General features: G+C 59.2%; 47 protein-coding genes, 1 tRNA gene and 2 pseudogenes (2 of these 50 only partly in view). 20 read left to right on the top strand and 30 right to left on the bottom strand.

Going from position 1 to position 57,671, the window contains the following annotated elements:
* Positions 1–1,050: the 3' portion of a cadherin-like domain-containing protein gene (locus tag BLV07_RS01600; RefSeq protein WP_091878740.1), read on the top strand. The gene continues 1,737 nt to the left of window position 1, outside the view; the window shows 1,050 of its 2,787 coding nt (coding positions 1,738–2,787); its start codon lies off the left edge, out of view; its stop codon occupies positions 1,048–1,050.
* On the opposite strand, the gene BLV07_RS01605 is transcribed toward BLV07_RS01600, so the two are convergent.
* Positions 1,041–1,469, bottom strand: a complete 429-nt coding sequence (locus BLV07_RS01605; RefSeq protein WP_143035330.1) for a hypothetical protein — start codon at positions 1,467–1,469, stop codon at positions 1,041–1,043. The two genes, BLV07_RS01600 and BLV07_RS01605, sit on opposite strands and share 10 nt — an antisense overlap.
* 1,470 nt (positions 1,470–2,939) lie before the next feature.
* Between BLV07_RS01605 and BLV07_RS48535 the strand changes: the two genes are divergently transcribed.
* Positions 2,940–3,140 (top strand): hypothetical protein, encoded by a 201-nt coding sequence (locus tag BLV07_RS48535; protein ID WP_091880260.1) that lies wholly within the window; start codon positions 2,940–2,942, stop codon positions 3,138–3,140.
* 232 nt (positions 3,141–3,372) lie between these two features.
* Positions 3,373–4,725: a transposase gene (locus tag BLV07_RS01615; RefSeq protein ID WP_091880269.1), complete on the top strand. Its 1,353-nt coding sequence runs from the start codon at positions 3,373–3,375 to the stop codon at positions 4,723–4,725.
* A gap of 111 nt (positions 4,726–4,836) precedes the next feature.
* On the opposite strand, the gene BLV07_RS01620 is transcribed toward BLV07_RS01615, so the two are convergent.
* The gene (locus BLV07_RS01620) at positions 4,837–5,838 is read right to left on the bottom strand and encodes an ABC transporter substrate-binding protein (RefSeq protein WP_091878746.1); all 1,002 of its coding nucleotides are present in this window, start codon (positions 5,836–5,838) and stop codon (positions 4,837–4,839) included.
* A gap of 593 nt (positions 5,839–6,431) precedes the next feature.
* On the opposite strand from BLV07_RS01620, the gene BLV07_RS01625 reads away from it, so the two are divergent.
* Entirely contained in the window at positions 6,432–6,755 is a 324-nt protein-coding gene (locus tag BLV07_RS01625) for a hypothetical protein (RefSeq protein WP_091878749.1), read from the top strand.
* 18 nt (positions 6,756–6,773) lie between these two features.
* Positions 6,774–7,088 (top strand): PilZ domain-containing protein, encoded by a 315-nt coding sequence (locus BLV07_RS01630; protein ID WP_502689885.1) that lies wholly within the window; start codon positions 6,774–6,776, stop codon positions 7,086–7,088.
* A gap of 1,711 nt (positions 7,089–8,799) precedes the next feature.
* On the opposite strand, the gene BLV07_RS01640 is transcribed toward BLV07_RS01630, so the two are convergent.
* From BLV07_RS01640 to BLV07_RS01650, 3 genes are all read right to left on the bottom strand, one after another.
* Entirely contained in the window at positions 8,800–9,435 is a 636-nt protein-coding gene (locus BLV07_RS01640; RefSeq protein WP_091878757.1) for a LabA-like NYN domain-containing protein, read from the bottom strand.
* 764 nt (positions 9,436–10,199) lie between these two features.
* Complete coding sequence (locus BLV07_RS01645) at positions 10,200–10,400, bottom strand: hypothetical protein (protein ID WP_091878760.1); 201 nt, start codon at positions 10,398–10,400, stop codon at positions 10,200–10,202.
* Positions 10,401–10,620: 220 nt separating this feature from the next.
* Positions 10,621–11,097, bottom strand: coding sequence for an Lrp/AsnC family transcriptional regulator (locus BLV07_RS01650; RefSeq protein ID WP_091878763.1), 477 nt, complete (start codon positions 11,095–11,097; stop codon positions 10,621–10,623).
* Positions 11,098–11,416: 319 nt separating this feature from the next.
* Here BLV07_RS01650 and BLV07_RS01655 point away from each other — a divergent pair.
* Positions 11,417–11,584: pseudogene (locus BLV07_RS01655) on the top strand (transposase domain-containing protein); the annotation flags it as partial.
* A gap of 264 nt (positions 11,585–11,848) precedes the next feature.
* On the opposite strand, the gene BLV07_RS45830 reads toward BLV07_RS01655, so the two are convergent.
* The 4 genes from BLV07_RS45830 to BLV07_RS01670 all read right to left on the bottom strand — a co-directional run bounded on the left by BLV07_RS45830 (position 11,849) and on the right by BLV07_RS01670 (position 13,906).
* Positions 11,849–12,241 (bottom strand): hypothetical protein, encoded by a 393-nt coding sequence (locus BLV07_RS45830; RefSeq protein WP_143035332.1) that lies wholly within the window; start codon positions 12,239–12,241, stop codon positions 11,849–11,851.
* 34 nt (positions 12,242–12,275) lie between these two features.
* The gene (locus BLV07_RS45835) at positions 12,276–12,854 is read right to left on the bottom strand and encodes a hypothetical protein (protein WP_143035333.1); all 579 of its coding nucleotides are present in this window, start codon (positions 12,852–12,854) and stop codon (positions 12,276–12,278) included.
* A gap of 201 nt (positions 12,855–13,055) precedes the next feature.
* The gene (locus tag BLV07_RS01665) at positions 13,056–13,280 is read right to left on the bottom strand and encodes a hypothetical protein (protein ID WP_091878769.1); all 225 of its coding nucleotides are present in this window, start codon (positions 13,278–13,280) and stop codon (positions 13,056–13,058) included.
* 314 nt (positions 13,281–13,594) lie between these two features.
* A complete protein-coding gene (locus BLV07_RS01670) occupies positions 13,595–13,906 on the bottom strand; it encodes a hypothetical protein (RefSeq protein ID WP_091878772.1) in 312 nt (103 codons plus the stop codon).
* 677 nt (positions 13,907–14,583) lie between these two features.
* Here BLV07_RS01670 and BLV07_RS01675 point away from each other — a divergent pair.
* On the top strand, positions 14,584–15,330 hold the full coding sequence (locus BLV07_RS01675; RefSeq protein WP_091878775.1) for a class I SAM-dependent methyltransferase: 747 nt from the start codon (positions 14,584–14,586) through the stop codon (positions 15,328–15,330).
* Between the two features lie 46 nt (positions 15,331–15,376).
* Here BLV07_RS01675 and BLV07_RS01680 read toward each other — a convergent pair whose 3' ends face one another.
* Complete coding sequence (locus BLV07_RS01680) at positions 15,377–15,817, bottom strand: hypothetical protein (protein WP_176945337.1); 441 nt, start codon at positions 15,815–15,817, stop codon at positions 15,377–15,379.
* A 670-nt stretch (positions 15,818–16,487) separates the two neighbouring features.
* Here BLV07_RS01680 and BLV07_RS48545 point away from each other — a divergent pair.
* Entirely contained in the window at positions 16,488–16,778 is a 291-nt protein-coding gene (locus tag BLV07_RS48545; RefSeq protein WP_244550940.1) for a hypothetical protein, read from the top strand.
* Between the two features lie 69 nt (positions 16,779–16,847).
* On the opposite strand, the gene BLV07_RS01690 is transcribed toward BLV07_RS48545, so the two are convergent.
* From BLV07_RS01690 to BLV07_RS01700, 3 genes are all read right to left on the bottom strand, one after another.
* Complete coding sequence (locus BLV07_RS01690; RefSeq protein ID WP_091878781.1) at positions 16,848–17,777, bottom strand: DUF2493 domain-containing protein; 930 nt, start codon at positions 17,775–17,777, stop codon at positions 16,848–16,850.
* Between the two features lie 328 nt (positions 17,778–18,105).
* Positions 18,106–19,164, bottom strand: a complete 1,059-nt coding sequence (locus BLV07_RS01695) for a DUF7146 domain-containing protein (RefSeq protein ID WP_091878784.1) — start codon at positions 19,162–19,164, stop codon at positions 18,106–18,108.
* The gene (locus tag BLV07_RS01700) at positions 19,164–23,495 is read right to left on the bottom strand and encodes a strawberry notch family protein (protein WP_091878787.1); all 4,332 of its coding nucleotides are present in this window, start codon (positions 23,493–23,495) and stop codon (positions 19,164–19,166) included. The genes BLV07_RS01695 and BLV07_RS01700 overlap by 1 nt, the downstream gene beginning before the upstream one ends.
* 182 nt (positions 23,496–23,677) lie before the next feature.
* Here BLV07_RS01700 and BLV07_RS01705 point away from each other — a divergent pair, with 182 nt between their 5' ends.
* On the top strand, positions 23,678–24,166 hold the full coding sequence (locus BLV07_RS01705) for a hypothetical protein (protein WP_091878790.1): 489 nt from the start codon (positions 23,678–23,680) through the stop codon (positions 24,164–24,166).
* 40 nt (positions 24,167–24,206) lie between these two features.
* Here BLV07_RS01705 and BLV07_RS01710 read toward each other — a convergent pair whose 3' ends face one another.
* Together BLV07_RS01710 and BLV07_RS01715 are read right to left on the bottom strand one after the other, a co-directional pair.
* Positions 24,207–26,345, bottom strand: coding sequence for a ParB/RepB/Spo0J family partition protein (locus BLV07_RS01710; RefSeq protein ID WP_176945285.1), 2,139 nt, complete (start codon positions 26,343–26,345; stop codon positions 24,207–24,209).
* Positions 26,346–26,515: 170 nt separating this feature from the next.
* Positions 26,516–27,712 (bottom strand): DUF932 domain-containing protein, encoded by a 1,197-nt coding sequence (locus BLV07_RS01715; protein ID WP_091878796.1) that lies wholly within the window; start codon positions 27,710–27,712, stop codon positions 26,516–26,518.
* Between the two features lie 843 nt (positions 27,713–28,555).
* Between BLV07_RS01715 and BLV07_RS48550 the strand changes: the two are divergent.
* Positions 28,556–28,770 (top strand): annotated as a pseudogene (locus BLV07_RS48550) (helix-turn-helix domain-containing protein).
* 740 nt (positions 28,771–29,510) lie between these two features.
* Here the strand turns inward: BLV07_RS48550 and BLV07_RS01730 are convergent.
* Positions 29,511–30,008 carry a GIY-YIG nuclease family protein gene (locus BLV07_RS01730; protein WP_091878802.1) on the bottom strand — a complete coding sequence of 166 codons (498 nt, stop codon included), beginning with the start codon at positions 30,006–30,008 and terminating at the stop codon, positions 29,511–29,513.
* Positions 30,009–30,445: 437 nt separating this feature from the next.
* Between BLV07_RS01730 and BLV07_RS01735 the strand changes: the two genes are divergently transcribed.
* Complete coding sequence (locus BLV07_RS01735; RefSeq protein WP_143035334.1) at positions 30,446–30,868, top strand: hypothetical protein; 423 nt, start codon at positions 30,446–30,448, stop codon at positions 30,866–30,868.
* Between the two features lie 409 nt (positions 30,869–31,277).
* On the opposite strand, the gene BLV07_RS01740 is transcribed toward BLV07_RS01735, so the two are convergent.
* Positions 31,278–33,989: a tetratricopeptide repeat protein gene (locus BLV07_RS01740; RefSeq protein WP_091878808.1), complete on the bottom strand. Its 2,712-nt coding sequence runs from the start codon at positions 33,987–33,989 to the stop codon at positions 31,278–31,280.
* A 939-nt stretch (positions 33,990–34,928) separates the two neighbouring features.
* Between BLV07_RS01740 and BLV07_RS01745 the strand changes: the two genes are divergently transcribed.
* The 4 genes from BLV07_RS01745 to BLV07_RS01760 all read left to right on the top strand — a co-directional run bounded on the left by BLV07_RS01745 (position 34,929) and on the right by BLV07_RS01760 (position 39,024).
* Entirely contained in the window at positions 34,929–36,125 is a 1,197-nt protein-coding gene (locus tag BLV07_RS01745; protein WP_091878811.1) for an ABC-three component system protein, read from the top strand.
* A complete protein-coding gene (locus BLV07_RS01750; RefSeq protein ID WP_091878814.1) occupies positions 36,122–36,610 on the top strand; it encodes a three component ABC system middle component in 489 nt (162 codons plus the stop codon). Before BLV07_RS01745 ends, BLV07_RS01750 begins: the two co-directional genes overlap by 4 nt.
* Positions 36,607–38,559 (top strand): DUF3732 domain-containing protein, encoded by a 1,953-nt coding sequence (locus BLV07_RS01755; RefSeq protein WP_091878817.1) that lies wholly within the window; start codon positions 36,607–36,609, stop codon positions 38,557–38,559. Before BLV07_RS01750 ends, BLV07_RS01755 begins: the two co-directional genes overlap by 4 nt.
* A gap of 123 nt (positions 38,560–38,682) precedes the next feature.
* Positions 38,683–39,024, top strand: coding sequence for a calponin homology domain-containing protein (locus BLV07_RS01760; protein ID WP_091878820.1), 342 nt, complete (start codon positions 38,683–38,685; stop codon positions 39,022–39,024).
* 64 nt (positions 39,025–39,088) lie between these two features.
* On the opposite strand, the gene ltrA (BLV07_RS01765) is transcribed toward BLV07_RS01760, so the two are convergent.
* The 4 genes from ltrA (BLV07_RS01765) to BLV07_RS01780 all read right to left on the bottom strand — a co-directional run bounded on the left by ltrA (BLV07_RS01765) (position 39,089) and on the right by BLV07_RS01780 (position 44,610).
* On the bottom strand, positions 39,089–40,486 hold the full coding sequence (gene ltrA, locus BLV07_RS01765; protein ID WP_091878823.1) for a group II intron reverse transcriptase/maturase: 1,398 nt from the start codon (positions 40,484–40,486) through the stop codon (positions 39,089–39,091).
* 151 nt (positions 40,487–40,637) lie between these two features.
* A complete protein-coding gene (ltrA, locus tag BLV07_RS01770; RefSeq protein WP_210187776.1) occupies positions 40,638–41,957 on the bottom strand; it encodes a group II intron reverse transcriptase/maturase in 1,320 nt (439 codons plus the stop codon).
* 1,102 nt (positions 41,958–43,059) lie between these two features.
* A complete protein-coding gene (locus BLV07_RS48290; protein WP_210187777.1) occupies positions 43,060–43,467 on the bottom strand; it encodes a hypothetical protein in 408 nt (135 codons plus the stop codon).
* A 66-nt stretch (positions 43,468–43,533) separates the two neighbouring features.
* Positions 43,534–44,610: a hypothetical protein gene (locus BLV07_RS01780; RefSeq protein ID WP_210187778.1), complete on the bottom strand. Its 1,077-nt coding sequence runs from the start codon at positions 44,608–44,610 to the stop codon at positions 43,534–43,536.
* A 273-nt stretch (positions 44,611–44,883) separates the two neighbouring features.
* On the opposite strand from BLV07_RS01780, the gene BLV07_RS48555 reads away from it, so the two are divergent.
* Positions 44,884–45,084 (top strand): hypothetical protein, encoded by a 201-nt coding sequence (locus tag BLV07_RS48555; protein WP_091878826.1) that lies wholly within the window; start codon positions 44,884–44,886, stop codon positions 45,082–45,084.
* A 275-nt stretch (positions 45,085–45,359) separates the two neighbouring features.
* Here BLV07_RS48555 and BLV07_RS01790 read toward each other — a convergent pair whose 3' ends face one another.
* The 4 genes from BLV07_RS01790 to BLV07_RS01810 all read right to left on the bottom strand — a co-directional run bounded on the left by BLV07_RS01790 (position 45,360) and on the right by BLV07_RS01810 (position 49,171).
* Positions 45,360–45,908, bottom strand: a complete 549-nt coding sequence (locus BLV07_RS01790; protein WP_091878829.1) for a hypothetical protein — start codon at positions 45,906–45,908, stop codon at positions 45,360–45,362.
* A gap of 220 nt (positions 45,909–46,128) precedes the next feature.
* Positions 46,129–47,769 carry a recombinase family protein gene (locus tag BLV07_RS01795; protein ID WP_244550941.1) on the bottom strand — a complete coding sequence of 547 codons (1,641 nt, stop codon included), beginning with the start codon at positions 47,767–47,769 and terminating at the stop codon, positions 46,129–46,131.
* 39 nt (positions 47,770–47,808) lie between these two features.
* On the bottom strand, positions 47,809–48,825 hold the full coding sequence (locus BLV07_RS48560; RefSeq protein WP_244550942.1) for a terminase small subunit: 1,017 nt from the start codon (positions 48,823–48,825) through the stop codon (positions 47,809–47,811).
* 73 nt (positions 48,826–48,898) lie between these two features.
* Positions 48,899–49,171: a hypothetical protein gene (locus BLV07_RS01810; RefSeq protein ID WP_143035335.1), complete on the bottom strand. Its 273-nt coding sequence runs from the start codon at positions 49,169–49,171 to the stop codon at positions 48,899–48,901.
* A gap of 223 nt (positions 49,172–49,394) precedes the next feature.
* Between BLV07_RS01810 and BLV07_RS01815 the strand changes: the two genes are divergently transcribed.
* The 3 genes from BLV07_RS01815 (at position 49,395) to BLV07_RS01825 (ending at position 52,297) form a co-directional block, all read left to right on the top strand.
* Positions 49,395–49,733 (top strand): hypothetical protein, encoded by a 339-nt coding sequence (locus BLV07_RS01815; RefSeq protein WP_091878834.1) that lies wholly within the window; start codon positions 49,395–49,397, stop codon positions 49,731–49,733.
* Positions 49,734–50,475: 742 nt separating this feature from the next.
* Entirely contained in the window at positions 50,476–50,712 is a 237-nt protein-coding gene (locus BLV07_RS48295) for a hypothetical protein (RefSeq protein WP_210187779.1), read from the top strand.
* Between the two features lie 58 nt (positions 50,713–50,770).
* The gene (locus BLV07_RS01825; RefSeq protein ID WP_091878840.1) at positions 50,771–52,297 is read left to right on the top strand and encodes a site-specific integrase; all 1,527 of its coding nucleotides are present in this window, start codon (positions 50,771–50,773) and stop codon (positions 52,295–52,297) included.
* Between the two features lie 350 nt (positions 52,298–52,647).
* On the opposite strand, the gene BLV07_RS01830 is transcribed toward BLV07_RS01825, so the two are convergent.
* The 5 genes from BLV07_RS01830 to BLV07_RS01850 all read right to left on the bottom strand — a co-directional run bounded on the left by BLV07_RS01830 (position 52,648) and on the right by BLV07_RS01850 (position 57,201).
* Positions 52,648–52,723: transfer RNA gene (locus BLV07_RS01830), tRNA-Lys, on the bottom strand.
* 168 nt (positions 52,724–52,891) lie between these two features.
* Entirely contained in the window at positions 52,892–53,488 is a 597-nt protein-coding gene (locus BLV07_RS01835) for a Spy/CpxP family protein refolding chaperone (RefSeq protein ID WP_091878843.1), read from the bottom strand.
* Between the two features lie 192 nt (positions 53,489–53,680).
* Positions 53,681–54,682 carry a TRAP transporter substrate-binding protein gene (locus BLV07_RS01840; protein ID WP_091878846.1) on the bottom strand — a complete coding sequence of 334 codons (1,002 nt, stop codon included), beginning with the start codon at positions 54,680–54,682 and terminating at the stop codon, positions 53,681–53,683.
* 292 nt (positions 54,683–54,974) lie between these two features.
* Positions 54,975–56,537 carry a 2-isopropylmalate synthase gene (locus tag BLV07_RS01845; protein ID WP_091878849.1) on the bottom strand — a complete coding sequence of 521 codons (1,563 nt, stop codon included), beginning with the start codon at positions 56,535–56,537 and terminating at the stop codon, positions 54,975–54,977.
* A gap of 397 nt (positions 56,538–56,934) precedes the next feature.
* Positions 56,935–57,201 carry a hypothetical protein gene (locus tag BLV07_RS01850; RefSeq protein WP_091880278.1) on the bottom strand — a complete coding sequence of 89 codons (267 nt, stop codon included), beginning with the start codon at positions 57,199–57,201 and terminating at the stop codon, positions 56,935–56,937.
* A 176-nt stretch (positions 57,202–57,377) separates the two neighbouring features.
* On the opposite strand from BLV07_RS01850, the gene BLV07_RS01855 reads away from it, so the two are divergent.
* Positions 57,378–57,671, top strand: the 5' portion of a protein-coding gene (locus BLV07_RS01855; RefSeq protein ID WP_091878852.1) for an SMP-30/gluconolactonase/LRE family protein. The gene runs 957 nt beyond the window's last position; only the first 294 of its 1,251 coding nucleotides appear in the window; its start codon is at positions 57,378–57,380; its stop codon lies beyond the right edge, outside the window.

The raw sequence follows: 57,671 nt of genomic DNA on the forward strand, positions 1-57,671 counted from the left end.
AGTGATCGACCAGCGTCAGTCAATAACACTATAAAACTCACAGATGGATTAGTCGCAGTGGAAATGATCAAGCTTGCGACAGACGCTTATCCCTTCGGTGATACTGGGTACCATACCTTTGATCCATTGGGGACTCCCTTGAGCGCGACTAATCCAACAGCAGTCAACGATATACAAGCGGACAACTGGCAGTTCATCTCAGCGTCTGCACTCCACCTAAACCCATCGACGGTTCATGGACCGAACTCGATTCAATATTCGTTCAACAACGGCTTCTACCAAGCGATCAGAGCAAGCGATACGTTAGGTAATGATCCCTCGGAAGCAGATGCAATCGTTCTTACTGGGATTGTCAACGGCCAAAAAACGCTGGCCATCGCGTTCGCCGGGACCGATCAGAAGAGTGACTGGATGGATTTTGCAAACTTTTCAGATCACTACGCGAAATTTGGGCCACTCGTTGCGGCTGTAAAGCAGTACATCGATAGTGGGGCAATCGATCAAGTTCTCGTATCTGGCCATAGCCTCGGCGCAGCGATGGCTCAAGACTTCATGAAAGACCCAATATTCAAAAATGATCCACATTTTCACGCGCTTGCATGGACCATTGGCTCTCCCGGATCAGACAACATTTCGCAGGACGCACCTGACGCACGGATTACAAATTTCTATCACACACTTGATCCGATATATGAACTTACTCATCCGCTGTCCTTGTTTGCTGAACTCGTGCGGAGCTCGGGCAGCTTTGTTCAACAGCAATTCTTTAAAGATCAACTGCAGGATTTCTTTGTGAACTCACCATACGGCTTTAGCTCTTCCGAAGCGCGCATTGTGGCGAACAATCTCTTAAGCAAGATGTTAGTGAAGGCGCACGAAGGAACGGATGTCGAAATACCGTTTGGCGAGCCCGCAACACACATCATCAACAATTTTGGCACGAATATCGACTTCGATGCCCACGACCAAGTCGCTTATCTTCATGATGTCGAGACGTACCTAACCGGACTAAGCCAGGCCGACGCCAGCCACTTCTTGCTTCATATCTGATGAACTATCGTCTCACCATCGACGGGCATTACGATGATATCCGGAACGAATTCTTGGTCCCTGATATGTAGTAAGCTGCACTCTTTGTCTGAGTTAGACTTGCATGAATGATTGCCGACAAATGATCCAATCACCTTGACCCTTTCTCCGATATAGAACTCGCCAAACGGCGCTGACGCCTTCTTCGCTCCCGGATGCACGAATGCGAGTTGGCCATTGTCCTCGATTGCAATTACGGGCACCGCATATGACTCGTCTGGCGTTGGTCCGTCGGGCATGTGTATCACACCTTCAATGACCATGTCAGAAATCCGTCCTTGCACTTCTATAGGATTTGATGCCTGCAAATCATCATACTCAATCGAAAACGCTCCAAGGCCACGATAGAGCCTTGCGCGCGCAAGTTGTCCAATGGTCATAGCGACAGGTCCGACTTGTCTCGCAGCAGAAGTCGTTGTCGCTGCAGTTGCGTTGCTCGGCTCCTTGGATATGATTCCGAGTGAGAAATATGCCACGAAGGCACCGACAAGCAGTAAGGCAAGACCGATTTGAGCCCACCGTTTGTTCATATGCAACATAGTAGCACGTCAAAAGGGATCGGACCGATCGCATCCATCAAACGTCGCTAATCCCTTCTCGACTTCGCGTTGGACCACTCGTCGTAGGTGCTACGCGGTTTCAGCCGCAAATACAACTTAGGCGCGTTCGCGCGAACGTATACCGGCCCGGCAGCTCCTGTCCATCAGGTGCATTCCCGCTGCCGCCAAGGAGACCGGGCTAGCGCTTTCCAATACGGCTATTTGCGACATTTGGATCGAACAGGAGTTAGGCTCGTGGCCTTGGCGATCGATGATTGGGATGGCATTCATGCCTAACCTCCGCCTAGGGCGTCGAGATCAATCCACTTGCTGTAGCAACTATCCAACGATTGCCCCAGCGCACGATGGAGTCGATTCGTCCGATGCCGGGGACCACATCGCCCCGTGCTGCCATTCGAATCGCATCCGGCCCTTCGAGCACGGCCGTTCCGCCGCGAACCTCGAGGACTGCCCAACCCACAATAGTCGTCGGCCTTGTCTCGGGGACTGACAGGAGCGGCCCCCGCAGACCCGAGCGAGCCGGTCACAGACATGTCGGCCTCGACAGCCGAAGAACCTAGGTTCGAAGCTTCCGCCGATTGCGCCGCACTCGCTGCTTTGGCCGGAGACTTCGGAGCAACACTCGCGCTGACTGTGGAGTGCTGACTTAAACCGGGCGGTGTTCGCGAGCCCGATGCTGATGCTATCTTTCGGGCACTTTCGGCCTTAGCACCTGGCTTTGTGTCCGGTATGCGGCGCGAAGCCGTTTCTACCTGAGCAATTGGCTTGAGGGCCGAGATAGCTGCAGGACCGTACCAAGCCCCAGCCCAACCCAATCCAAAGCCCCCAGCCAAGGCGGCCACGACGAGCCAAGTAGTGCGTTTTGGATGGCGGCTTGGCTCCAATAGCGCCAGGATCTCATCCCGATTGGAGGTCGAGAAATCTGATTGGTCGAGAGTGACGGGCCACGCGACCTCGCCACTGCCTTGATCCGCGACCGGCGCGATCCTTTCCAAGGTATTGGCATGATGCAGTTGCATGCTCGGGTCCCTTGTGGTCCCCAATGATCATGCCGGGAACTAAACCGACTCTTAACGGCCGATGCGTGTGGGGCTTTTCGTTTGCGCTTATCCATCGCTATCCAGCAGTCCGTCTTGCGACGGCGTCTTTGCTGGCTTGGCACGTACTGAAGGAGAAGTCGCGGAGCGTTGCACATTTGCAACCCACACTGCCGCCCAAGGTAGTAAGCTGGTCGACCGGAATGACGAAAACATACTTCGTTTTTACTTCGATAAAATCAGGGGGCGAAAGGTGTTTGATGTCTATCGCAATGGAAAGCGTGACTTGCTCGTTCTAAGCACAGGCTCCGCGATACCCGGGGCCTACTCTGCAGTAAAATGGCGCAAGAGCAGAAAAAGAGTTCTCAAAGTAAGCGACGAGATTAGGTCAACGGTTCAGCGAGAAGGGTATTACGTTCGTACCTTGCGGGTCACGAGAAAGGGGATGATTTAGTTGGGCAAGCCGGACGGCCCGAGCCTCCCACAAATCTCGTCAGCATTCTACGCCGTACTCCTAAGTCACGCGCTTAGTTTCGGTGCTCCAGTTGTCCGCTCATCTCTCAACAGCAGCACAAGCAGCAGGCATCGCTGAAGGTCGCCGATGGGCCGATTCTGTTGAAAAAGACGGCTGTTGCGACGCAGAGATATCAGTGATTCAGTCTGTCTAATTGGCAGGACTGAAGATCATGATGGGGCATCGGCAAGTCGAACAGACCGCGTTGTTCTATGAGTTCTCGCTCGAAAGACATATCCCGACTGATCACTTGCTGCGGTTGATTGACAGGTTTGTCGATCTTGAACAGGTCCGGCGGGACCTGGCGCCTTTCTACAGCAGCATCGGTCGGCCTTCGATCGATCCCGAGTTGATGATCCGGATGCTCCTGATCGGTTACTGCTTCGGCATCCGATCGGAGCGGCGCCTGTGCGATGAGGTTCACCTCAATTTGGCCTACCGGTGGTTTTGCCGGCTCGGTCTGGACGGGACGGTGCCGGATCATTCGACATTCTCCAAGAACAGGCACGGCCGCTTCCGGCAGAGCGACCTCTTCCGTCGCGTGTTCGAGAGCGTGCTGCGCCGCTGCATCGAGGAACGACTGGTCGGCGGTGAGGGATTTGCAGTCGATGCGAGCCTAATCAAGGCCGATGCCAATCGGCAGAAGGGGATCGAAGGCGATAAGGGACTTCCGCCGGAGGCTGCCAGCCGAGCAATCGATGAGTATCTGGCCGGCCTTGATGATGCCGCTTTCGGAGCCGCGACCGAGGTTACCCCGAAGTTCGTATCGCCTTCCGATCCGGCGGCGCGCTGGACGGGGGCGCACGGCGGCCAAGCGTTTTTCGCCTATTCGACGAACTATCTGGTCGACATCGAGAACGCGATCATCGTCGATGTTGAGGCAACGACGGCAATCCGGCAGGCGGAGGTATTGGCCGCCAAGCGCATGATTGAGCGCTCGCTGGAGCGGTTTGATCTCTATCCGAGCCGGCTGCTCGGTGACAGCGGCTATGGCTCGGCCGAGATGCTCGCCTGGCTGGTCTATGAGCACGGCATCGAGCCGCACGTTACAGTCTTCGACAAGTCGGCCCGCACAGACGGGATCTTCTCGCGCGACGACTTCACCTATGACCATGCTGGGGACATCTATCGTTGCCCTGGTGGCAACATTCTTACCACGACCGGAACGTTGGTGAATGATGGTGCTACCATGCTTTACCTCGCCAGCAAGCGCGATTGTGATCGATGCGCATTGAAGCCCCGATGCTGCCCCAAGCAGGCTTCACGGAGAGTGCCCCGCTCGATCTACGAGGGCGCTCGCGACATGGCGCGCCAGATCGCGAGATCGTGGGAGGGAGGCACCTCGCGCCGGCTCCGCAAGAAAATCGAGATGTTGTTCGCGCACCTCAAGCGCATTCTCAAGCTCGACCGTTTGCGTTTACGAGGTCCAAACGGCGCGCGCGACGAGTTCATCCTCGCAGCCACCGCCCAAAACCTTCGAAAGATGGCCAAGCTGATCCCGATGCCCACCCCGACGCTCGCATAGGGTCAGTAAGAGCAGTTCCGGCCACGTCGCGACGGAGCTATTACAACGAAATACTGCCGGCCTTTTTCAACGGAATCGGCCAACAGCAGACTCTGCGTCGCAGTAAACTCCTTAGTCAATCACTTCGTCAGCGAGCGCCAGAAGGGACGGCGGGATCACAATAGCCAGTGATCTTGCAGCTCGCTGATTTATCACGAGAATGAATTTACTGGCTTGTTGGATGGGTAGGTCACCAGGTTTTGCGCCCTTCAGGATTTTCGCAGTGTAGACCCCGGCGTTGCGGTATCCCTCCAAAGGATCTTGCGCGTACGACATCAGCAGGCCGGCCCGACCCCATTCGGGATAAGGTCCGTAAGTTGGCTTTCTCGAGGACGTGACGAAGGTGATCACCCTCGACAGATTGCTAAACATTAACGGTTCGCCGGAAATATAAAACGCGCTTACGTTATCCCGAAGGCCAGCGGCAAAGGCGCTTTCCAGGTCGTCTGCTGACGTAATGTTGTAGTGCAGGAGCTCGAAACCGAACCGACCCGCTATTTTCTGCAGAGCTTCTTTCTCCTTTATCAGGAGCGGGTTCGTACCAGATCCAACAATGCCGATTTTGCTGGCATCGGGGACGAGCTCTTTGAAGAACTCAAGCCGTTTTTGAGCCATTGTTTCTTCGCCGCCGACGGCGTTCATAACATTGCCGGTGAGCATACCGCCCGGGTGAACATAGCTTTGAACCCATCCTAGCGCGATCGGATCCGCCGCAACGCCGGTGAAAACTACGGGTGTCTCTGGGTATTGTTGATGAAATGCACTGATCCCCATTGCACCTATTGCGGCAACTCTCGGCTTGAGCAAACCCAATTCGCGCACAACAGGCTCGACGCGGCTGAAGTCGCCTTCAAGGAATCTCATCACGAGTGAATAGTTTGAACCGTCTACGAAACCTTCGGCCGCTAGTCCCGCACGAAAAGCAGCTTGTCTCAACCTTGCGAGTTCAGTGCCTTCCTTCATGGGCAACAGAAGGCCGATGGTAGGCAAGTTGCCTTTGGTCTGCCCGGCGGCGGCCGGCACCAGGCCGATGGTAGCGATTGTCACGACGCCGACGAAGTCTCTGCGTCGCATTGTTCCCTCCCTTCGTGAATTCCCTGAGAAGCTTCACTTGAGCCTTGCTCGCAGCAACAGTTTAAAGAGGCGAAAAGGTTAATCTGCTCGCGTTCGAAAAAGTTGGCAATCGCCTAGAGGGTATATCGACGCTGACGCACGTCGGTTTCGGGTCGCCAGCAGTAATGCTCTGGCCGATCAGAAGATTTCCGCTCGACCCTCAGGTGCCGTCATTCTTTTCCTTTTATCGTACACGGCCTAGCACCAAGCCGCGACGCTCTCGCTCTTCCAGGTGTCGACCGCTACTTGACCAATTTGCGGCCGACGCCCGGTCATTCCCGAGCCATCATTTGCCAAATTTCGATACCGTTCTCGACGCAACTTCCACACTAGCATACCGACCGCTCACAACTTCATAACTGTTTGGCAATCGCTTTGACGTAAATTCTTGAACACGGATGTTCTATCGATGGTCGGCGTGGCCATGGTTGTCATGGCGAGGCTAGCCCGAGTTGGCCTGTCCTTTGTACTCGCGTATAGCTGTATTTTTTTATCATCGCTGTTTTGATTGCTTTCGGCATAGCAAACGCCGACCCAAATAGAGATTTGCGACGATGTCGTCGGTGCTCAAGTTTCGGCAGCCCCACAACGCGAAGACTAAGACAAACCCCCTCTCGTGCCAGAGACTGCCCGAGCTTCTAGCGAACGTCGCCGCTCTGTTGTCGCAAGTTCAAGCTCTCGACATTCAAACAACAGATGACATCCGTCGGGCTATCTTCATTCTTGAACTCGCGAACGGCTGCATCCGATTGATCGTGGGACAGTCCAAACTGAAGGAAACCACCAGGACGACTTTGCTCACTCAATCGGCGAGGATCGATTGGATTATTGCAGAAACGCGCAGGGAGACGGCGCCTTTATTGGAGAAACTGATTTGAACTTGGGGATTGCGGATGATGGGAAACAATCGAAAGGCACACCGTGTTCGGTTTGAACACAAGCATGCGGTGAGCATCATGGGTGTCGACGGGACGTGGCGACGAAGTTGCATTCTTGTCGATGCCTCAGCAAGCGGTGCCAAGCTTGAGGTGAAGGGCTCAACAGACCCCCTAAAAGCACAAGAATTCTTCCTGGTTCTGTCCTCCACTGGCCTAGCATTTCGGCGCTGCGAGTTGATTTGGGTGGACGGATCTCACGTCGGAGTTCAGTTCGTCACCGCAAAGACAAGGGGTAAGTCGAACGTAGAGAAACGTCTCGTCGGTTTACAATGAGTGCGGTCGCGCGCCCACCATGAAGACACCAAAGCCAAAGCAATGGGCCGAGCAGGAGCTTCGAAAATTGGTCATTCAACTTGGCTGCTCGCGAGTTAGCTGGCAAGCATGAGCCGAAGTAGCCTCATACACCGTGGCTGAGACTGCGCATTCAGGATTGGCCAATTGCGCGGGATGTGGGGCTGGAGTGCCCGGAAGTCTTTTCCGACGACTGCCGGGTTTATAAACCAAACCCGCGGCCGATCTCCCGGATAAGCCTGATCGCGGCGTCAGTATTGCGGCCCCTGAAGAGCGCTGCGTCGAGCTGAGAAAAGATGCCCATTCCAAATAGCGCGATAGCAATGCCTCGAAACATGGTTGTGGCCCGGATTGAACGATGCTGAGAAAGTTCAAAACGGCCCCAGCCGCAGGATGGGGTAAGCAGCCGGGGCCGGCATTCCCATTCCACGTGCCGCGATCGGCGGTAGGCGGCACGCAACGAGATTTGGCACACAGACGCTAACAAACCGTTCATGAGACCGCCTCCCCGTTTCATTCGGCTCGATGCGAGGCGCAGCGAGATCATTCGCCGTCTGCGGCTTCGCTGAGCGTAGTACGATTTTTCCCAAGCCTTTGTGGCCTCTAACTCGTGCCATGGTCTTGGCCATGCTCTCGGCGCCCACGCTGGTCGACGCGCTGCTGCTAGGCAGCCGTCACGCGATTAGGGGCAGAAGGGGACCACCGGGGCTGGGAGATCACGGCGCGCGAGAGTGCCGCCGTACCAGGCCTGCAGCTTTGCCAGATAGGATCGAACTTTCGAAACGAAACCAACCCGAAAGACCAAGCGAAAGGAGCGCACTCTGAGCAATGGTGCAGGACGTTTGCGTGGCCCCCTGTTAATGCCACCGTCATTTATGGGTTGTATGTTCCTACCCTGGATTGCATATTTTTCCCGTTGTCGACCGCCTATTGCTTTCAACAATCATGGTTTGGGCAGTAATGAGTAATCGAGGTCGGGTTTGCAATTATTCGACTATTCTGGGCGAACGGGTCGAGGGACTGGTCGCACTATTTCGAGAACTGCAGACTCTCCGGCGTCGCCTACGAGCCGCTCAGGCGAGAAGGATTGCCACGACTAGCCGTATCCCCAAGGCCAGCCGTAGAAGGAGAGTTCTTCGGCGGAGCTAGGTCTCGCAAGCTCGTAGAGCCGTTGATACGACGATCGGGCTTGCCACCTCGCCATTGTTGGGGAGCTCGCATCGGATCGCTTTTACCGACACCTACATATTCAGCCTTTGCCTCCGCAGCACCGAAGCATTGGAGCAACAGTCTCACAGCACTTTGGACCAGCGCACGATTCTTAATTTGCGTCGGGCGCGCGATTCAGCCTGCTCTCTACACGAACCAGACAGCGTAGGGGGACGGCGAGAATGATCGTACGGGCGGGGGCCCTTGTTGCCTTGTTGCTGATCCCGCTGGGGTCCGAAGCCTTCGCTTCGCGTCACCACAGGCCCACAGGCCGCATCTCTTGCAGCGAGGTCAGATACTACGTCGCGAAATATTCGGCACCAGTGGCCGAGATGTACGCCCGTAACCACGGCGCTACCGACGCACAGATCGAACGGGCGCGACGTTGCTTAGCCCCAAACGAGACTGCAGAAACGGAGCGATCACGCGCTTACACCGATTGAACGGATAGATCGCCACCGGGCGTTCAGCTGGGCAAAGCCTATTAAGGCTGTTCGAGCACGTTATCATTTCCCTTCGCTCCCGCGATGGTCTGACGCTCTGGGACCGCGTGCGGGCGATCGCGCGGCTCGCGCTCGCGAGCTGCCGGGCGCTCGGACGGGCTGCGACCGATCTTCGCTTGAAGTTCTAAGAGGTCGGTAAACTCGTCGGCCTGGCGGCGCAACTCGTCGGCCATCATCGGCGGCTGGCTGGCGATGGTGGAGACCACGGTGACCCGCACGCCGCGGCGCTGGACGGCCTCGACCAGGCAGCGGAAGTCGCCGTCACCCGAGAACAGCACCATCTGATCGATATGCTCGGCGAGCTCCATGGCGTCGACGGCAAGCTCGATGTCCATGTTGCCCTTGACCTTGCGGCGGCCGGAGGCGTCGACGAATTCCTTGGTCGCCTTGGTGACGACGGTGTAGCCGTTGTAGTCCAGCCAGTCGATCAGCGGGCGAATCGAGGAGTATTCCTGATCCTCGGTGATGGCGGTGTAGTAGAACGCCCGAAGCAGCGTTCCGCGGCTCTGAAACTCTCCGATCAAGCGCTTGAAGTCGACATCAAAGCCAAGCGCCTTGCACGTTGCGTGGAGGTTGGCGCCGTCGATAAACAGCGCGATTTTGTCGACTGGTGACATTGGCGTTTGACCGCCCCCGCCACTCATTAGCTTAGGCCGCGCGCGATCCATCCAAGAAAGACTCCGAAGTTAAGAGACAGCTCAAGATTGTCGTCCATTAGAAGTTGATCAGCGCTAACGACAATCAGGGCGGAGAGATAGGCCGCAAGTTGAGACCAGAATTCACAGTCGCGGTTGAACATTAGCGCGCCACCCAAGATCAGAAGCAATCGCTGCCTTCGGTTACAACGAGGCGCGCATTATCATCCAACCCGTCATCAATGGGTCTCCTGACCTGTGCCGCGCTCTCAAACAACACTTGAGAGCCCCACTCATGGAGCACGAGGGCGGGGCCGCTCCCCATGCCCCCAAGGCGGGGAGCCACGCTGCTGGGACTCAGCGCACGACCTTCGGCCTCACTCACAGACTCAGGGCGATCCGATCGTCGTCCCCTCGTCGCTCTTTACGACGTTGCGCAAGACAAGTTCGGAAAGCTCCACAACCAGCCGCTTGAGACACGAAATCTCTAATCTGTCATCTCCGGTGTTTCAGGGCCACTGCTGTGGCTGTCTTTCATCACGGATGTGAGACCATTGGACGGAAGTCACCTTCCGAACAGCAGGGGATAACTTCACCGCTCGACGTTAGCGTCGGGAGTCCGGCGACAAATACCTTGGTCCCGCAGACCGCGCTACGACAGATACAGTACGTAACGAACGAACAATCTCGTTTCTCGCCTGAGTGCAGCGAGGCGGAGCGTTTCGTGCAAAAGGCATCATAGACAATCACGACCCCGCGGTCGTCACCGTCAGGTGAAGCCTCTGCCCGTCCTCCAGCAAAAGAGATAGCAGCTGACAGTCGCTCGCGGGCTTGCTGATGCCAATCGCGACCTTGCGCCGCCCAGAATAAGAATAGTATCGCAGAAGGGCTTCCTTGACGTCCTCTGCAACGATTTCTCGCGGATCTGAAAGCACGTTGGTGATCATGCTTCTTAATCCTCGTAGTTCGTGAGCGGAAAGCGGATCGTGGGCATGGTAGGCGGGCCTCGACTTCGATGCCAATACCAATTCCGGGGAGAGCTTGGAATGCACGTGACGGCGGCGTGACACTAGCGAAGCGCGGGGACGTTTTTTTGCGTTTTAGAACGACGACGCGACGAAAAAAAGCGAGATCGCGCCGATCCGCGCTGCAGACGCCACCATTTGGTCAGTTGTCGAACGGAGTCTCAACTGGAACAGCAAAGCCCGCTTTTACGCGATCCAATACGACCATCGTTTTGAAGCCCTTGATGTCGGGATTCACATAAAAGAAACGCCGAGTGAACTCTTCGTATTCTTCCATGCTAGTCGCGGTAACGTATAAGACGAAGTCCGCGTCTCCCGTGACGTAGAATCCGTTAACGACCTCGGCTGATGATTTGATGGCCTTCTTGAATCTATCAATGATATCTGAACGCTCCCGCTCCATAGTCACTAGAACAAGCATTTGAATAGGCCGTCCCACCGCCCTGGGCGAAACGATCGAGACATCTCCCTCGATGATCCCTTCCGAGCGCAGCCTCTTTAGGCGCCGTTGACATGCTGTCGCAGAAAGCCCGGCAAGCTCGGCGATCACCTCGGAAGTCAGACGGTTATTTCTTTGCACGATCTCAAGGATGCGGGCGTCGATTCGGTCATATGGCATCTCGGTAACAGCTCCGGTGAATTTCACCGCAAAATCGCTGAACGCCGCCGGAAAGCGTCCACTTAGTATCCCAAAATGGATAGGGTGATTTCAACAATGGCGAATCCCGTAAAAGACCGGATCCGAGCTGAACTTCTTGAGATCACCGAAGTGCTGCTTGATGACCGTCTCTCTGAAGACGATCGAGCGGCGCTCCAGGGCGCCCCAGCACGCGCTCCGCAACATTCTGGACCCCGACACCTGGGAGCCGGCGTCCGAAATATTCTACAGGATTGGCGCTAAGGCGAAGACTGCGGGCTCTTTTCAGCACTGATGCCTCGGCGCCGATCGCGCTGCCGTCATGGCGACGTTGATCATGATGGCAAAGCTCAACAACGTGGATCCGCAAGCCCGGCTCGCGGACGTCTTGGCCCGTATCGCCAACCCTCCACAAGGTCGGCTCAATGAACTGCTGCCTTGTGCCTTGGGACCGAAAGGAGACCCCTAGGCTAAATTTGCTGCAGGGCGGCAAACACTCCCCGCCACAGCATTTCCCCTGATGTCGATACGCTGTTGCTGCCCGCACAAAAGAAAAAGTGATCCGTCAGGCGGGCATGCAAAGATGGATCGTCGACCAAAGATCGGGACGCGCTTCAGCAAGGATACGATGCGCCCTGCGCGAACTGACGCGGCGGCTACTGATTGCACGTGTGCAGCCCGGTCTAAGGCCCGTTTGCGATATCGGCGGCGCGTCAGCACCATTGGGAGCCGCTCACGGAACATTGGATTTCAATTGAGGAAGCTTGGCGGAATTAGTCGCCGCACTTGGCAGGCTGATCATCGTACACTCCGACCGCGATGATTTCGAGGGCATCGACCACCGCAGCGCGTCTCCACCGTGCCGGATGCGCCAGGAGACCAGTGCAAGATCAACTCGTGGAATTCCGAGCATCAGCATGCAGTCGCCGACCTGCAAAGACTTCTGTTTCTCGTCAGGTGCAGTCCCTGCGACGAAACCAACGCGCCTATCGTGAACTAAGAGTTCCTGCTCATCCTCCTTAGCCGAGTAGATTGCCGCCGAGACAAACTCGCCGTCATCCTCGCGGTGAAATCGTTTGCGTAGCTTGAGCATGAACTTGACGTAGTTGTATCCGATCATGCGCATGCGCAAACGAACGCGATCCTCAGATGGCGTGATCTCAAAGGTGCTGCGTTCGTACCGAGAAAACGCGCCCTCGGCCTCTTTCTCCTCGAAGCCCTCGATGGGCTGGAGTGTTGCCTTGGCCGCCGATATTGAGGATCGGGTGGACTTCAAAGACGTGCGGAGGGTTTGTCGGCGTTGATCCCTCGTACGGAGCGCCCGCGCCGGATTGTTGAATATGGCTGTTGTCCCCGCCGTGCTCCGGCCAGATACGCCAGACTCCCGAGAGGGCGACGCTTTGACCTGTCGCCTCAACTGCATGTATCGCATCGACCGCCGCGGGAACACTCTTGGCGTTTTGAATTTCAGCAACGGTAGCTAGGCCAATCTCAGATGCGCGGCCAGCGACGTGCATGTCGCCGTCTTTGCTGCCTGGATTTGGCTTCTTGTGCGCGGCGTCGACGAAATATTGTGCGGAGATGGTCAGGCGGTTCTTGTACATCTCGATAAAGCTGCGGTTTAGCTCGAGAATGTCATCCGCACGTGATGCACTTGCAGTGAAAACGGCGAAAGATAAGCACAGTAGTAGCCCTGAATATCTTTTCACCTTGACCTCCAATGCGACGAAACGGTGCATACAATCAGAATCTCAGAGAACCGGCCGCTTGAGCGCGTTCTGAGCCTCGCCGAACAAAAAGCGGACTGCGCTTGTGATATCCAGTCGATGATTAGGAGGAGCTCGTACGGAAGCCGGAGCCTTAGGATGAAAGGATTCTGGCAGGTCAGGACCTCGGCGTTGGTGACGTACAGTTCGGCAAGTCGGTCAATTTTGTACCGATCAAGTCTTTGCATCATAAGGAGCGAAAAAATTGCTGGGTAACGCCTCAACCTTTGGAACAGGCGGGTCCCTCATAATCTTGATCACCTGAGATGCCCGCCGGATGATCGAGGTGATGAAGATATCCGGCACGAAGCCCACGGCGAACGAGAGAAGACAAAGATTTGCGCCGTGCTCAGGCAGAATGTGACGGATCGTGCCGGCGATGAAGCAGGCGGCGAGCAAGCGTGTTGCATAGTAGTAAAACGAGATCGGGTAGATGTCGTTGTTATTGATCCGGTCAAGGAGGCGCCAGTTCGTGTAATGTAGGCGCCAATAAATCCAAAGCAGCCCGCGACAAAAGTGCCGCGCTGGTAGTTCACAATAGAAGCCGGATCCGTGTCCGAGAGAATGTGGAATCCGCCAAGTATCACGCTTGGTTTCTGAAAATACGCCGGTTCGAAATAGGCGGCCGTCGTCATGAGCCAGCAGAAGATCGTGATGACCGCAAACGTCAGCATTGGCAGAGTGTAGTACTTATCGAGCGTCGCCGGGTTAATTCACCTCAGCGTGTTGTACGCAATCTTGAAATGGGACGTGTTCGAGACGAGCCAATCCTGGAGAGTGTCGAGTCTCGCCATCCTTCGTTGTAATGAAATCGTCTGCACGTAACAGATGAGCAACGGCAGCGCCGTCAGCATCATGGCCATAACGATCGAGTTGGCCGGCAGCCGATATGAATTCTCTTTGGTCAGGGCGACGTACGTCGCGAGCCCTGCCCCAACAACGACAACGAGTAAGGCGACGCCCCATAGCCTCACCCTGCAAAACTCGTACTCGAAACGCGGACGAAAATCTTTAGCCGAAGACATGCTGAGATCGTCGGCCTAGTCTCTGGCCGACGAGCGCCACTCTACTCTGGGTGCAAGGAATTGAAAGGAAAAAAACCTACAACTAAATGGACGGCGGCAAGCCCAACACGAGGCTGTAATGCCAATAATTTTCCTGAACTGCTTGGAGGCGCAAGCATCGTCGCTCCCTCGCAGAGCTGAGAGAGTGTGCGGCCGCACGATGTGGGCGCTTTGGTTCGTTAACCAGAGGGCAGCGATACCTTTTCGGCTTGCTTGCATAACCGACATATTCCGCTGGTTGGCTTACCATCGAGGTATGAATCATTCACAAGTCTGAAATCAGGACACTTTCTCCAGCTCGTATAGATGAACGATGCAGGGGGCGTCCGGCAGAGCGCGGCCGTCACCTCCGACAATCCACTCCACGTCGGCGCGGTTGTTAACTATCCAGAGTACCTTGCCCAAGCGCTCGTCGGACTGATGACGACGAAGGCGCGCCCAGTCTCCAACAGCGGGCGAATTCGGTGGGCTCGCCGTTCTATTGACCTTCTCGCGCGTGGAATACCCGCACCACCCAATGTAAGGCCATCACCTAATCCTAATACTCAGGGTAACGTACGTCCGCCGCGACAACTCTGCTTGGATCTCCAAGCATCGTCTGGCACAACGCAGCGCGGAAAGCCAAATAGCAGACAGACATGGCGCAGAATATTTACGACAATCCCGATTTCTTCGCGGGCTACAGCAAGTTGCCCCGGCAGGTGCATGGGCTGGACGGTGCTCCTGAATGGCCCGCGATACGGGCCATGCTGCCCGCTCTGGACGGAAAACGCGTCGTCGATCTCGGATGTGGCTTCGGCTGGGCCTCGCGCTGGATGCGCGATCAGGGCGCGGCCTCGGTCCTTGGTCTCGATCTGTCGCAGAACATGATTGAGCGTGCCAAGGAGGACACAGCGGACGCCGCCATCAAGTATTGCATCGCCGATCTTGAGACGCTGGACCTACCCGAGTCGGCCTTCGACCTCGCCTACAGCGCGCTGGCCTTTCACTATGTTCAGGATTTCGACCGCCTCGTGAATGTGATCCGCGAGGCACTGGTTCCTGGCGGGCATTTAATCTTTACGATTGAACATCCGATCTTCATGGCGGCCGCACATCCGCACTGGATTAGCGACGAGGAGGGCCGCAAAACCTGGCCGGTCAATCGATATTCCGTCGAGGGTGCACGTCGGACGGACTGGTTTGCCCCGGGCGTCCTGAAATACCACAGGACGGTGGGCACTACCCTGAACACGCTGATCGGCGCTGGCTTTCAAATTCGGCGCGTCGAGGAGTTTGCCCCGACACACGAGCAGATCCAGCAGATGCCACAATTGGCCGAAGAACTAGAACGCCCGATGATGCTGATCGTATCCGCGTCCACACCGATCGCCGGCGAAGCTTGAAACCGTCGTGACTGGGTCGTACCGGGTCGCCGCCCCGGTACATGTGTCAGCCCCGCGCCAAGCGCTGTCTTGCTGGTCCGTCCGGGGCCATTCGAGTGAAGCGGATGAAAGCTGTGATGCTGACGGCAACGGCCCCGACGACCGCGAAAACCGTCTGCCACGTGGGTGAAGACATCGCCATCTGGGCAATTCCGTGCGTAGCGCTGTAACCGGCGACGGTGGCGGGTGCGACGTAGAAGATGATGATTAGGAGCCGGAGCCAAGTCCATGTCACGAGGGCGAGCGCGAGCTGGCCGATGCCGAAGGTTGCGGCGCCAGCCACGAGGGCCACAGCGATGCCGCCCAGAGCGCCGGCCCCCGTGTGGAAGGCCCAAAGACCAATCGTGACGCCGGCGAAGACGGGCAGCGCGAAGACTGCAAGCGTGAAGAGCAGCCAGGCGAAGAAGCCTATGACGAGGAAAACAAGCAGTGGTCCCAAGGTAATCATGGTGGTGGGCTCCGTGAGATAAAGGTCTGACGGTCGCGCCTTCCACCACCACCACGGCGCGAACGCAGTATAGCAGCAAACGGCGGCGACGGAATCGTCACAAATCCAGTTGCGTGCGACAGCCAAAGTGAGCATATTGAGCGTCAGGAGCCGATCGCCTGGGCTGCAAGCGACCCAAAAGGCGGCATCTCGATTTCCCAATCGAACACCCCAACGGCAACCATTCTGCCGGCGCGCGGTGGTCATGAAGCTCTTGTGACTGCCATTAAGACGCCGGACTGAAATGGATTTGCCATGTCTACGATCCAAAAGGAATGCGCAGACTTTCTGCGTACGACGTTCAACAACCTGACCGGAAGCAAGCTTGGGTCAGGTCACGCTCACGAGATCGTTGCTGCGTATTTTGGCTATTGCACCGCAGCGGCTTTAAGGGCCGAGCCCACATACCAGCTTCTGCTTTGAACGAAGCCGCGATCCTAATACCTGATCTGCGCTTGATGGATCAGCGCTACAGCAGCTCAATGGTCTTCCCACAGGCCTACCCAACGTTGACGAACTGGCGTCGCAGCTGTCCAGCTTTCTCAGTGCGAACGGCTACCTTACAGGCGAGGTGTGGTACACCCGAGATCTCGAGGAGTATATCGACGTGTCCTTCGTTCAAGAGGATCCCATGATGATCGAGGACGCTCTCTCGGGTGAGATGGCTATGACGAACGCTTTTTTTGACGAGCTTTATATCGATAAAGTAAGTCTCGACCTCGGAAACGATGTGCTCGTGGCAAATGTCTCAGGCGCTCTCAATGGAGAGAACGATCCGGATAAGCCTTTCAGCGGGGATTCCATCGTTTTCACGACGATGATGACGTTTGAGCGTGTGGCCGGTCGAATCGGCTATAGGCGACCGGAGCTGGAGACATCGGGCGCCATTGATGACTCGCATTATTATGACGACGATGCCTGAGCTTGCTCGATATTTGTGCCGCGATTGAGCTCTCAGCTCGCTTGTCGTTTTGCAAGACGATGGCGGCGTCTATGCGCCGCCGTACCTCCAGACCGGGATTCCGAGCTTCTTGGCCTTATCGGCGAGGTTGTCCTGGATGCCGGTGCCGGGGAAGTGCATCACGCCGATGGGGAGCATCTCCAGCATCGCGTCGTTGCGTTTGAACGGAGCGGCCTTGGCGTGCTTCGTCCAGTCGGGTTTGAACGCGATCTGCGGCACCTTGCGATGATCGGCCCATTTGGTGGCGATCAGCTCGGCGCCCTTGGGCGATCCGCCGTGCAGCAGCACCATATCCGGGTGTTTCGCATGCACCTGATCAAGCTTGGCCCAGATTAGCCGGTGGTCGTTGAAGTCGAGCCCGCCTGTGAGCGCCACCTTCGGTCCTGCAGGCAGGAACACCTGGTTATCGGCGCGCTTCTTCGCGGCCAGGAAATCGCGGCTGTCGATCATGGCGGACGTCAGATTGCGGTGGTTGACCTTCGACCCGTTGCGCGGACGCCAGGTCGAGTGGGTGTGGCGTTCAAACTCGTCGGCGGCATGGTCGCGCATCAGCTCGAAGGCGCCTCGTCGCTCGATCAGCGTCTGCCCTTCCGCCGTCAGTCGCTCCAGCTCGACGGATTTGATCTCGCTGCCGTCCTGCTCCCGTTGCGAGCGCTGCTGCGCCAGCTCGTTGTCGTCGAGCTCGCGTTCGATCCTGTCGATGGCGCGATGGAAGACGTTCACCGTCGACCAGAGCAGGTCTTCGAGGTCGGGCTCAAGACGGGTATCTGACAACGCCACCACCAGGGCATCGAAGATGTCGGCGACGCTGCCGATGAGGACTTGCGCTTCGGGAAGCGGCCGGGGATCGGGCTCGTCGTGGAAGGGCCGGTAGCCGTAGAGCTGGAGTTCCTGGAGAACCTGACCGGTCGGGGATGAGTTCTGCTGCGGCTCGAAATCGTCGTCATGGCTGGTGGTCATTGCGGCTTTCCCTCGTCGGATCGATCGCGCCCATCGCGGCCTTCATGGCGACGAAAGCGGCAGGCGGAACGGACTTGCACCCGCAGCGCGAGCTGTGGGCCGGAGCCTTGGCGGAGGACCGAAGGGGGCCGACTATTTTGCCTCGCGATGTAAAGGCGGCTCCGCCGCCGGCGGAAAATAGTCGGCCCACGAGGTTGCCGGTCCGGGCCGCTTGCCGCCCGATCGCCCTCTTCAGAAGGCCGTGGGAGCGGTCCTCTCCGGCGCCGAGGGAAGCACGATCACCTACCTCGCGGTAACGAAGCGGCCGCGTCACCCCTCCCCATCCCGGCTATGCCGCCAGCTCCATAAAGCGCGCGACGTCCTGCGCCGCGATCTGCACGCGGCTCGCGGCCCGAAGGGCCTCAAATCCGAGCAGGCGAAGGTCCTCGTTGAAGTCGCCAAGCCGTGGCGAGATCACGATCGCCTCGATCCCGGCCTCCCGCGCCCGGTCGATCAAGGTCGCCATGGCGCCGTCACCGGCAGGATCGTCGTCGCGCGCGATGTAGAGCCGGCGGAGCGTGTCCGGGAAGAGGATCGCGGAGAGATGCGCCGCCGAGAGGGCTGCGACCATCGGCATGGTCGGCAGGACGCTGCGGAGCGAGAGCATCGTCTCGATGCCCTCGCCGGCCACCATGACTTCACCAGCTAAGCCAAACCGAACGGCGTGACCAAGCAGGTCGCCCATCGCCCGTTTCGGCGCGTCGATCCGTGCCTTGCCGAGCGTCGTCTCGCTGAAGCCGTCAGGGTCAAGCCAGGTGCGATGCGCGCCGGTCAAGTGACCGGAGAGATCGCTGACGGCGGCGATCATCGCCGGCCAGGTCTCGGTCGGGCTGTGGTCATCGGCCCGGTAGTAGCAACGCGGGTGAAAACGCAGACTTCCGGTTTCGTGCAAAGCCGTAATGCCGCGATTGCGGAGATACGCTTCTACGAGTGTGCCTGCGATCGACTGTGACATACCGAAGAGTCGCCGCGCCGCCTCGGGCGATCCGAGGGGCGCGGGCGATTTTCTGGACCGGTGATTCGGCTCAGGCTCCAGTTCTGGACGCGGCAAACTTAGAAAGCGTCGTGCTTCAGTGACGACATCGCGGAAGTCTACGAGACCGCAGCTCTCGCGGATCACGTCGAGGAGATCGCCATGCTCGGCCGAGGCGGCATCGGTCCATTTGCCCGCGGGTCCCTTCGCCGATTCCTTGAGCCGGACGAACATCGACCGACCAGGCGTATTACGGACGTCGCCCACCATCCAGTAGCGGCCCTGCCGCCGCCCGTTGGACAGATAATGGCGGCACACCGCCTCGGCGTCACGTGCGAGACGGCGGGCCAGTTCGGATGCGTCTTCCCGGGCCATCAGGCGGCCTCCCGCTCGCCGACGCGCGCGACCGGATAGTGGTCGAGCACCTTGGCCAACACCCCCGCGCCGGCCGCGTCTGTCGGCACGAACATGCGCAGCTTCCACGAGATGATCTCGCTGAAGAGGCCGTAGGCGCGCAGCCGGTCACGCATCGTGTCGGTGAAGCCGGACAGCTCGATGCGATGAGCGCCCATCACGCGGACACGACGCAGCTGCAGATCCTCGGCGAGGTCGAGGACAGTGCGTCCCTCCAACAACGCCGAGAACGCTTCCTGTGGCGTCAGGCTGCATGTTTCGGTCGCGCAAGCATTCGCGGCCCAGACTGGCGAGACCCTGCGACCGATAATGCGCTCGCCATCGTCGGTCTGAAGCCGATAGACCCGGGTCGATTCGTTCGGAAGACGCTTCCAGATCGGCAGCAGCAGACCCGCGACGATATGGAGCGTGTTCTCAGCGAAATCGGGGACGTCGACGACTTCGTCGTTCCATGCTGCGGCGAATGTCTCGCGATCCGCCGGCTGCCAGTGGCTCTCGTCCATCATCTTCATTGAAGCATGATGGTGCTCCATGGGGCGGATCAGCCGCACGCGGCGTTCGATCTCGCCGTCATCGAGCATGAGGCTTGGCGCCGGAATCTGCACCGCGGCGCGGCCCGAGCGCTCGTTGACTAGCAGCACTGCGTGAGCATCGGCGAGATAATCGAGCGCTCGATCCAGCGGCATGGGGTGATTGCGCCGGCGTTCGGTGATCGTGAGCAGCCGGGTTTCCGCGCCGGTGGCCGGATGAGTGTAGATCGTGCGCCGATCGGTGACGACGAAGCTCTCAGCCTGCAGCGTCTCCAGGCCGATGTCGTAGACGCCGCTGGCGATGGCGCCCTCGACCTTGGCATTCAGCAACTGCTCGAAGGCCGTGAACAGCAGACCTTGCAGATCGATGGTGAGCGCGAGCAGCCGATTCAGGAAGGTAGTGATGGGCGGCAGCTCGTCCTTGATGCCATTCACATCCATGAGCTTCAGGCCAGTGGCGTCCTCGAAGCTCTGGAGCGAGCAGCCTTCGACCTTGCCGCGCACAAGCAGCAGATAGAGCTGGCGCAGCGCATCGCGGGCATAATGGCTCTCAAGATTGTCCTCGGGCCGGAACAGGCCCTGACCGCCGGTCTGGCGCTGGCCGCGCGTGATGGCACCCAGCGTGTCGAGCCGGCGGGCAATGGTCGAGAGGAAGCGCTTCTCGGCCTTCACGTCGGTCGCAATGGGGCGGAACAGCGGGGGCTGCGCCTGATTGGTGCGGTTCGTCCGACCGAGTCCCTGGATCGCGGCGTCGGCCTTCCAGCCCGGCTCGAGCAAATAATGAACGCGAAGTCGGCGATTCCGCGCCGAGAGCTCGGCGTGGTAGCTGCGGCCCGTGCCGCCGGCCTCCGAGAAGACAAGCACGCGCTTCATGTCGTCCATGAAGGCGGCGGTCTCGGCGAGATTGGCAGAGGCGGCACGGTTCTCGACGGTGAGGCGGTCACCCCTGCGCACCACCCGGCGCGAACGTCCGGTTACCTCCGCCACAATATCCGTGCCAAAACGCTGCACGATCTGGTCGAGTGCGCCGGGAACAGCCGGAAGCGACGCGAGCCGCTCGATCAGCTCATTGCGGCGGGCGACGGCTTCCCGATTCTCGACGGGCTGGCCGTCGCGGAAGACGGGCCGGGACGAGAGATTGCCGTCAGTATCGGTGAAGGGCTCATAGAGCTGCACCGGGAAGGAATGGGCGAGGTAATCCAGCACGTATTCGCGCGGGGTGATGTCCACGCGCACGTCGTTCCATTCCTCAGATGGGATCTCGGCGAGCCGCCGCTCCATCAGCGCCTCGCCGGTCGACACGATCTGGATAACGGCGGCGTGCTCCTCGGCCAAGTCCCGCTCGATGGAGCGGACCAGGGTCGGCGTCTTCATGCTGGTGAGCAGATGACCGAAGAAGCGCTGCTTGGCCGATTCGAAGGCCGAGCGCGCGGCCGACTTCGCCTGACGATTGAGCGTGCCGGTCTCGCCGGTGATGTTGGCGGCTTGCATCGCCGCGTCGAGGTGATTGTGGATGACGCTGAAGGCGCCGGCGTAAGCATCGTAGATGCTCCGCTGCTCGTCGGTGAGTTGGTGCTCGACGAGCTCGTATTCGACCCCGTCGTAGGAAAGCGAGCGGGCGGTGTAGAGGCCGAGCGCGCGAAGGTCGCGCGAGAGCACCTCCATCGCCGCGACGCCGCCCTCCTCGATCGCCTCGACGAATTCAGCCCGCGTGGCGAACGGAAAATCCTCGCCGTCCCAGAGCCCGAGGCGCTGGGCATACGCGAGATTGTGGACCGTGGTGGCGCCGGTCGCCGAGACATAGACGACGCGAGCGTTCGGGAGCGCATGCTGCAGGCGCAAGCCCGCACGCCCCTGCTGCGAGGGCGCGACATCGCCCCGCTCGCCCTTGCCGCCGCCGGCATTCTGCATGGCATGGCTCTCGTCAAAGATGATGACGCCGTCGAAGTCGGAGCCCAACCATTGGACAATCTGCCGGACGCGCGAAAGCTTATCTCCGCGCTCGTCGGACCGCAGCGTAGCGTAGGTTAAAAATAGGATGCCTTCGGCCAACCGGATGTCGCGCCCTTGAGGGAAGCGCGAGAGCGGGGTGACCAACAGACGCTCCATGCCGAGCGCCGACCAGTCGCGCTGCGCGTCCTCGAGCAGCTTGTCGGACTTCGAGATCCAGACTTCCTTGCGCCGGCCCTGCAGCCAGTTGTCGAGAATGATGCCGGCAGACTGGCGACCCTTGCCGGCGCCGGTCCCGTCGCCGAGCATGAAGCCGCGGCGGAAGCGGACGGCGTTCGGTGCGTCGTCGCGGGCGGCCGTGACGAGGTCAAAGGTCTTGTCAACCGTCCAGGAGCCGGCGAGATAGTTGCCATGGGCCTCGCCGGCATAGATCAGCGTCTCGAGTTGGGCGTCGGACAGGACGCCGTCATTGACAAGGTTGGCCGGCAGGCACGGCCGATAGCTTGGCTTCGGCGGCGCGACCGAGGCCATTGCGGCCGACTGCACCAGCTTGGTCGGATGCGTCTGCGCGCCGGGGATGCGGATCGATTGGAGGCGGAATTCCTCGTAGATGGCGTCGCTGAGATGCGCGCCCTCGGGCGGCGTCCAATCGATCATCTCATAGGCGAGGTCGACGGCTTCGGGATCGGCGACCGGCGCCTTGGCCGAATGTGCGGCAGCCCGCACGAAATAGCCGCGCACGGTGCGCGGCACCTGCGAGGCTGATACAGGAAGCGCGCCAGTCGAGACGACTGGCAAGCGGGCTGGAATGTGCTCCCCGATCCAGCGGAGCAGCGTTGCGACGTCGGGCGCCATTCCCGGTGACTCCGGGAACGCGTTGGGGTCATCGGCCGGAACCTTGTCGATGACGGTCAGGCGCGTCTCGATCGTGGTGCCGTGCTTGGCAAAGACCGCGCCGGCAATCGCGGCGGTGAACACCACGCGGCCGCATTCCTGCAATCGGGCGAAGGCGTCGCGCCAGGCCGGGGCTTCGGGCGAGAAGTTTGCGCCTGATATCGTGACCAGCCGCCCGCCATCGGCAAGACGCGCCAGGGCCGAGGCGACGTGACGAAACGCCGTGTCGGCCTTGTAGCCGGAGACGTTCGCCATCGCCGAGAACGGCGGATTCATCAGCACGACGCTCGGGACGACGACGGGATCAAGGTGATCGTCGATTTGGGCGGCGTCGAAGCGCGTGACGGAATTGGCCGGAAAGAGGGAAGAGAGCAGCATGGCCCGGGTCTCGGCCAGCTCGTTCAGCACGAGCCCGCTGCCGGCAACCTCGGCGAGGATGGCGAGCAACCCCGTGCCTGCGGAAGGCTCCAGTACGCGATCCGCCGGCGTAATGGTGGCTGCGGTCAGCGCAGCCAAACCGAGCGGGATCGGCGTCGAGAACTGCTGGAAAGTCTCGCTCTCGGCAGAGCGGCGCGTGTGGGTCGGCAGAAGCGCCGCAATCCTGTCCAAGGCGGAAAGTCGTGAAGCCGGAGAAGCGGCTTTGCGGAACAGCGCCTTTCCGTATTTGCGCAGGAACAGGATGATGGCGACCTCACAGGCGTCATAGGCCATCTTCCAATCCCAGGCGCCTGTCGCATCGGACGCGCCGAAGGCCTCTTCCATCGCGGTGCGCAGGATTGCGGGATCGATGCGTCGGCCATGCTCGATATGCGGGAGAAGCTGCTCAGCCGCAGCGATGATGGCGCGGGCACCCTCGGGAGCGCGTGCAAGCGAGATCGGGGCGGCCTCATCGGCCGCAATCGAGAAAAGGTCGTTCATGAAGGGGAGCCTTGAGGAGAGCGGGAACGGGCTGAGCCGGCCGGCGCTCTCTCTCGGACCGCACCGGCTCAAACCCGTCCCGACCCGCCTCTCACTCTCTGCCCGATGGCCTTGAAACGCTGTGGGCGGGAGATTATTTCACCTGCGTCAGGGTCGCTGCGCGCTCGCGCAGCAAGAACCGCTTGTGGCGCACGCCCCAAGAGCTGAACGGCCTGGTCAACAGGCTGCCGCTGACCTGCCCCCGCGCTTTTGCGCAGGGCGCGGGTCTCGGCATGCGGTTCACGAGCTCCGACAAGACCATCGAACCGCTTCGCAGAATGAAGGAGGATTTGATGGCTCAGATTCTGAAGTTTCCCACCAAGAAGATCGAACCTGTCACCGTTCGTAGCGGAAGTAAGCACCGTGTCAGCGTCGAAGTGCTCGATGGTGTTCGGCCGCGACGCACGCGGTGGAGAGTTCAGTTCGAGATCCAGGAAGCAGCAGGGTTCGCTGCTTTGAAAGGCTTTACCGATCGCGCCGTGGCCAATGGCTATCGACATCGCTTCGAAGTCAGCAGCACGGGGGCAGTACGGCGGTTCGTGGCAGAAACCTCCGCTCTCGTCGCCGCCGGCAGGATCGCGATCTGGATCGACGGGCTGAAGGTGCAGCCGCAGGTGGCTCGCAGCGCGTAAGAATTGGCTGGGGCGAAGGTCATCGCCCCAGCCAGCGCTTCTACTCGGCAGCGACCATGTGAGACTCGTCCGCTTGGTCGGTTGGAGCTTCCTCGTCGTCCCCGGCGAGGAATTCCGGCAGCGCCTCGCCACCGCCCTCGGGCTCAGCGGCGTCGGTGGTCGCCGCCTGGTCGACGTCGGCCATCCGCAGGGGCTCGGGCAGCCAGCCGGTCTCGGCCAGGAGGCGTTCGGCCTCCTTGGCCATATCGCCCTTCTTCAGATGGTCGATGAGCTGGGCGGCGCGATCCCCGGCACCTTTCCGCACCGCCTCCAGGATACGGCGCTTCGGCACGCGGCCGAGATAGTTCTCGACGGTCGGGCGCCAACCGGACGCCACCATGTCGAGGTCGACGGCGAGGGCGATGCGATCGGCATCCGCGATCCGCTGCTCGACCATGTGCGGGGTGACGCCGCCGCCGTAGCGGTCGCCTTTCTCGTAGAGCGCGTTGACGCCGAATGAGGCGCAGTGCGCAAAGAGCGCCGCCTGCTCGTCGCCGGTGAGACCCGTGAGCCAGTCCCAGAGATCGGCCTTGTCCTTCGGCAGGCGCTCCTCCCAGGTTTTGTGGCGCGCGTCGATCGCTTTGGCCGCCGGCATATCCTTCAAACCCTGCGCCTGCACCGGGAAGCTAGCGCTGCGCAAAGAGATCTCTATCGCCGTTCCATAGGAGGAATAGCGCGAGAAGCCGTCGAGGCAGAACTTGTGCAGCACCGCCTGGAAGGCGACCGACGGCATGGTCGCCAGTTTGTCGCGCAGCGCCAAAGTCCGCTCCGCCGTGAGCTCGGTCAGCAGGCGGTCCGGCAGCGGCTTGACCGCATCATCGTCCTCGGGCTCAGCAACCTGCCCGCCGATGGTGATGACGGCGCGCTGGATAGCCGGCTCTGACGGCTCGGCACCGTCTAGCGTCGGGGCGGCGAGTTCGCCATCGCTGCTCGGCTCTGGCTCAGCTATGGGCACTTCGTCCTCAGGCCGGACGTAGCCGCGATCGACCGACAGCACACCTTCGGCATCGATGCTAACGAACACGCCCGCGCGGGTGATGTCGGCCGGCTGAAAGATGACGGGCCGATCGTCGAAGGCGGCGAGGAGCGTCTCGATCTCGCCAAGCCGTTGGTCAACCTCGTCGGGCAGTTCGTCCACGCTGTCATTCTCGGCTTCGAGCTTGGCATATTCGGCCTTGAGGGCGTCGATGGTCCCCTGCTCTTCGGCCGAGAGATCAGCAGACACGCCGTCCAGTTCGCGCAAGCCACGAGCATGGCCGTAGGGAAACTCAACGGCGAGCTCGATCCACTTCCAGCCTTGGGCGGCGATCTTCTCGGCCTCCGCCTTCAGCTTCTCAGCGACCAGATGGTCGAGGAGAGCAATGTCCTCAAGCCAGCCGCCGTCGTCGGACTGGAACAGATCGCGCAACACCACGCCACCGGCCGCCTCGTAGGCGTCGAGGCCGACAAACACGGCGCGCCGGTCGGAGGCGCGCGCTGTCTTCTCCGTTAGCATGCGGCGGATCTGATAGGGCTCCTTCTGCCAAGAACCGGAGATGGCCTGCCAGACCTGCTCCTGGCGGCTGTGATCCGCTGTGACGGTGAAGGCCATGAGCTGCTCGAGCGACATGCCGTCCTCGGCATAGACGTCGAGCAGCGCGGGCGAGACCGAGGCGAGCCGCAGGCGCTGCTTCACCACGTTGACCGAAACGAAGAACGCGGCGGCGATCTCCTCCTCCGACTGCCCCTTCTCGCGCAAAGCCATGAATGCCCGGAGCTGGTCGAGTGGGTGCAGCGGCGCGCGCTGGATATTCTCGGCCAGCGAGTCGTCCTCGGCGAGGATGGTGGTCGCGGGATCGCGCACAACGCAAGGCACCGGCGCGGTCTTGGCCAGGCGCTTCTGCTTCACCAGCAACTCCAGCGCACGGTAGCGGCGTCCGCCTGCCGGAATCTCGAACATGCCGGTCCCGGTGCCTTCGGCGTCGAGGACCGGCCGGACGTTGAGGCTTTGGAGCAAGGTACGCCGGGCGATGTCCTCGGCCAGTTCCTCGATGGAGACGCCGGCCTTCACACGCCGGACGTTCGACTGGCTGAGCACGAGCTTATTGAAGGGAATGTCGCGCGAGGACGACAAAGTGATCTTCTGAACGGCAGGTGCCATGGGTGATACTCCGCGACGAGCGGCCCAAAGACTCTCTCTGGGCCTCCAACCCGTCACGAAGCGCAGCGCCGCCCTCTTCCTCTCAAGGGCAGCGCCGCAAGTTGATGATCAGGAAAGAACGAGGCACGAAGCCGGAGACACACCGTTCCGCATGTCCGGCTTTCCGGATTTCAGGCTACGCGGTCGAGCAGCTTCTTCGCGCGCCCCTCGAGATCGAGCCGTGCGTCCTGATGGGTCTTGCCCCGCGCAACCGCCGTGATGCCTTGCACGAAGTCGAATACGCTCTCGGGCTTGCGCCCTTCCTCGAACAGCACCCTTTCGATGATCTTCGCTGTCTCGGCCTTCGAGAAGCCGCGCTTGCGTAGGAAATCGCTGCGATCGTCATCGGTGCGAGCGACGATCGTTTCTCGCGCCGCCCTGATGCCGTTGACGAAAGGCATCGGTGATGAATTGGCAAAGCTGGCGAGTGCCGGCGCCGCCTCGTGGGCAAAGCGTGAGGCGGCGTATTTAGAGTGACGAATGGTGATCTCCTCGAAATCCTCGACGCCCCAGAGATTGCGGTTCTGGCAGACGGCGCGGAGATAGAAGCTCGCCATGCCGAGCGTCTTCGCTCCCACCTCGGAATTCCAGCAGTAGAAACCGCGGAAGTAGAGGTCCGGCGAGCCGTCACGTAGCCGGCCGGCCTCGATCGGGTTGAGGTCGTCGACCAGGAACAGGAAGACGTCGCGGTCGGAGGCGTAGAGCGTCGTCGTGTCCTGGGTGACGTTGACATGCGGGTTATAGACGCCGGTTGTCCAGTTGAGGACACCCGGCACCTTCCAGCGCGTGTCGCCCGTGCCGTTGCCGGCGATGCGCTGAACAGCCGCCACGAGTTCGTCGTCAAAGATGCGCCCGTATTCGGGGCCGGTCACGGCGCGAAGCTCGACGCGACCGTCTTCGATCTCGAGCGTCTTCACCTGCTCGGCGGAATGGGAGGTCAAGCCGTACTGCAAATTGATGCCGGCCAGCGGTGCCGGAAGCTGCCGGAGGTAGGCCGCGGGCGCTCCGACCAGGCCGGCGAGTTGGCCGAAACTCCAGTGGGTCGGTGCAATCGGCGTGTCAGAGCCAGGCAGCACCAGCGCCAGGCGCTCGGCATCGTCGCGGCTGGCCTCAACCCGGATTGCAGCGCTCTCGACGGTTCGGGTCCGACTTCGCTCGGTCCGTCCACGCACTGCGGCATAGAGGTCCGACAGGGATAGATAGCGCTCGTCCGCTGGCCGTGAGAACCATTCCGACGATACTCGGCCGACGCGCGTCCCGCGGGTCACGTCCACCTTGTAGCCACCCACGCGATCGCGGCCGGCGCTCAAAACTTCGACTTGGGTCATGGGGCATCTCCACGACAGGCGCCGGAGGCCTCTCCTCCGTTCTTCAACCCGTCACGGCGAAGCCCGTCCGCCCTCTCACTCTGATGGGGGCGTTGCGGGGTTCTCCCCGCAGAAGGGGTCGGCCGAGACCACAGGCTCGGGCGCAGGGGAAGGCTTTCCCCTCAAAGGGTCTTCCCCCGGGCGTTCAGAATGTCATCAGAGCAACAGGTCGCGTAACCCGATGGATCTGCTCGGAAAGTTTAGTGCACCGCAAACGAGGCGAACGGAACACTCGTCCCGGTTTGCGGGTACTTCCAATATTTCCATACGGCAGCTTGACTTGATGTCCCGCACATCGTCTGAACTACCTTTCAGAGATCACCACGTAAGCGATGAAACCAAACGACGCTCGATATCGGCAGCATCAAGAATACGAAGATTAGCTCGAACCGGTATGTTGTTTTTGAGGAACTGATCTCAAATGCAATCGACTCGTTCCTGATCCGCGAGCACGAGGACGCTTCTGCAACGGAAATGCTGGTCGGTGGTGGTTTGTCTCCGAGCAAGATCCTGAAACCCAGCCAACTTTGAGCGACCGGCTCGCGGCCATTTGTATCACTTGATAGTTTTCCTTGCGCACGCGGCCGCAGCCATCGAAACGTCGTGTACCTACGACCGCGAGGCGCAAGTATTTTTACTACGCACCGTCACGCCATCCCGCGACTGTCGACGCTCCAAGCCGACCGCGTTTGAGGCGAGCCACGGGGGTCGTCGAGATTATCGTTTTCTTCCCTCATTCTGGATGTCAACATCGCAGCCAACTCTACCGTGACGTCTCATGCGGTAGAGTGATGGAGAAGACGAATGGCGGACGCCAAATTCCTTACTCCCGAGGAAGTGTCTGCACGATACCGTGGCGAGGTCACCGTGGGCACGCTGCGGACTGGCGTGCGATGCGAATCGGACCCGCATATGTCAAGATCGGCAAAGCCGTCTTATATCCGGTGGACGAACTTGAGTCATGGGATAGAAGGAATCTTGTGGTTTGTCGCGCGTCGAAAGGACTGGACATGAGCTAGCGTTGGGGACGACTGCGACCAGGAAAAGCATCTACTACCGCCTCCAGATTTTTGATCGAGCTAGTTAGCGTGGATATTCTGGATGCTAAATAATTGTCTGATGTACAACTACCCCATTTGGTCCGCGAAGGCTCATGTTCCACTCCGCGCCTAGCCGCGGCCACAACGCTCTGCTCGCGCTGAAGCGCTCGGAAGCTCGAATCTGCTGTCTACAATCAGCAATAGTGCAACTGTTCTCTCTGTGTGTATGCAGTACATATGACGTGCCCGACGTTTCGTCAGGCTACGCGACTTTGGGTTTTGGCGAGTTTTCGCGCCACCTTCTCTGCATTTCCGCGAAGTATTTTTCGCGGTCGCTGAAATCCTCTCCTTGGGGCGAGCTCACGGTCCCGTTCGGACGCCTAATGGCCCAGTGCCAAGGAGTCGTATCTCTTTCGACCTCGCCGTGAATCGTTATGGGGGCCGCATAGAAGCCTGACCGAGGCACTCGAAATGCGATTATCACCTCCTCGGACAATTCGAGGGGGCCTCTGCCTGCGAAGTCCTGCAGCGACAGAAGTGAGAAGCCGTGATTCGCCTGGATCACGGTAGAATCGTCGACGGTCCAACGCGTGGTGGAATGACACGAGAGCGTTTCGGAAGAACCGTCCGCAAAACGGACGTTCGCCGCTGTCCCATCCGAGGAGAATTGCAGCTTCTTACATGATCGAGGTTGACGTATCCTTCACCCAAAAAGATCATCATGACAATAATTCTCCCGCTTGCCTCGACGATGCGTCATCCGACGTTTTTGGAAACGGAGGGACCCATTCTTCCAAAGCTGGCTCCCAAATGTGCTTGGTGTGAGTTTTGGATACGGGGTCCCACGTCATGATGAACTCGCGTCCCGGCACAAGCTTCCAGACGTGTCTGTACATTGGCTCTCCCTTCGTCATGTCGTGAAGCCACTGGGATGTGACCCCTCGGTCGTGGAACCACTCTCCCCGAATGTGTCCTTCGCGAAGTTGGCCATGAACAATTCGCTCAATCTCTTTAGCGGCAGCGATCACTCCGATCAGTTCGAGCTTTCCGCTACAGCCGACTTGAAGATCTGAAAGTCGCTTATTGGGATCGAGTGAGTGTCCAACCTTTATCGCATCGGCTTGCGCGTCCCGGATAAAATAAATCGCTCCACCTTTGTGGAATGCTGCCCAAAATTCAGCACTGGACACCAAACTCGTTCGAAGAAACTTGCCCATATCGGGTCCTTATTCGAATCGGGTAGTGAGTATAGGGCTTTGACTGAGTCAACGGCCACCGATCTTTGCGCCCTCCACACAATACCAGGCCGGAACATCTCCCTGTGGATCGCGAGGATTTGTGAAGTCGCAGGGGACGCGTGCCAAGTTGGGGAACTGGCCAGCCTCGGTGCGGGGCCGTTCTAGATGTTCGCTTCCGAGACCTTGGCGCAGTAGGCCGCGAACGAGGTCAGCGATGCCGCCGAGCGCGGTTCAGCAAAGTATTCGGCGATGCGATCTGGCGTCACTTGCGCAAACCCGTGCCGAAGATCGCAGTTGAACACAACAAGCGCGTCCGTAGGGTGAAGCCCTCACGGTACCAACTTTTGTATCACTTATTGAGGTTAATGAGTATAGTCGCTGCGTGGATTGTCGATTTCGTTCGCGGGAGCGGTGAAATGGCTTCAGACAAATCTGTACGAATTGGACGGGACGCAGTTGGCGCGGTTATTACGACCGGTGACGAAAACCGTGTGACTGCCCGGGTAAGTGCCATCTTGCAGAAAACAACTCTGCCGCCGGCAGATAATGTCGATCTGGCATACGAACTTGAACAGCTTCGTGTGCTGTTGGCTGAGGCCAACTCTGAACAGGCCAACAAAATAGCGCGTGCGTTGGACGACGCGGCGGAGGAGAGCAAGAAACCGACCCCCAACAAGGACGAGGTGGGAAGAGCCGTTGGTCGGGCGTTGGAATACGCAGAAAAGGGCGAGAAGTTCGTTAGCCTCGTCACCAAGATAGCCCCCCACATCAAGAATGCAGTCGCGTGGTTAGGAGCTAATTGGTATAAGTTGCTTCCTATTGTAGGGCTTGCCATCTAGCCGGACTGCTCATCGCTTTCTGAACCGGTCCGACATTCTGACAATGCGGCCGATAGTCGACTCCATTGCGCGTCTTGGCGAACGTGATCGGTCGAATACACGCATCACTGGCGACCGTGGAAATCGACGCACGTCTCTGAGGAGATTCTCACGCGCTGCCGCCAGATGAGTTGCGTGCCGCGCTCGAACCGTTCGCTTCCCCGAAGCGATTGATCGGTTTTTTTCAAAATGATGAAGTCGACCTATGAGCTAACTCACGAGTCTCCTATTGACGATTTGGAGCCGATACCAACGGCTGGGCAACGCAGGAGATAAAGTATCGGCGAGGCCATTGGATGATAAGGATCATCAAAAGTGGCAGCAAACACGGCCCGGCTCCAAATGACACCCACCACCCTTCGGAGCACGACTACAATTGTGAAAGTGCTCTCAGCCAATTCTGTTCTGCTATTGGAAGAAGCCCTCGTGCATTCAAGTCATTTAGTATTGCTAGCGACTCTGTCCATCGTGCATGCGAGTCGTTGCCGACTTTAGCTAACCGCCTAAGCGCTAAAGCGATCTCTATTTGACGCGCTGTCCGATCTCCAGCCTGAGAGGAAATTGCACGAAGGTTGTCGAGACTCTCTTGGTAGGCTGCCACGGCGGCCGCCGTATCGCCAATGACATCTTCCACGTCGCCTAGGCTTAGCAAGAGTTTCGCCAATTCGTGTTTGGACTTCGCGACCTCCTTTCCAGGCCTCCTCGACAGTTGGCGAGCCACTACAACCGCTTCCTGATACGCCTTGAGTGCACCAGCCTGGTTACCTAGTTTCGCGTACATGAGGCCCATGCCACTCAAGCTTGACATTTGAGCACGCAGGATTTCCCTGTCTCGCGGAATAAGCGAGCGGATTTCTCCTGGCAGTATGTCAGAAAAGTCGCGGGGCACGAGAATTGTGTAATTGCGTGCCACCTCTGCCGCTTCACTATATGCGGCAAGTGCACCGATATAGTCTCCCTCCCGCGCCAGGAGATCCGCAAGGAGCTCAAGACAAGTCAAAAAAAGACGTTCTCGCGTCTTCAGCTCCGATGAATAACTAAGCGTCATGAGCGGAGCAAGAAGTCTGTCTAACCTGTTGAGGTCTGCAAATGGATCGCGAAGAATATCTGTCGTTTTTCGCAGGTAAGCAATTTGGCGCTGTTTATCGCCTAGCTTTTTGTAGGTATTGGAGAACATCCAAAACATGTATGCTTGCGCTGAACGAATTTCTCGATTGCTGCCGCTTCGAGACACAACACGGCCAATTGCAATTTCGGCCTGATCAAGTATCGCGCGCACCGTGTCCGGCGGAACCCCCTCCATTTTTTGAAGGCTCCACGCCAGATCGATAATGACACCTTCTATGGCCCTGTTGGCGGCGGCCAAGTTTTGGTCAGCGCGTTTGGCTTCTTCCTGAGCCTTGTTGCGCTCAGCTTCGGCAGTTTTGCGCTGCTGTTCGGCAACCTGCCGCTCACTACTCGCCCAAAACCACATTCCGGTGGAAACGCACGCAAGCAAAACGATAGCTGCGATTGCAGAGAACCTTATTCTCTTTTGGTAGGTCCGCTGACGCTCAGATTTGGAAAGAAACTCGCGTTGCAACGCAGTCAGCCTATTACCAGCTCGCGACGCATATCGCTGAAGAAGTTCCAGATCCGGAGTCCGCCAGAGGCTCCCTATCGGGCGCCCAGCTAGATTCCACGCGTCAATTGTCGGCTGCAGCCGCGCTCTAAACCGCATATCATCGCGTTGATGTTCGATCCATATGCGCAGCGTATGCCAGGATTTGATGAGCGCTTCGTGCGGCAGTTCCAGCCACACCCGTTTATCGTCGCTCAGTCCTATTGCGAGCAATCTCCCATTGATGAATGGCTCAAGAGCCTTCTTGCTTTCTTCTATAGACACATTCTCGGGAGTGATTTCATCTAACCACGCTCGGCGTCGCGTATCCCGCGCAACTGCATCACTGAGTTGGACGCAGGCGAGAAAGGCCTGCTCAGCAACCTTCTTTGCGAGATCGGGCTGCTGATCTAAGATCTCGTCGGCATGCGTTGCCAGTGCGCCACCAACACCATTAAGCGCGGTTAAAGTGTCAGCAGGAGAGATGCCGTCGCGCAATCGCTCCCAAATGCGCTCCAGCGCGAATTCAACTAATGGCAGCGTGCTTGCCTCCCCCGCCGCTTGGTCAAGTATTCGCTCCACAGTTCCTGGGTCAATAGGATGGCCAGCCACCCGTGCCGGCTCAGCGACAGCGCGCCGGAGATCATCTCGATTCATGGCTGGCACTATTTCGTGACTTGCCGCCACCACCGCGCTCAGTTCTGGATGTTCCGCCAGGGCACCGTAGAAATCACTCCGGAGCGTAATTACGATGTATACAGCAAGTCCTTCCTCAGTGGCGGCACGCAACAACGTAGCCACAAACGCGTCACGGTTCGCCTTGGAGCGCACACGCGCTTCGGGATTTGAGCTGAGCGCCTCGGAGCGACCGTAAATTTCCTCGAACTGATCGACAAGCAAGAGCAACGGAGCATCATTGCTAAGTTGAGTGCGAGCGATCTTTGATAAACCATCATGCGATCCTTCGGTGATGCCCTGGCGAATCAGAGAAAAAAACGTCCGGCGCATTTCAGTTGGGTTTGGATTCCCCGTCGCCAGCCGCGCTAGTGCATCGGAGAGTCCCTCGAAAGGATCGTAACCTGGCCGTAATACGACAACCTGCGTCCCTCTGAGCGACGGCGTTTCGGCTTTTGCTAGTGCGGCCATCAGCCCGGCCCGGGCGACTGAACTTTTCCCACAGCCGGAAGGGCCCATGATCGCGAGAAGTCGAACGGGCGCCGCGGACGGGTTAGTCAGCCTCTCAAGACGCTCGAGAAGCGACGCGACAAGACGTTCTCGACCAAAGAAAAGTCGAGCCGAAGCCTCATCGAACGCATCAAGCCCGCGATATGGATTGATCCCCACGGACTGGGTGCTGCGCAATACGTCCGCAGCATACACAATCGTGACAACATTTCCGTTGCCGGTGATAAGCGCTGAGCCGACAGCGCTGCCCTCGACATGAATCTGACCCGGATCGGTTGAAACCGCCGTTTCTTTCATGTGTGCGCTAGCCCCGATAGCAGAGATGTGATGCTGATCATTGCGCCATTTAACCTGGCCAACATCGCATCTGATCTTCGGCTTTGCGTGTTCGACTTTAGCGCGCAGTTGGCTGTGGTACAAGCATGGTGCACTGGCGCACTCGTGGAATCTCGGACCTCGCTCGACGAGATCAAGGTGTCTGCTGTTGGCCCTAGACTGACTTGCGCTCGTGACCGTGGGTGATCAAATAACCGTCGGCGAGCGTCCGTGAAGCAACGTGATGATCGCAGATCTTCACAGCTTACATCCCCCTATCCACGACCCCTGCCGCTAAAGCGGATGTACAAAGCATCGTGCATTCAACATGATGGATAAAGTGATGACATCATGCACAAGTATCCCGCTCAATACCCGACGGGCATTGCTGGTCGCGCGTGATCCCGGATGATCAAGATGCAGAGAATTTCCAGTGACTTAGAGGAATCCCGAATGACCGCGGTGGGATGATAAATTACGAGATCTCTTCCAAACTGCTCTCTACGCTGATTTTGCGATTTTGTTTATTTAAAACAACACCTTATTCAGACCTTGCGAGCCGGTAAAACATTCGCGTGTCCAATGTGCTTTTCTGAGGGCACACTCAAGGATGTCCGCGCTGCAGAACAAACCTATGGTCCCTTCAGGAATTGCCTGGTTGGATGCCAGCTTTTGGCGCCGCGAGTGAAACGATGGAGCGTCCAGCACCATCTCCACAGTGACCCTGGTTGCCGACAATCTCGCGGTAGTCCTGCTCCCGACGTGCTCCTCGCTATAGTATGGCCCCGCGCCCAGTACGAAATCGTCGGTTGCTTTGGTCGCAGCTTGGATTAATTATTATGCCCAAATAACAGCAATATGCGTTGTGCGGGGGCAGATGCAGCGACGATATGGAAGGAAATCGAACGGAATTCGTCCATAATGGGGGAATCCGGCTCGCCCTTTTCTGCAGCCGAGCAAGGCTTAGGCTATATATTCCAGCCACGATTTGCGCTGCTTAAGATTTTGGAGCTTCCCGAGAGCAGTGCAGTCTTCCTCGAGAAGGAAGACGATGTCGAGTTCGTTACCGAAAATGGCATCAGATCACTCGCCTCACTCAAGCATAAGGCGGGAGGCGACAAGCTGACCAATCTGTCGACCGATTTCTGGAAATCGGTCCGGATATGGTTGTCATATTATCGCAAGACCGGACGCATCGCGTCCGATGGTCAGTTCCTGCTCTTTACGACGGCCGAACTCGGTGAGGACACATTCCTCTCCCTGTTCACCGAAAGCGCGGTCGGCGGCAATGATCGGGTCGAGCAAGCGCAGGCGATACTCGCCACCAGTACATCGGCGTTGATCGGCAAGATACGCGAAGAACTCGAACAGTTGAGTGAAGACGAGCTCACAGATTTCTATAACCGGATCACCATCATCGACGCGACGCCCCGAATCAACGATCTGCCAACGTTGATCAACGTCCACCTGCGCACCATCCGGCGGGAGTCCCGCATGGCCGTGTTCGAGCGCTTAGAAGGCTGGTGGATGGATCTCGCCATCAAGATGCTAACCGGCGAGCGCAGAGAACCCGTCCATGGGTACGAGGTCTCAGACAAATTGTCCGCGATCGCCGAGGAATATCGCACCGACAATCTGCCTATCACTTTCCGGGGACGCCTACCCGACGGCCAGATCGACGTCGCCAATGATCCACGGCTATTCGTCGAGCAATTGCGCCTCCTCGACCTATCGGCGATCCGCATCCGCAATGCTATTGTCGACTATTATCGCGCCTTCGAACAGCGCTCGAGCTGGGCGCGCGAGAGTCTGCTGATTTCCGATGAAATCGAGGAATACGAGGACCGGTTGGTCGACGAGTGGACGCGCTATCGCGAGATCGTCTTCGAACGGTTGAGCGACACCAGCGATGAAGAGGCCTGCCTTATAGCGGGAAAGGAACTCTACCGCTGGGCAGAAATGGAGACGATGACACTACGCATCCGTGAGCGGGTCACCGAGCCCTATGTGGTTCGGGGGGCCTTCCACATACTCGCCAACGCGAGCCCGCGGCCAAGAGTCTATTGGCATCCCCGCTTCTTCGAGCGCCTTCGACAATTGCTTGGGATCGCTGCATGAAGCGGTGGGACGAACGACCGGTCGAGATTCGCAATCTCTTCAACCCTGCCTTTTGCGGCCTTGTCCTGATGCGCGCGTTGTGCGGCTATGAAGAAGAGGACGAACGCGGCATGCCTTTCTCCCTCGTACTCCTGGTGCTGCCACTCTGTCTCCACAAGCACTCGCGTGAGATCCTGCATGCGGGCAATCGCAGCTATCTGCTGAAGCTTGTCGCGACGCACCCCGAATTGCTCGTTGGCTTCGCACATCGCGCCACCAATCTATTACCCTACACCTTTGAGGCTCTGGGCTTCTTGATGCAGATGGGCCTGTTCACTGTCGATGCGCAAGGGCGGCTGAAAGCGATGCCGGCTGGCATCCGCAAGTCGGTCACCGGCACTACCGAGACAGTATCTTGCCAGCGCGTCGCGCGTTTTGTCGGAAAGGAATTCGCCCGCGTCGGCGATCGGAGCACCCTCTACATGACGATGGGCGTTCGGCCATGAAGATCAAATCGATCCACATCTACAGTCATGACCGCCGTCGGCGCGACCTGTCCTTTCATGACGGCCTCAACGTTATCACCGGGCGCTCGTCGACCGGCAAGTCAGCGCTATCAGACATCATCGAATATTGCATGGGGCGGTCAACCTTCAATATTCCCGAAGGCATCATCCAAGAGCGCGTCTCCTGGTACGCGGTCCTCTATGCTTTTGAAGGCGAGGAAGTGCTTGTGGCCAAGCCAGCACCGGAACCAGGACGCGGCAGCTGTAGCCTCGCCATGGTGCGCCGTGGGGCTAAGGTCGCCATTCCAGAATTTGAAGATCTCACGGTCAATGACGATGATGATGGCGTGGTGAACCTTCTGTCACGGCGGCTTGGCATTCCGGAAAACACTACCGATGTGCCCGTGGATAATAGCCGGGAAAGCTATGACGCCAATATCAAGCACACCTATTTCTATCTATTCCAGAAGCAAACCATCGTCGCAAACAAGGACCAACTCTTTTACCGCCAGAACGAGCAGTTTCAGCCGCAGACGATCAAGGACACGTTGCCAATCTTGCTGGGTGTGTCGTCGCGAGATCGATTCAATCTGGAGTCTCGATTGCGCGCCGCCCAACGCGAACTGCGCCTGAACACCAAATTGATAGACGAGGCTAGATCCGCCATCGACACCTCGGAGGAGCGTGCGATCGGATTGCAGTCCGAAGCGCGGGCGGTCGGCATCCTCCAAGCCGGCCCTGCGGCGGACCTAAAGATCGTCGACCAGTTGCGGGAAGCTCTAACTTGGAAACCAACGCCGGTCCCCGAGGACGATGGTAGGCGTTTGACCGAAATCGAAAATGAACTGGTGACGCTGCGCGAGCAACGTCGCGAAATTCAGCGCCGTCTCGATGCGGCTGAGCAATATGCGAGGCGTGCCGATGGATTCCAGACTGAGGCGGTCGAGCAGCATGATCGACTGACCTCGATCAAGGCCCTACCGGTCAACAAGGCGACCGGCGAATGGCAATGGCCGTTCGCGGAGGCGAATCTGGCGTTGGAAAGCCCGATCGCAAAGTTGCTGCTTGCCGATCTGGAGGCGCTCGATCGCGAGATGAACGCCGTCCTCGGCGAGCGCCCGCAGCTCGATGCTTATCTGGACGAGCAGCGGCGTGAACTTCAGACGATCGGAGACCAAATCCGGGCCAAAGAGGTAGAACTGTCGAGCGCGATCGCGGCGAGCGAAATAATCGTACAATTGGGCAATCGTAACAATGCTGCTTCGCGCGTCGTCGGCCGAATCAGCCTGTTCTTAGAAGGCCTACTGCCTGACACCGAGCTTGCGCGGCTCGAGAAGGAGCAGCGCCGCTTGAGAGCGCGGGTGGCTGATCTCGAACAACGCATCGGCGCGGACGATTCAGGCGCCCGGCTTGCCTCGACGTTGAACAATATCTCGATGCATATGTCGGGCTATATCGCGGCACTTGGTGGCGAGTTCAGCCAATATCCGGCACGGCTTGACCTGCACAATTTGACGGTCGCGCTCGACCGCCCCGGTCGCCCGATCATAATGCAGCGAACCGGAGGCGGCGAGAACCATCTCGCCTACCATCTCGCAGCTCTGCTGGCGCTCCATCGCTTCGCTGCGAACCAGAACCAGCCTCTACCGCGCTTCCTGCTGATCGATCAACCCACCCAGGTCTATTTCCCGTCAGAAGCTTCCTATGAAGCAGCCGGTGGCTCGATCGAAAAGACCGAACAGGACGCCGATCTCGAAGCGGTGAGACGACTATTCGAACTGCTGGATAAATTCGCGCGTGAGGACGCTCCTGGTTTTCAGATCATCGTCACCGAGCATGCCAATCTGCGCAATCCTTGGTTTCAGGAGGCTTTAGTTGAGCGACCTTGGACGAAACCGCCCGCACTAGTACCGGAAGATTGGCCAGACCTCGCAGAAGTCGCGAACTGACTCTGTCTGTAGATCCGGAACCGCGCGTCGCGCGGTTGCGTTTTCTTGGCTGGAGGAGATGCGGACATGAGGCAAGCTCTGATCGGACCTCAAAAAGGCTGGCCGCGCTAGGCCAACCGAGTCGTGCTCTGGATCGGTATCCCGACCGGCATTCTGCTCGCGCTGGTGGCCTTGTTCGGCGCGGCTAAGGATTTCGGCGGCTATGTGCGCGGCGGCTGCGAAGCGGTCGGCGCATGTGCGGTCGCGAAGCCCACACCTCCGACGATTCCGAACTTCACGTCGGCGTGGGTGGATGGCGGCCATAACGCGATCGAATACTGCGAGCCTCAGGCGGAGCACTACCGCAAGCTCTACCCGCAATTCAGCATCACGTGGCGCCCCCTTGGCGAGGGCCGCGACAAGGTCGGACGGGGCCACGCGATCTATCAATATAATTGCGCTTTCGAGGCCGTCGCGATCGGGTAGGAGGAAGCCTCGCGGCTTCCCCCTCCCACACCACCGTACATACGGTTCCGTATACGGCGGTTCGTCAAGCACGAGTGAGGTGTCGGTGCAATCCGATGAGGGACGGCAGGCCGAGCTGCGCGAAGAAGGTGGCGCGATAGGCATCGTTCATGTGGTTGGCCCCGGCATTCCACCAAGGACCCCGGCCGTTGGAGGCCGACCGCCATGCCCGCTCAGGATCGAGCCCGCGTTGCATCAAGCGCTTGGCGCGCGTCCGCGGTCGCTTCCACTGACGCCAGAGGACACAGCGCAATTTGCGCCGCATCCAACCGTCAAGCTCCTCGAACACTCCTTTGGCCTCCGCCAGCCGGAAGTATTGCAGCCAGCCGCGCAGGATAGGGGTTAAGGTTTTGACGGTCGATGCCAGGGATCGTCCGCGCCCTTGGCGCAACGTCGTCCTCAGCTTGCTCCGCAACCGCTTCACACTCTTGGCCGCGACCCGCAGGCGCGGTTGTTTGTGGGCGGTCATGGTGTAACCGAGGAAGGTCCGCACCCAGGGACGGTCAACTGCACTCTTTTCTGCGTTGACCTTGAGCTGCAGCCGCTCGGTCAGGAATCGCGTGATCGACGCCATCACGCGCTCGCCGGCCCGCCGCGTCCGAACGTAGACGTTGCAGTCGTCGGCGTAGCGGCAGAAGGCGTGGCCTCGTCGCTCGAGTTCCTTGTCCAGATCGTCGAGCAGGATGTTCGACAGCAGCGGTGACAGAGGGCCGCCTTGCGGTGTGCCTTCGCTCCGTGCCGTCGTGATCCCACCCGTCATCAATCCAGCTTGCAGGTAGCGGCGGAGCAGCCGCAGCACCCGTCTGTCCGCAACCCGGCGCGCCACCCGTGCCATCAGCACGTCATGGTTCACCCGGTCGAAGAACTTCTCCAGATCGAGATCGACGACGAAGCGTCGGCCCTCAGCTACATGCGCTCGCGCGGCAAGCACCGCATCGTGCGCGCTGCGCCCCGGACGGAAGCCGTACGAGGCTTTGGAGAAGCCTGGATCGAACAGCGGCATCAGCACCTGATGCATCGCCTGCTGGATCAACCGATCCACCACCGTCGGGATGCCCAATTGGCGCATCCCTCCGCCGGGCTTGGGGATCTCCACCCCGCGCACCGGCTGCGGCCGGTAGCGGCCTTCCAGCAGTTCTTCTCTGATGCGCGGCCAATGCTCCTTCAGGTACGGCTGCAACTGCTCCACGGTCATCCGATCGATGCCCGCAGCGCCCTTGTTCGCCATCACCCGTTGGTAGGCCGCCATCATGTTCGCTCGGCTGACGATCTTCTCTATCAGCCGCACTTCCACTTCCGGAGGGCAAGGCAATTTTGCCGTGGTGTTTGATGCACCCGACCCCTGCTCTGGCGGCTTCCGGCCGCTGCCCTCGGGGCGGGTATGACGCGTCTCAGCGCCATCGTCTGCATCTGCTTCCACCATCGATAGACCGGCCTCCTCCGGTACTCGACGTTCGGCTCTTCGTCGGCTTGGTGCTGCCGGCTGTCGGGTCGGAGGAGGCGCGCTCGATTGCTCTTGCGCTGGCCTCCGTCCGCCGCACAAACTGGACGTGCAGTTTTCCCGCATCCAGCTTTCATGAACGGGCTCTCGCGGCCTGAAGCGAAGGGATCAGTGAGACCAGCCCTACCAGCTTGAACTCTGTGCGCAGCCGTCTCGTCGGATATTCCTTCCAGGCTGCGTTCCGCCACCGCTTGGTGCGGTGCGACCAGAGCCTTCGGACGATCCAACCATCCAGTTGATGGAAGCGCTTTCTGACATGGGAGCGACAGTAGTAGTTTCCCCATCCTCGGATGATCGGGTTGATCGTCTCGATCAATTCGCCCAGACGCAGAGGCATCCGCCTCATGGTCAAGGCCCTGATCTGATCCTTGAATCGGTCCACCGACTTCTGTGTGGGAATGGCATAGAGATTCTGCCGGTTCAGTTTGGATTTGATCCGGTCGCGGGTCAGCTTGTATCGAGCTTTCCCACGCTGGATTTTAAATCCCAGGAACTCGAAGCCATGTGCGATGTGAACGATCCGGGTTTTCTCCCGGTTGAGCGTCACACCAAGCGCTTCGAGAATCCTTCGTGCTCGCGCCAAGGCGTGTTCCGCCTCCGCTCGAGTCCGACAGGTCACAACCCAGTCATCCGCCCAGCGTGTGAGCCGGTACCCTTTTTGCCTCATCTCCTTGTCAAAGGGAGTCAGCAGGATATTGCTCAACAAAGGCGAGATGACGCCCCCTTGCGGGGTCCCCCGTGGAGTCTCGAACCGCTGACCCTTTGCCTCGTAGCCCGCCTTCAGCATCTGTTGAATGAGCTTCAACACGCCGCTGTCGGCGATTTGCTTTCCGAGGAGAGCCATGAGTTTCTCGTGATCCACGGACCCGAAGTAGTCTTTCAGGTCCGCATCCACGATCCACTCGTTTCCAGCCTCCACTTCGCGCCAGATCTTGGCCAGGGCATCGGCGGTCTTGCGACCCTTGCGATACCCAAAGCTGCTCGGATCAAAGACCTTCTCAAAGATCGGCTCCAGGCGATTGACCAGCGCCTGCTGGCAGACCCGGTCGTAGACCGAAGGTATGCCGAGAGGTCTTGTCTTGCCGGGAGCCCCTCTTTTCGGGATCTCCAGTCGTCGCACGGCTTGCGGCCGATAGGTCCTCTCTCGGAGCTCGCGATGGAGCCGCTCCAGATTCGCATCCAGCTCGGCCTCAAATTCTCCGATCGTCACCCCATCTGTGCCGCCTGCACCCTGATTGGCGCGAACGCGCTCCCACGCAAGCTTCAAGTTCTTGCGTGAGTAGACTTTGTCCACCAGAGAGTGGACCTTCTGCTTCTGACCTTCGAGCACCAGATGATCGGACAGTCTCCTGGAAGCGTGACGTTCGGGTTTTTCACAAAGGGAACTTTCCATCTTCACGCTCCTTTCTCATCCATCTCGATGCATCCTCGCTCGATCCGTTCACGAACGTCCTTCCCCGAACCACTCTCGGTTCGCCGTTTCCGGTCACGCGAGTTGTTCGTCTCGCGCTTCAGGTACTACTCCGTTCTCCGACTCCTGCATGAGCCTCGCTTTCCCACTTCGCTTGCGCTTATAGGGTTGCTTACCCGGCTTGATGGGCCGGGACCTATGCAGGTCTCCTGGGGTCACGCATGAATCTTCCGTATCGTGCCGTCAGCAAACACCTTGGTTCGATGGGTGAATGAGTAACGCCTTCGCCCCCATAGTGCGGGCTCGACCTTGCCCCATCTTTGGCCGACCTGTTCATCGTCGGGGTAGCCCCCATTGATTGCAGCCCGATACTTCTCCTCAAACCCTTCGGATTCCGGATCGCTCCGGACACCCTGTCCTCCACCGGCTTCCACCGCTGGCCGGCGAGGCATTACCCCCACCTTTGGATACGGCGCTCCTCATTCGAGCGCCGGAGGGACTTGAACCCTCCTGACTCATGCGCTGCCCAGCGCACACTACGGCCTCTGCTGACTTCTGCCGCCCCATCCCGGCGCCTTGCGACGCCGGTAGCACACCCGTTGCCGGGGGCAGGTCGACAGATCTCCCAGGGTCAGTCGCGTGACCTTCGTGCCATGTACCTGTCGCATCTACGGCCGCATCCTCCGGGTGATATCGGGCTTCGGGAATCTTTGCTCCCTCGCCCGGATGCGGACGCCTCATATGCGCTTCCTGTTCGTCAGGCCGGCACTTTGCTTACAGCTTCCTTCAGACCTCGCCTCGCGACGACGCCCTTGCTGTTCGGCTAACGGTTCCCATCACCAGGGTCCGTAGAGGACTTTCACCTCCAAGTCATCGACCGGACACCACTCCGGTCAAATCGCGCCAGTCACGGCGCTCCGCGCCATGCCTGGCGCACAAATAGAAACGGGCCGCTCACGCGGCCCGCTCCTCGTGGACCTGCAGTCCATGCAGAAGATCTGCCGCGCGTTGCGCGTGCGATGAGGCCGTGAGATCGCATTGACGGATAGGGCCGCGTTTATTCGCGCGGTCCGGTCTTAGCGCCTCAAACCGCTGCCGCAGGCTGCGCCTCGCGCTCGGCTTGCGCAGCGATCTTCGCAAGCGGATGATGGAAATAATGCTCGCCCATCGCGCGGCGGATAGCCGGCGACGATGCTTTATCGACGTAGGGCTTTATGGCGGCCCCGTCCTTCCATGCGACAGCATAATCCTGCGATGGCGGATACGCTTTCAGATATTTCACGGCATCGGGATCGATCGGCCCGTTCGTCCACAGCTCGAAAGTAAACGGCTTCCCCGCGAGCCGCGACTCATGCCTGAGAATTTTATGCAGCAGCGGCACACGGTCGTCCCGCCATTTCGACGCTTCCTCCAGGGTTACGCGGGCTCCCGGAATCTTTGCCTTGCACTCGATCACGAGCACGCCCTTGTCGTCGGGTTTGTCGAGCAGCACATCGGTCTCAGCTGACCGGCCGGTCTCATAATCCTTCCATCTTTCACCCGCCCGCATGTACCCGCCCTAGACATCCTTGGCGAGCGATCCGACGATAATCTCGAACAGCGCACCGCGCAGATTGTTCGCTGCACCTTCAATGCGCGTTAGGCTATTCAGCACCCGCTCGACATGATCCGGATTGACCGAGGCGGTCGCGCCGGTATCGGTCAAGAGCGAAAGCAAATCGCGCAAAGCCTTAGCGACGTCCTCTCCAAACAGGTGAGATGTCGTTGTCGCAAGAATCCCTCGCGACCGCGCGAGCCCCCATGCCTTGCTTGAGAACCCGTCCGCCACCAAGAACGGCATAATCGGCGCAACATTGGCTGGCGCAGACGCGAGATCGTGTTTGCGGACGAAGGCTGCGACGGCATCTTCGCTCAATACATCGCGCAAATTGACGTCGCACACGATAAAGCCGGGCTTCAGCCCGTTGCTGGACGGCGTGACAAGCGGCCTTGCGTAAGACGGTGCGCTCAAATCCCAAGTGACGCTCGAAACAACCGGCGCATCGCCGCCGCCTCTCACCCTGACTTTATCGAAGCTACCGAAACCGGTGCGCCGGAACCATTCCTTCATGCCGTGCAGCACGACATTCTCGGCGACCATGCGTGCTCTGATCTCGGCAATCGGGTCGGTGCGGTACTCATGCGGACGAAACTTCACGTAAGTTTCGTTGGTGGCGTCGTCGTGAAATTCTTCAAGCAGATGAATTACCGATAGGCGGTCGAATATGCGCTGTGGCGAGAGCTGGCGCGACCGTGCTGCGGGGCTGCCGCATACGCCGTCAAAAAATTGGCGCGGAACGATGCCGCCGCGTGCTTTTAGTCCGGCGACCGCACCCCAATACGATTTGCCGTGATCGCGGAAGACACGCTCCATCGCCTGCCAATACGTCTTGTCGCCGAACTGGTCGTCGAGATAGAGGAAGCGCGCGTTGTAGGGGAAGCGAAGCCCGGCAAGCCGCTTGATGGTGAAGTCGTCCGCACGCGCGATGCGCTGGCGCGCGGCGTCAGCCGAAACGCCATCCTTCACCAGTTCGGCGATAAGCTCGGTCGTGAGGGCGGGGCCAATCCGCCGGAGGATGTCTTCGATACTGGGCATACCCCCAGTATGTCACACTGCTCTATTTATAACAGCTTCTCTATACTGCGGCCGACTTTTTCGAGCTTCCCGTGCGACGCAAAAAACATTTTATATCTCAATGTGTTGCAGAACATTTTTCGAAGCCAGAAAAACCCGATGTCATACCGAATTTGTCGCAAGTGATCCTAACCGCCTCACTTTCGTTCCGCTGCGTCTGCGTCCGAGGACGCGCCACGATCGAAAACAAACCGACTGCTTTGGCTCGCACCGAACAGGGACAGCAGATGCGGAATGTCCTCCGGCCGCCTCAGCGAGGGTACGCTGCGCAACTGCCGGTCTTATAGAATTGGCCCATCATTCATCAAGATTGGCAAGGCGATCTTGTATCCAGTTGAGGAGTTGGACAGTTGGGACCGGTCAAACCTCGTTTCATGCAAACGAACGAGACCTTATCCGCTTGAAGCCACCGACATCGGGATCGCAAAAACTTAGTCGCTTCCCGACCTTCACGGTCGCTTCCTTTAGCGAAGCAGCGAAGTGACATGCCCCTCCTCTGAGCAGGAACCAACATAGAGATGGATTCGGATCCGTGCTACAATGTGATCGTAGCATCTCGTGAGAGCCGCTGCGTGACATCTCGGGTTTATCACGATCCGTAACGAGGAACGGACCCCAATCACATACCCCTCTCGAACTTAGGAAATCACTAGAAGCTTGCTTCTAAAAGAGATTCCTCCTTCAGGTATGTTGATGCACAACCACCCATTCTACAGATCGTCGGCCGCGTCGGACCGACGCCGCGCGCTCCTTTTCCGGCTGGAGTTGCTCCCTTTCCGACGCGGCTCGGTCTGGAGCCGTTCGAGCCACTCGACACCGTCGTATAACTCCCGATGTCCGCCGCGCGGCTGCGTGGCCTGTTGAACGAGCTCTGAGGCTGCCAACTGAAGTGCTCCGCGGACGATCATATGCTCAGCTCTTAAACGATCAGTGCTCCCATCCTTCAACCACCTCTCAAGGTCGGCTCTATTGTATCGACCTTCTCGGAGACGATCTTGATAGCGCTGATCAACTGTTTCCAGAGGGAGGACTTTCCCTATGATGTCGATCGGCCAGCTACCTGAGAGTTGATAGAGCGCCAGCGCCGTACTCATCACCTTATCGAACTGAAGCATAGATGTGTTGGACTGCCGGCCCCCTGCTATCTGCATGAGGTTGGCCGCAGCCTCCCTGAGGGCCCACGAGAACTGGTTCTCAGCAACCTCCCGCTGCCACTGGCCGCTTCCCGGTCTGTCGCCGTCGATCACCTTAAAGGACATGCGCCCCTCCGATCGTTTCGAGCTCGACAGCTTAGACCCTAACCTCCTCCTGCCAAGCAATTCTCGCTTTCGATAATTGGGGATTACCGCCGCTCAGTCCACTTTGCGCCACACAGCGCCGTTGGCGATTTTGCCTTATGACCCCGCTGCGGAAATCCCGCCATTCGATGACGCAGAGCCCCTGAGGACGGTGAAACTCAGTTCGTTATCCCGCAACGCATTAAGCCCCATTCGGCTTTCTCAGTTGGCCACGGGAAACGCGGTGCAGCGCCTGAGCGACTGGCCATGGCTTTTCCTTGCCTACGCGTTCGACGAGGAAGCTTGACAGCGCTTCGAACGTGTCAAAGCGATTTATGGTGCGGCCTTTATAGAATTCCTTAGAGAACCAGAACATGCGTCGGTTGAAGGTCAGCCAGGCCGACGGCATCAAGACATAGTCGAAGACGGCTTCGTTCTTCTCGTCCAGCCGTACCGCTACAATCCATCCCTTGGGCCACCTTGCGCGGTACTGCAGCGTCCATCGTAGGGGCCGGTTGTCGTAGTTGCGGCACCTCGCAACCCGAAAGACGACATTCACGGCATTGTCGATTCGAAGACATTCGGTCGAAGCGTTGAGGGTTGCATGGCGACCACGTTTCTCAAAGGCGTCTCGAAGGCGTGCAGCATTGCCAATCTGCAGGGCGACCCATCGTTGATGCGCGGCGTATTTGTCAAACCACCGTTGATTGCCATTGTACCCAACGAGCCGATAGATGTTCCGCAATGTACCAAAATGCAAAAGATACGAAGAAATGGATGGCAGGCCGGGACTTGAACTGATGATCGTCTTACTGAGCCTGCCTTTCTTCATCAGAACCTTACGAAGGCGGAGCAGCATTTCCTCTTCTGGAATGCTGACGCGCCCCTCACTCATGATTCTTTGCGTTCGCCGGAACGCGTCACGATGGACGATAGGCGCGATGGCATCCTCATTTCTGATCCAGAGCTCCCTTGGGTTGCGTGTCACCTTAGCCCCAAGTTTCCTGCTCTTGCGATTGTAGGTCAGAACGCCGACATAAGCTTCGTTCCGTAGGAGATCGCCGACTGCCTTTCCACGCCAAGGTCTTCCCTGGCTGTTCATAATCCCTCGCCGGTTTAGCTCTCGGGCAATGGTCGCCTGCGATTTGTGACGGAGATACTCGTGGAAAATCCATTTCACGATCTCAACTTGATCGGGGGCTCCGGGAATGAGCTTGACGTGGTCGGTGAGCAACGATTTGCGCTGGCCGACCGTCAAAATTCCCTTCGGCTTGCATTGATCGTCGACGAGACGTCGTTGCAGTGCATACGCGACCGGGCCGCCCATTTTGAACCCGCGATGCGTCAGCCGGACTGACCCTGCAAACACTTTGGCGGAAAGTTCGCGACTGAACTCAGCCGCCATCACTCTCTTAATATTCTTCATGATGCTGGCAAGAAGGCTTCCGTCATTGTCGAATTGCTCCGCGCAATAAGCGACCTTGACCCCGGCTTTGCGGCAGATGAACTCGTAATGCGCGCTCTCGTCAACGTCCTGAAAGCGCCCCCACCGGCTCACGTCGAAGACAAGCAGATGAGCAAAGTCAGCGCGCCCGGATTGTACGTCATCGACTAGTTCGGAAAGGCCATCTCGGTTTTCGATCTTGAGACCGCTTTCGCCCTCGTCGCGATAGGTACGGACGATGGTTAGCTTGTGAAGTTCGGCATAGGTCGCGATGACCACTGCCTGATTTTCGATCGAGTATTGTTGGTAATCTGTCGACATGCGAACATACTGCGCCGCCCGCAGCGCCTTTTGCGACTGCGGTAAACGTTTCGCATGCACGACTACAGCATTGGCCATGTTGTGCCTCCGCAGAAGGATGTCGCGTCGCGCCCCTTTTTAGCGCATGTCGCACCATTTGGGCGGGTCATCAGGCCGCGCCACCGAACGAGCGCACTTAGAAATGTAAACTGCTATGTCACATCTCTTGAAAACAAGCTGAGGCGTTCGGCTCGCAGCGCGGAGTTGCGGTAGACGGTAAGATATGAACCTCGTTGTCGGCAGTTCGGACATTCGCAACGGAACATAGCTGTCGAAGTTTGACTGCTCTACGACACCTTGGACCAAGGTAATCTCGCCATGCAGTGCCGCCCCGAGGCCAAATCCAATCCCACCTTCGATTTGGGCTACGACGACATCCGGATTAGCGGCGATGCCGCAGTCGACTACGCAGATCACTCTATCGAGTTTAATGTTTCTGTTCGCTACCGTGACGTCAACAACAGCGCAGACAATAGTACCGAAAGATTCATGGAGCGCTAGACCTCGGCGCTTGCCCGACGCGGACCCTCTATCCCATTGAGCCTTCTCGGCCAGCAGCCCGAGAGCCGCAACATGACGCGGATGCTCTCGCAACAGCGCCAGTCGGTATTCAAGCGGATCCTTGCCCGTTGCCCGTGCAAGTTCGTGGATTGTGACCTCAACTGCATGAGCGTATGAGTGTGGCCAACGGAACGCCACCTTGCGTGGGCCAAACTCCGCGGTTTGCCGCCGATCCTCGCCCGAACCTTCATACAGAGCGTCAATCTCGACGCCGGCAACCAGGCTCTGACGCCAGATTTCCGGCCATTCCTCTATCGGCTTGAGATCGCCCGTGCCGTCATAGAAGTCGGCAAGATCGGCCTCAGCCTCATCGACGAGGCGTCTGAGCATCCAATCCGCGTCAACCTGCGTCCGCTCGGAGCGCGCGCTCTTCGCGGCGTCGATTGCGGCTTTGACCTCGGGATTGGAAAGCAGGCGCGGCCCCTGCTTGTCGGCCGTCCCTTTCGAGTAGCCGGCACGGATCGCCGCTTGCGTCGAATTGAGATCGAGCAAGTAGTTTTCGACAAATCGCTGTTGCTTCGCGGTCAGAGCCATGTCGCGAGACGTGGCACACGAATGGTTGCCGCGAAAAGAACCTACTACATTTCCCTACATCGAAGTGGCGCTGTTACAAGTGAAGCGAGGCCTGCAATGCTTGAAGGAACGCCGCGACGCAGGCCGCCGCTGCTGCTCCGGCATTCCATCGAGACTGCAATGCAGCTGTCTGCCAAACATCGACGCCATCAACGACCAGCTGCTTCTCCCCGGGCTCGTCTCCGATAGTCTCTCGATAATCGACAACCTTCCCCTTCTCCTTCGGCACCTTGATTTTTGCAGTCGCCGATCGAAGCCACGCCGCGCCTGCGACGACGGAAAAGACGGCCACGCCGACTGTGAGCAATTGATCGCATGTCATTTTGCAGAAGGTCCATTCTTTGCGTGATGCGGAGACTGACCGCGCTGAGACGCGTCACAGTGCATTGTACTCACACATAAATTATACGACTTTATATAGCCCTCTATATTCTTTCTTTTTTCGTGCGCGTATGTAAAGAAAGTCGCGTCTCACTGCGGCTCAGCGTCTCAACCACAGGGCCGCCAACCTTGATTTGGGAAGAAGAACAATGGCCGACCTCAATTACGTCTGGGAAAAGTTTTCGACTGCCATCTATTCGCTGGCCGGCAACGGTCCCATGCGGGAGCGCTTGCGCTCGGCTTACCTGAGCTTTCATCCCGTAAGGATTGCTGATTTCGATGACGATCCAGAGATGCAGGCGGACTACCGCGAGATCATGGATCGACTCACGGCCTGGTCTGAAGGATACCCTGGAGAAGGGAAGGTCCCGTCTACTCTACGTCAAATGAACGATGAAGAAGCGGACGAGGTCGCCGATCTCATTATTGATTTTTGTTTTTCAGTCGCGCGCGCTCGCATTGAACAAGCTCGCAACTCGCGGACCTAGCTCACCAGTTATTCCCCGTGGGCGTGGGCCCTTCACTTAGCAGCCTAATGCCAGCGTAGTATCGGACCTGTGAGCCATCCACGCGGGGCGCGCAATTCGCAATCCTGGAATTGCTGCTCGCAGGTCTCGACCGAAGCTCTGCGCTGTGCCGACTTCCCTCCGGCCGTTCGTCTCGCACCAATCCCGCTATGCGACGAATATATCATTGGCGGGGGTCTTTAAGCCCGGCGATACCACGCAACGCGTCTTGATGAATGCGGAGATGGGCGAACCCAGCTCTTCCAATTCCTCGATCGCTTCTCGCGCGCTATCCGGTTGCAGAAAGTAGGCACGCTTGCGTAGCCGCAGATAATCACGAAAATGTTCTTCGTGCGCTCGATTTTGCGCTTTACCGATCGGCTACTCCTGGCATCTCGGATCCGCGCATGACAGCGATACAACACGTTGATATCGCTTGACACTGTCTCTTGCATTGCGGCCGTAACTTGTCATCTTTGTCCCGACGCAGGGCGATCCGCGGACAGGGTTTGAACCTGCGATCTTCAAATTATGGGACTGGAGGTCGAGACTCAACCCCACCAGTCGCATCAGAAACAGCGCGAACAAACATCACGTTCGCATAAAGGCGGCGCGAATGCACAAACCTGGTCGCGGGGTTATCCATTTGCACGTGCCGAACGGTCCACATAGGATGATGGCGCCCTATTCTTCGACCGAAGTTGCAACAGCGATAGGCGTGTCATTGAACACCTTCTATCGCACGCGTCAAATTAGGCACGAGCGCGACGGCTTGCCAGCGCCGATCAGTGAACGCGGGCCGCTCAAGTGGGAACGCACTGGCTTCGAGGCCTGGCTGGCTCGGCATCATCCCATGCGCCCGAAGACAGTCGCCAATGACACATTTGTGCCACCGCCCCCAGCAAGCGACGAAGAACATCGCGAGCGGTTGAGAATGGCCTATGAGGATCATGGCGCTTGACATTCAAGGTCGCGCTAGATTCCAATGGTGCCCTCTCACTTCGGCACCGAGGCTTTCAATGGCCGATCCGAAATTTCCATACGTGAAGTGGCGTGATGGCCGTCCGCGTTCATCACATGGCGCTTACGCCAGGGTACTCGGCTTTGTCGATGCCGACCTGCGCCATCCACCCCACGATCAAAAGGGCCGCCCGGTCGGCGCGTGGTTCAATCTTCAGGAGGCGTCCGATTTTTCCGACAGACGACGAGCGGAAATCGATGCGGCGCGCCGCGCTGGCAAGCTGCCGAAAAAGATTACAGTCCGCAAACGCGCCACGATCGAGGATCTTCTAGACGATTGGAGCAAATCGTCCGAGTTCAACGCGCTTTCGGCCGCGTCGCAATCCTCCTATCGCAAGTGTATTTCCGCCATCCTATACCGGCCGCAGACGCGCGAAGCCGCTGCGAAGATGCGTGCCGAGATCCGCGCCGCCAAGCTGCTGGGCGTGGCCGAACCCGCGCGCGAACCGGAGGCGATTGCGACCGCCACACCATCGTCAATCGGCAAACCGGAGCTTCGAGCGTTCTACAATTATGCGAAATCGGTCCGCGGCCATCATATGGCGCTGTCGATGATCGCGACGCTATCAGCTGCACTCACCTGGGGCCAGGAAAGCGTCCTATGGCGCCTTGGACCCAACCCGCGAGAGGGAATGGAGTTCGATCATCCGGACGGCCGTATCGTGCTGGTCGCAATGTCGGAATTTTTAGCCTGGGTTGCCGCAGCGGATGCAATTGAACGCTCGTCGATCGGCGACAGTTTCTATCTTGCGCTGTTCACTGGACAACGCCAGACAGACCGCTTGATCATGCGCAACGAAAGCGACGTCGAGGGACGGCACGCGTTCCGGCAGAGCAAGACTGGCGAACTCGTCGACATCAAGGAAGCGCCACAACTCACGGTACGGCTGAATGCGTCGCGCGCGCGGGTAAAGGCACTCAAGCTGCGGCTTCAGCTTGAGACGGTACCGGTCGAGTTGGTCGTCAACGAGGACAATGGCGAGCCTTATGATGAGAGCACCTATAGGCATTGGGTGTCGACCGCGCGTGCCGTCGCCGTGTTCGGTTTCCTCAGGCGCGATACCGCGCGACAGGCGGTCGTCCGCGCGGAGCGACTGAGCACCGAGCTGACTAGGATCGTCGATAGGCTATTTGCGGCTTTCCCGCTTGACGAAGAGAACAAGGCACGGCGAGCCCGCGCGGTCGATCAGCGTGCGCGTGCGCTGACGCAATGGCTGGACGCGCAGACGGAGCGCGACAGCAATGGCGATGAAGCAGCATGGCGGCTGAAGCCGTGCCAATCGCTGATGTTCGTCAATGGCGCAGGCGAAGTTGACCAGAAACACGATCAAGATCTGCGCGACACTTGCGTCATGCTGCTTGATCGTGCCGGCTGCGATTTGCTTACCATTTGCGACATCACCGGCCATTCGTACCGAAGTGCACAAACCATCGTAAAGCATTACCGCGCCCGCAATGTAGATCGCGCCGACGCCGGCATAGACCGGCTCGAATTGCAGGTACGCAAGGAAGGGATGAAAGGTTAATCGCCGAAAGCCCGACGGCTTGAAAGGTTGAAGCTGTTGTGATGGTGACGAACGCCATCCGATTGATGGCTTTTCGAGCCCCGCCAAAGCTTGCCACATGGCCGGCTATTAATAAGCTCCAGCACACTCCGTCCCGCGCGGCGTACCGGTACGTCTTGGCGGCGAAGTGCGGACGATTCTGCCGTCCAATTTGACCGTCACATGCAGATCGGATTCCATCGAAAACATTCAGAGAACATCCTCGACTCGTCGCACGGTGTGCGACGTACGACCACAAAAAGCGTCGCACGAGACTCGTTTTGTTCTCGATCGAGATCGCGCTAAGGTCCTGGAAATTAAGGATTTTCCTTTGGTGGGCGCACCAGGGCTCGAACCTGGGACCCGCTGATTAAGAGTCAGCTGCTCTACCAACTGAGCTATGCGCCCGAAAGGCGGTTAAGGCCTTGCGAGGCCGGTCGTTTAGCAAAGCGATCCGGGTATGGCAAGCGATGGGACGCAAGTTTTCCAAGGCTTCGTCCACACGTCCAAAAAAGCGAAAAGCCGCCGGATTCCAGCGGCTTCGCCAGGGTTAATCCCGGGACAGTCCGGCCCCCCTCAGAGCCGGCCTTCGCCGTCCCGGTCCGAACCGCCGTCGCGGTCGAAACGGTCACGGTGGAAGTGCTCCATGCCGCGCTCCATCATGCGGTCCATGCCGCGTTCCATGAAGTGGCGGGGCGGGCCGTCTTCGCCGCCGCCGAATGGGCCGCGGTGGCGGGTCAGCACCGCGAGGCGCCGTTTCTGGCCCTCATCCAGCGTCTTGTAGAGTGGATCGGCGGCATCGGCGATCTTCTTCAGGGCCGCGGAACTGGCGCCCATGTCCTCGGCGCGCTGGCGCAGGCGAGCGATCGGATCCTCCGGCTGGTCGGTATCGCCCGGGCCGGCATTCATCCGCGCATTGGCGCGGTCGATGCGCAGCTTGGCGAAATCGCGCACGGCGGCCTCGACCGGCGGCCACAGCTTCTCCTGATCGGCATTGAGCTTCAGGCCGGCATGGACGGCGGCGATCCGCGCGTCGACGAAGGCGGCGCGGTCCTCGGGGTTCATACGGATGTGATGGAAGCGCTCCATCCACGGGCGATGATATTGAGCATAGACCACGCCCGAGCCGGCGATGCTGAGCACGGCGATGGCAGCGATGGTGAACTTCCTCATACGGACCTCCTCTGGAAGGATGCCCTGAGGATGAGCGCGGTGCGGCTGACGCGCAACTTACAACTTGGACAGGAAGCGGCGCTCTTACGACGACGTAACGCCTGATTTTACCGCCAGCCACAATTGGAAATCATTCGCAACAAAAAGGCTTCCGTGCAGCTCGCACGGAAGCCCCTTCATCTTCTTTCCAGATCAGTTGGTCGTGCTCTTGGCTTCCTTCAGGAATTCGTCGATCAGCGGCTGGCCGACGCGGCTTGCGGCGTCCTTGTAGACCGGCTCCATCGCCTTGCGCATCGCCTCGTCCTGCTCGCCCGTGAGCTTGATGATCTCGCTCTTGCCGCTCTTCTTGATCTCGGCGAGCGCGTCGTCGTTCTCCTTCTGCGACTGCGCGTTGCTGAAGGCGGTCGCCTCCTTCATCGCCTTCGAAAGCTGGTCGCGGATGTCGGCCGGCAAATCGTCCCAGAACTTCTTGTTCACGATCACGACGTAGCCGATGTAACCGTGATTGGTCTCGGTGATGTACTTCTGCACCTCGTGCATCTTCTGGGTATAGATGTTCGACCAGGTGTTCTCCTGTCCGTCGACGACGCCGGTCTGGAGTGCCTGGTAGACTTCCGAGAACGCCATCACCTGCGGCAGCGAGCCGAGCGCCTTGAACTGGGCCTGGAGCACGCGCGAGGACTGGATGCGGAATTTGACGCCCTGATAGTCGGCAGGCGAGATCAGCTTCTTGTTGGCGCTCATCTGCTTGAAGCCGTTGTCCCAATAGGCAAGTCCCGTGATGCCCTTGGCGTCCAGGAGCTTGAGCAGCTTTGCGCCGAGCGGGCCTTCCGTCACCTTCCGCAGCGTCTTCAGGTCGGGAAGGATGTAGGGCAGATCGAACACCTCGAACTCGCGGATGCCGAGCGGGCCGAATTTCGAGTTGGACGGCGCCAGCATCTGCACGCTGCCGAGCTGGAGCGCCTCGAGCTCTTCCTTGTCCTTGTAGAGCGTCGAGTTCGGATAGACTTCGACTTTGACCTTGCCGCCGGTGTACTTCTCGGCGAGCTCCTTGAATTTCTCCGCCCCCTTGCCCTTCGGCGTGTCGGTGGCGACGACGTGGCTGAATTTGATGATGATCGGGTCAGCGCTGGCGGGGCCGACAAGGCCCAAGGCCAAAGCCGCGACGGAGGCCGCGATCGCAAAGGTGCGCATAATCTCTCCCTGGTGTTTTTTGGGCCGCTCGGCATGCCGAGCGGCCTATCCTCATGCCGACAGCATCAATACAGGCCGGCAGCCTGCACGGCTATTGGCCGTTAGCAGGGCAGGTATTCATGGTGAATGCCGCGAGCATCGCTGCGCCTCTCCCGCTTGCGGGAGAGGGTTGGGGAGAGCGCGGGGACATTCCCTGTGAGAACGGAGCCTTCACCCGCCTCGCTCCGGCGCGCAAGTGCGCTGCCGAGCGCGTCGGCTTCTCCCGCCAGCGGGAGAGGCGAAGTCAGCTGCGTCAACTCGCCGCTGCCGCCGTCACCGTATCGCGCTGGCGCTTCATGACGATCTTGTTGAGCGCGCCGAGATAGGCCTTTGCGGAGGCCACCAGCGTATCCGGGTCCGCCGCACGCGCCGTCATCGAACGGCCGTCCTGCGACAGCCGCACCGAGACCTCGGCCTGCGCGTCGGTGCCTTCGGTCACCGCGTGAACCTGGTACAGCTCGAGTTTGGCCTCGTGCGGCACCAGGCGCTTGATGCAGTTGAAAACCGCATCGACCGGACCGTTGCCCTCGGCCTCCTCGATCTTGATCTGGCCGTCGACGTCGAGCTTCATGGTCGCGCGCTGCGGGCCGTGCGTGCCGGCGATCACGGTCAGCGAGGTCAGCTTGATGCGGTCGTGCGAGGCCGCCATCTCCTCGTCGACCAGCGCCTCGATGTCCTCGTCGTAGATGTCCTTCTTGCGGTCGGCCAGCGCCTTCATCCGCGTGAACGCATCTTCCAGCTGGTTCGGGCCGAGCTTGTAGCCCATCTCCTCCAGCTTGTGCACGAAGGCATGACGGCCGGAATGCTTGCCCAGAACCAGCGAGGACTGCTTCAGGCCGACCATCTCGGGGCGCATGATCTCATAGGTGGAGGCGTCCTTCAGCACGCCGTCCTGGTGGATGCCGCTCTCATGCGCGAACGCGTTCCGGCCGACGATGGCTTTGTTGTACTGCACCGGGAACGAGGTCGCCGCCGATACCATCTTCGAGGCGCGGGTCAGCTGCGTGGTGTCGATCTTGTTCCAGTACGGGAATTTGTCGTTGCGCACGTTGATCGCCATCACGATCTCTTCGAGCGCCGCGTTGCCGGCGCGCTCGCCGATGCCGTTGATGGTGCACTCGACCTGGCGCGCGCCGCCGACCACGCCGGCCAGCGAGTTCGCCACCGCCATGCCGAGATCGTTGTGGCAGTGCACGGAGAACACCGCCTTGTCCGAGTTCGGCACGCGCTCGATCAGCGTCTTCATGAAGTGGGTGTATTCCTCCGGCACCGTATAGCCGACGGTGTCGGGGATGTTCACCGTGGTGGCGCCGGCTTTGATCACGGCCTCTACGATGCGGCACAGAAAGTCCATCTCGCTGCGGGTGCCGTCCTCGGCCGACCATTCGACGTCGTCGATCTGGTTGCGGGCGCGGGCGACCATGGCGACCGAGGTCTCGATCACCTGCTCCGGGGTCTTGTTGAGCTTCACCCGCATGTGCAGCGGCGAGGTCGCGATCACGGTATGAACGCGGCCGCGCTTGGCGAACTTCACCGCCTCGGCGCAGCGGTCGATGTCGGCCGGGTGGGCGCGGGAAAGGCCGGCGATCACCGAATTCTTGGAGCGGCGTGCGATCTCGCTGACCGCCTGGAAGTCGCCTTCGGAGGTGATCGGGAAGCCGGCCTCGATGACGTCGACGCCCATATCGTCCAGGAGCTCGGCGACCTCGAGCTTCTCCTCGAAGGTCATGGTGGCGCCGGGGCACTGCTCGCCGTCGCGCAGCGTGGTATCGAAAATGATGACGCGGTCCTTGTCGGACTTGTTCACGGTGGCCATTCCAAATTTCCTTTTGAGCTTTTGCGCCGTTCAGTCTGCTGGGCGCTTGAGGTGTCCGGTGATCTCGACCAACCCCTGAGCGCCCAGGCGCGTGGCGCCCAGCCGGCCCTCAGGGGCAGCTAAGAAGAAGCCCGCCAAGAAGGAGGGTGGGCAGCGCGGCCGGGATCGCGGCGGCGGCCACAGCCACCTCCCCCGAAATCCCATCGATTTGGCCGCGAATCAGCATTGCCAGACCCTTTTGAGCCCACAATCCTCGGTCAAAACCGTTGACGGTTGGTTGCCGGAGGCTCGATACGCCCGTTTCTAGACGAGAAACGGCCGCAACTGCAACGCCAAAAGATGGTCAGGAGAACTGACCTAGTAGAAGGGAATTTGTCGGCTAGCGCGCGACCGCCGGCTAGCCGGTTCCGGTGCGACGGGCGCGAGCCCTGCTTTCCCAGCGGTTCAGCATCTGGCCAAGCTCGCCGGTGGTGACCACGGCGGCGCCGGCGTTCGTGATCTCGTTGGTGTTTGCCGGCGCGTGGGCGGAGAGCCAATCCGGCTCGGTGTATTCGCGCCAGCGGCGTGCCTCCGCCCGCCTTTTGCGAGAGACGTAGTCGCGCGTGAAGTAGCCGGCCGCAAATGCGATCGCGAGCAGAATGACCAGGACGACAAATTGCACAATGAGCTCCGGCTTTATCCCCGTCAACCTCCAATCCAAACGCATTCGAAGGTGACGAAATTGCGACCCGCCTCGCGCAGCGGTTTCGATTCCACCCCTCGCAACCGGCTGCGGACCGCATTAACCTCCGCCCCGCTCGGCCGGATCAACCGGCCAGCGAACATGATCGGGAGGACGCGATGACACGCCAAGAGGCTCGTGACGGAGAGCAGCGTGACCAGGATGGTGCGCTTTCACGACGAACACTTGTCCAAGGAGTTGTACAAGGGCTTGCGCTCGGCGCCGCCGCCACAATGGCCGGAGCCGGCTCCGCGCTGGCGCAGACCGGCCCCGCGGCACCGCCGACGACGATCACCACCCCGCCGCGCGACTTCGGCCCCCGTGGCGCGCCGACCACCTATTTCTGGGACCCCGACATCATCGCCGTCGATCCGTCCTTCAACGATCTCGCGCAGCCCAACACCGCGATCAAG

Origin of the sequence: Bradyrhizobium sp. Rc2d, assembly GCF_900099855.1 — a bacterium.
In the GTDB taxonomy this organism is placed as follows: domain Bacteria; phylum Pseudomonadota; class Alphaproteobacteria; order Rhizobiales; family Xanthobacteraceae; genus Bradyrhizobium.

Bases quoted from the DNA above. Each gene is read 5' to 3' on its own strand.
- BLV07_RS01605 (WP_143035330.1), bottom strand. From the start codon at position 1,469: ATGACCATTGGACAACTTGCGCGCGCAAGGCTCTATCGTGGCCTTGGA.
- BLV07_RS01615 (WP_091880269.1), top strand. From the start codon at position 3,373: ATGATGGGGCATCGGCAAGTCGAACAGACCGCGTTGTTCTATGAGTTC.
- BLV07_RS01620 (WP_091878746.1), bottom strand. From the start codon at position 5,838: ATGCGACGCAGAGACTTCGTCGGCGTCGTGACAATCGCTACCATCGGC.
- BLV07_RS01625 (WP_091878749.1), top strand. From the start codon at position 6,432: ATGTCGTCGGTGCTCAAGTTTCGGCAGCCCCACAACGCGAAGACTAAG.
- BLV07_RS01630 (WP_502689885.1), top strand. From the start codon at position 6,774: ATGGGAAACAATCGAAAGGCACACCGTGTTCGGTTTGAACACAAGCAT.
- BLV07_RS01640 (WP_091878757.1), bottom strand. From the start codon at position 9,435: ATGTCACCAGTCGACAAAATCGCGCTGTTTATCGACGGCGCCAACCTC.
- BLV07_RS01645 (WP_091878760.1), bottom strand. From the start codon at position 10,400: ATGATCACCAACGTGCTTTCAGATCCGCGAGAAATCGTTGCAGAGGAC.
- BLV07_RS01650 (WP_091878763.1), bottom strand. From the start codon at position 11,097: ATGCCATATGACCGAATCGACGCCCGCATCCTTGAGATCGTGCAAAGA.
- BLV07_RS45830 (WP_143035332.1), bottom strand. From the start codon at position 12,241: ATGCGCATGATCGGATACAACTACGTCAAGTTCATGCTCAAGCTACGC.
- BLV07_RS45835 (WP_143035333.1), bottom strand. From the start codon at position 12,854: ATGCACCGTTTCGTCGCATTGGAGGTCAAGGTGAAAAGATATTCAGGG.
- BLV07_RS01670 (WP_091878772.1), bottom strand. From the start codon at position 13,906: ATGTCTTCGGCTAAAGATTTTCGTCCGCGTTTCGAGTACGAGTTTTGC.
- BLV07_RS01675 (WP_091878775.1), top strand. From the start codon at position 14,584: ATGGCGCAGAATATTTACGACAATCCCGATTTCTTCGCGGGCTACAGC.
- BLV07_RS01680 (WP_176945337.1), bottom strand. From the start codon at position 15,817: ATGATTACCTTGGGACCACTGCTTGTTTTCCTCGTCATAGGCTTCTTC.
- BLV07_RS48545 (WP_244550940.1), top strand. From the start codon at position 16,488: ATGATGATCGAGGACGCTCTCTCGGGTGAGATGGCTATGACGAACGCT.
- BLV07_RS01690 (WP_091878781.1), bottom strand. From the start codon at position 17,777: ATGACCACCAGCCATGACGACGATTTCGAGCCGCAGCAGAACTCATCC.
- BLV07_RS01695 (WP_091878784.1), bottom strand. From the start codon at position 19,164: ATGGCCCGGGAAGACGCATCCGAACTGGCCCGCCGTCTCGCACGTGAC.
- BLV07_RS01700 (WP_091878787.1), bottom strand. From the start codon at position 23,495: ATGAACGACCTTTTCTCGATTGCGGCCGATGAGGCCGCCCCGATCTCG.
- BLV07_RS01710 (WP_176945285.1), bottom strand. From the start codon at position 26,345: ATGGCACCTGCCGTTCAGAAGATCACTTTGTCGTCCTCGCGCGACATT.
- BLV07_RS01715 (WP_091878796.1), bottom strand. From the start codon at position 27,712: ATGACCCAAGTCGAAGTTTTGAGCGCCGGCCGCGATCGCGTGGGTGGC.
- BLV07_RS01730 (WP_091878802.1), bottom strand. From the start codon at position 30,008: ATGGGCAAGTTTCTTCGAACGAGTTTGGTGTCCAGTGCTGAATTTTGG.
- BLV07_RS01735 (WP_143035334.1), top strand. From the start codon at position 30,446: ATGGCTTCAGACAAATCTGTACGAATTGGACGGGACGCAGTTGGCGCG.
- BLV07_RS01740 (WP_091878808.1), bottom strand. From the start codon at position 33,989: ATGAAAGAAACGGCGGTTTCAACCGATCCGGGTCAGATTCATGTCGAG.
- BLV07_RS01745 (WP_091878811.1), top strand. From the start codon at position 34,929: ATGGGGGAATCCGGCTCGCCCTTTTCTGCAGCCGAGCAAGGCTTAGGC.
- BLV07_RS01750 (WP_091878814.1), top strand. From the start codon at position 36,122: ATGAAGCGGTGGGACGAACGACCGGTCGAGATTCGCAATCTCTTCAAC.
- BLV07_RS01755 (WP_091878817.1), top strand. From the start codon at position 36,607: ATGAAGATCAAATCGATCCACATCTACAGTCATGACCGCCGTCGGCGC.
- ltrA (WP_091878823.1), bottom strand. From the start codon at position 40,486: ATGGTGGAAGCAGATGCAGACGATGGCGCTGAGACGCGTCATACCCGC.
- ltrA (WP_210187776.1), bottom strand. From the start codon at position 41,957: ATGGAAAGTTCCCTTTGTGAAAAACCCGAACGTCACGCTTCCAGGAGA.
- BLV07_RS01780 (WP_210187778.1), bottom strand. From the start codon at position 44,610: ATGCCCAGTATCGAAGACATCCTCCGGCGGATTGGCCCCGCCCTCACG.
- BLV07_RS48555 (WP_091878826.1), top strand. From the start codon at position 44,884: ATGTCCTCCGGCCGCCTCAGCGAGGGTACGCTGCGCAACTGCCGGTCT.
- BLV07_RS01790 (WP_091878829.1), bottom strand. From the start codon at position 45,908: ATGTCCTTTAAGGTGATCGACGGCGACAGACCGGGAAGCGGCCAGTGG.
- BLV07_RS01795 (WP_244550941.1), bottom strand. From the start codon at position 47,769: ATGGCCAATGCTGTAGTCGTGCATGCGAAACGTTTACCGCAGTCGCAA.
- BLV07_RS48560 (WP_244550942.1), bottom strand. From the start codon at position 48,825: ATGGCTCTGACCGCGAAGCAACAGCGATTTGTCGAAAACTACTTGCTC.
- BLV07_RS01815 (WP_091878834.1), top strand. From the start codon at position 49,395: ATGGCCGACCTCAATTACGTCTGGGAAAAGTTTTCGACTGCCATCTAT.
- BLV07_RS01825 (WP_091878840.1), top strand. From the start codon at position 50,771: ATGGCCGATCCGAAATTTCCATACGTGAAGTGGCGTGATGGCCGTCCG.
- BLV07_RS01835 (WP_091878843.1), bottom strand. From the start codon at position 53,488: ATGAGGAAGTTCACCATCGCTGCCATCGCCGTGCTCAGCATCGCCGGC.
- BLV07_RS01840 (WP_091878846.1), bottom strand. From the start codon at position 54,682: ATGCGCACCTTTGCGATCGCGGCCTCCGTCGCGGCTTTGGCCTTGGGC.
- BLV07_RS01845 (WP_091878849.1), bottom strand. From the start codon at position 56,537: ATGGCCACCGTGAACAAGTCCGACAAGGACCGCGTCATCATTTTCGAT.